The following is a 57,671-nucleotide window of genomic DNA, read 5'->3' as shown; positions in this document are numbered from 1 at the left end:
ATCAAACACTTATTAAATAGCCTCAAAACCCGCAGTCGGTTTTCTGCCACGTCAATCGACCAATTACCGCATCATATCGTCAGCATGCACCTGTTTGGTCATATGCTGCGTATACCAGTGCCTGATGTGAACCGCACCCAATATATGCTGATTATTGGCGGTAATCCGCTGGCGTCTAATGGCAGTATTATGACTGCGCCCAATATGCGCCAAAAACTCAAAGACATTAAAGCGCGCGCGGGCAAAGTGGTGGTGATTGACCCACGCCGCACAGAAACCGCCGACATTGCCAGTGAGCATCATTTTATCCGCCCTGCCACAGATGTCTTATTGTTATTGGCCATGCTAAACGAAATCTATGCCCAAGGTTACGCCAAACTAGATGGCAAAGCGGCAGCATTGGCACCAGAGATTGACCGTATTGCTGTTTTTGCTAAGGCCTATACGCCAGAAGCGGTGGCAAGCATTACAGGCATTACCGCATCTGCCATCAAAGGTATTGTAAAAGATTTTTGCGAGGCCGAAAGCTCGGTTTGTTACGGCCGTATGGGCATATCGGTACAAGAGTTTGGCTTGCTCAGCCAGTATTTATCTATGGTGATTAATATCGTGACTGACCGTTTAGATGAGGTTGGCGGCTTGATGTTTCCAAATCCGGCTATTGATGTGGTGAACAGCTCAGGGCCGGGTTATTTGGCCAAACGCCGTAGCCGTGTGAGCAATTTGCCCGATTTTAATGGTGAGTACCCAGTGGTGGCCATGGCCGATGAGATGTTGGTGGCAGGAGAGGGTCAACTAAAAGGGTTTGTTACCGTTGCTGGCAACCCTGTTATTAGTACGCCAAACGGTGAGAAGTTAGATGAGGCGTTATCTCAGCTAGACTTTATGGTGTCGCTCGATTATTTTGTGACTGAAACCAGTCGGCATGCCGATATTATTTTACCGCCCGTATCGCCCTTAGAGCGCGACCATTACGACATTACCTTTAACGGTTTTGCGGTGCATAATGTGGCCAAATATTCGCCTGCACTGTTTGCTAAAAAAGACAGCGAGAAGCATGATTGGGAGATTTATTTAGAGCTGGCCGAGCGTTTAGATAAAGATGCACCAGAAGCTACCCAAAAAGAACGCGCGGCAACAAAAGCGTTTGGTCCTAAGTTCTTGTTAGAGCAAGGTCTAAAGTATGGACCTCATAAAGAGGTGACATTTGAAGCCCTCATCGAAAACCCGCATGGTATCGATTTGGGCCCATTACATCGTATGTTGCCAGAGGCTATTAAACATGCCGATAAACAAATTCATCTTCATGTTGATTTTTATGAGGACGATTTGGCACGCGTGGCCGACATGGTGCAACAGTATAATAGTGATGAGATTCTGCTGATTGGGCGGCGTCATGTGCGTAGTAATAACTCGTGGTTGCACAATAGCCACCGGTTGGTAAAAGGCAAATCGCGCTGTACTTTAATGTTGCACCCTCAAACTGCTGAGCAGCATGGTATTAAAGATGGTCAATCTGTAAAAGTTACCTCACGCATCAGTAGCGTGGTAATTGCAGCCGAGGTAACAGACGAGCTGATGCCTGGGGTGGTGAGTATTCCGCATGGCTTTGGGCATGGCCGTAAAGGGGTGAAGCAGAAAATTGCTCAAGCACATGCAGGTGTTAGCGTGAATGATTTGACTGATGACACGTTGATTGATCAGTTGAGTGGTAATGCTGCCGTTAATGGTGTGCCTGTACAGCTAGAAGCCTTGAACGTAGCTGCAGATAGTTTATCTACGGATACAGAGATTGCAGCGGAAGGCGCAGTCGCATAAAGTTAATGATAAGTTCATAGACAAACAAAAAAGGCGTTCACGTAAAGTGAGCGCCTTTTTTTTTGCAATCTGAATATATCGCTGACTCGATTAGACACTCATACCCACAAAATCAAAATCGACGTTAGGAGTTTCACCTTGGATTAATAAGCTAATCGCTTTTGCAGATCCACAAGAATGTGTCCAGCCCAATGTGCCATGACCAGTATTGAGCCATAAGTTATCAAACGTGGCTGCAGCATTATGACTACCATGTTTGACTTGACCGCAGTGTGCACGGCCAATCAGTGGTACGTTTGAGGGTGTCATGGGGCGTAGGCCTGTCCAGTATTGTACCGAGTTTGCAATAATACCTTTGGGGAACAACTGCTGCACACGGCGGGTAATGGCCTCACAGCGAGTGGCGTTTAAATCTAGGTTGTAGCCATTAAATTCTGCAGTACCAGCAACTCGTAGCTTGTTGCCAAGCCGCGAGGCGACCAGTTTGAACTCATCATCAATCAAGCTGACAAAAGGCGCTAGGTGCGGCGCGCGTGGGTTCACGGTATAGGTGGCCGAGTAACCTTTTGCCGGAAAAATCGGCACATGAATGCCCAGCGGTTTTAATAAGCCAACGCTATAACTGCCCAGTGCCAACACATAGCTATTTGCCGTAAACGTTTGCGCGTTTTCACCTGTTGGCCGAATGGTCACACTATGCACGTGCGGGCGTTTGGTACTAAGGTCCGTATCGTTATCGGTATTAATGGCAACAATCTCGGTATCGTACATAAAATGCACGCCAGCCTCGACACAGCGCGCTGCCAAACGCTGGGTAAATAAATGCGCATTGCCTGACTCATCTTGGCTGGTATAGGTAGCGCCAGTCAGTTTATGCGCAATGGGCGATAACGCAGGCTCTAAGCTGACGGCATTGTTAATATCAATCACATAGCGCTCACAGCCAAGGGCTTGCATACGCTCGGTGGGTTCAATGGCGGCATCAAACTCAGCTTGGCTGGTATAAAAATGCATGATACCGCGCGTTTGTTGCTCATACTCAATACCAATATTGGCACGCAGTTTTTGTAAGGCATCTCTGGAATATAACCCCAAACGTACCATTTGTACCAAGTTGGCATCGGCTTTGTCGGCACGGCATTCTTGTAAAAACTGCATTGTCCACTTAAGCTGGGCTTTGTCGGCACGTAAGCGGAACAGCAGCGGCGCGTCTTCTTTAAAAAGCCATTTTAGCGCTTTTTTTGGGGTGGCAGGGTTAGCCCACGGCGTGGCGTGCGATACTGATATTTGACCGCCATTGGCAAATGAAGTTTGTAAGCCTGCTGCCGGTTCGCGCTCAATCACAGTCACATCATAGCCTGCTTGACGAAGATACCATGCAGTGGTCACACCCACCACGCCTGCTCCCAGTACTGCAATATGTGTCATAGGGTTTTCTGCCGTGCCTATAAGGTCTGTTTGATATTCAAATATTAGGGCTGATGATTGCTCAAATTGCACCAGATTTGGATGTTCAACAGACCCTAAAATAGTAAAATAACTAAATAGTGAAATAACTAAATAGTGTTTATTGATAACCCGTCACGCTATTTAGCGCGAGCAACATCTGCCTGTAAGGCGGCTGGCAAGTCGAGCGTGGTGAGTGCGCTGTCGGCAAGGTGTTCTGGACGTGCAACCACTAATGCTTCAAAATCGTGGTCGGTTGCAATGGCATTGACAACTTGAATTTTATCTAGCTTGTCACCTGCACTGGGTAGTACATCTTCGCCTTGTACGTAATGCAAAAATGCCTTAGGCGCAGATTTAAAGTAAATACGCGCAATCACCTCTTGCCCTAAGTAACAGCCTTTGTCGTAATCCATACCGCCGCGCTGATGCAAGCGCAATTCTTGTGGCTGAAACTCGCCTTGGGTGGCGGCAACTATCCAATAATTGCCAGTAGCAATGCTACATTGCATCCACGATTGTGTGTCCTGTTCGGTGTTGTGCGTATCGTCATGGCTAAAGGTCGGCTCATCAGCAAGCACACAAGGATAAATAAAGATTGGCGCGCTGGTATCAAATTTGGAAAAAGCGCCAAACTTTTTGAGGTGGGCAAGTAGCGAGTCTGTACAGTCGGCACTGATCACCACATCAAAATGTTGCTCGGCTTGTTTTTTAATCCAAATACCAAACTCAATACGGCCTTTTAAATTGCAAATAGCGGCTGCTTGGTAATTCAGCCCCAGTTTAGTCACATCACACGTAAGCTGTCCTTGTAAAAACTTTTCGGCATCTGCGCCTACAATGCTAATTTGTTGAAACTGTGGTATAGAAACATGACCCATTGTTATTATCCTTTTAATGTCAATTTATTCATTAAAGACGTCAGTGTTGATTTTTTTGATAAAAAACTGTCTACGTAAATGTAAATGAGACTAAGAAGAGTACCACAAAAACTACCGTCATAAAAAACGTCAGCGCTAAGTGGTCAGTTAAGGTATAAGTTGGGTGCTGAGCGCAGTTTTCAAGCGTACAAGTTGGTGAAAATAGGTGAGTTACGGTACAATAAGGCCTTTGCAATAAACTTAATTTATAATGGCTATCGAGGAAATTATGAGCTTACCCAATTGCCCTAAATGTGATGCTGAATATACTTATGAAGATGGTGCGTTACTGGTATGCCCTATGTGTGCTCATGAATGGACAGCGGCAGAGACTGATGCGGCAGAAGCTGAAGAGCAAGAGGCAGTCATTCGTGATGCAGTTGGCAATGAGCTGCAGGACGGCGACGCGGTAACCGTGATCAAAGACCTAAAAGTAAAAGGCTCTTCAACTGTCATTAAAGTAGGCACCAAAGCCAAGAGTATTCGCCTGTTACCAGATGCGACTGATGGCCATGATATTGACTGTAAATTGGATGGCTATGGTCCGATGAAGCTCAAGTCATCGGTAGTGAAAAAAGCCTAAATAGATCGCTTATAAAAGCATTGTATTGAGCGCAGTTTTAGTGACTGATAGGATTATTTGTTTTGACATTTAAGGTCTACTAACTATATGAATGCATAAGCTTATTTATGTTTTTGATAAAGATATGCAAAAAGATGACCACCTAAACTTAGGTGGTTTTTTTGTATCATTATTCCTAAATCAGGGTGATGCTAAGTTTAAAAAATATGATGAGTCTCTCCAAAATCGTTTCGTATATAAGGCACCTTATAACCGCTTATTTGATACTCGTTTTAAACTTCTTTAACTATACCCTTAAAGTCAACATGGTTTTTTGTAAGAAATAATGAATAACTATGTAGTTTTTCTTTATATATAATAAAATAAATACGAAAAAGTGGTTTTTCTGAAGTATTTTTATTAATTTTGTGAGGAGGGTAAGTTATGACAAAAAAGCCAAGTAAGGTTGAAAAAGTAAATGATGTTTACATTACTGATAAAAAAGGCATCGAGAAGTACGAAACCAAAAAGAAAGAAGATGGCTCTCGCGTAAAGACCAAAGAAGTCATTGATCAAGTATTACTGAAAGATTTGGCTGATGGTAATATCGATAGTATTTCTGAGCATTTACAAGCCTTGATTCATGATGTTTCTCCTGATGATTTGATGAAACTTAAGGATATATTTGCTAAACACGCACTTGCCAACTACGTAAAGACAGGTAGTATCAAAGATGATGAATTGTCTGATAATTGGCGTGAAGGTGGTTATCCATATAAAAACCGATTATCACGTAAAAACTATGAGAAGCAAAAATATCATTTGCAGGTTGAGCTGTTGAAGCTACAGCATTGGGTGCGAGATACTGGACAAAAAGTAGTCATCGTCTTTGAGGGTCGTGATGCTGCAGGTAAAGGTGGTACGATTAAGCATTTTATGGAACATCTTAATCCGCGTGGTGCTAAGGTGATTGCACTTGAAAAACCAACCGAACAAGAGCTCGGACAGTGGTACTTTCAGCGCTATATTCAGCATTTACCCACTCAAGGTGAGATGGTTTTGTTTGACCGCTCTTGGTATAACCGAGCTGGTGTTGAGCGAGTCATGGAGTTCTGTACCGATAAAGAGTACGAGTCTTTTATGAAACAAGTGCCTGACTTTGAAAAATATTTGATTGATTCAGGCGTTCATTTGATCAAGTTTTGGTTTTCAGTCAGTCGTGATGAACAGCGACGTCGATTTGCCCAACGTGAAGCGCATCCCTTAAAACAATGGAAATTGTCACCGATTGATAAAGCCTCTCTCGACAAATGGGACGATTATACACTTGCTAAAGAAGCGATGTTTTATAATACAGATACTGCTGAATCGCCATGGATTGTGATTAAGTCAGACTGTAAAAAACGTGCTCGTCTAAATGCCATGCGTTATGTACTCAATAAACTACCGTACGAAAATAAAGATAAAAAGCAGGTGGGTAATGTCGATCCACTCATCGTTGGTCGTGCAGGAGCTTTATATGAGCTGGGCGAAAAAGATGATTTAGCGGTTTAAAGCAGCGGCTTCTTGAAATAAAAAACCACTTAGGTAAGGTCTAAGTGGTTTTTTTATTATCAATATGTTTACACTCACGTGGATGCAAGGTCACTGGTAAATACACTTTCCTCTAGTATTAATGATTTACAGTGTCCCATGTTCCACTCATGGTGGCTGACGATAATTAATAAATCATTTTTTTGATGTGCGCGCACATTTTGCCACACCTGTGCTCGAGTATCTGTATCAAGACCAGCAAATGGCTCATCGAGCAATAATACTCGCCGCGGTTTGAGCAACAGTCTTGCCAAAGCGATACGTCTTGCCTGACCACCAGAAATAGCTGCACCATATTCGCCGAGTGGCGTGGTAAGCCCTTGTGGCTGTGCTTGTAACCACGATGAAAGCCCAACTTTATCTAAAGCCGCAATCAATTCAGCATCAGAGGCATTTGCCTTTCCCAAACGTAAATTAGCTGCCAAACTTTGATCAAAAATATCGAGCTGCTGGCCTAAGTAACCAAGTTGATCTTTCCAATCGTAATCATTCCAAGCTTTACCGTTTAAAGTCACCTCACCTGATAAGGCAGGTAGTTCACCCGCGAGCATTTGTAGTAGTGTGGACTTGCCGCATCCTGAAGGGCCGCGAATGATCAACGGTGTGCCCGATTGAATAGAAGCACTGACATTTTGAGCACCCACCAATGCTTTGGGTATTTTTGCATAGACGTTTTTCAGCTCTGCTGTGAGTACATCAGTAGGCAGTGGTAATGAAGGGTGAGGTACGTTTATTTCGGCAGGCTCGTTTGTGGCATCCACTTTGCTTACCTTGTCTTTTGTCATATTAGCACTATCAGACTGTTGCTTTAGCAAAGCATTCAAACGATTTTTGGCGGCAATACTGTTTCCTAGTGATAGATAGTTTTGACCTAAAGGCACAACGATCTCTTGAATACCAAGTAGCCCAAGTATCACTGCTAATATTAATGGTACATTGAAGGAGGCACTTGTATCTGATGTGGCAACAGCAAACAACACCGCTAAAATGCTTAAATAAAAGAGCCATTGAATACCTAAAATATAACCTGATCGCTGTTTCTGTGCCTGCCACTCTAACTTCTGTAAGGCATTGTCTTGAGCCGTATAGTCTTTGGTTTGTGTATACCATTGTTGCCATAAAAGCAGTTGGGTAATGATTGCTAACGGTGCAAGCAGTTTATGGCGGCGAGATTCAGATGCTTCAGCCAGCCGTTGTGCTTGAGCTATACCTAAGTAGCTGGCGCACAAGGGTAGGAGTAGTGCTAGTGTTAGTAGAGCAAAGATAACCAGCTTTAATAGGGTACTGATAGGCAGTACAAAACCGATGAAAACAGCCAGCAGTATCATCGTTATGGTGCTAATCAACCATGGGGAAATAACCCGAAGTATGAACTCATCAAGCTTGTCGATGTCGCTGACCAGTCGATGCATATATTGAGAGGAGTGTAGAGCTTGTCGTTGCTCTGCTAAAGGTTTAGCCGCCAAGCGACTAAAGAAGTTTAATCTGAGAGTTTTTAATAAACCAAACACCGCATGATGCGAGACCATTAGCTCACCATAGCGACTGGCTGTACGAGCCATCGCTAGCATGCGTATGATTCCTGCTGGCACCATGTAGTTAAAAGCATGTGAGCCAACGGCCAGCATACCTGCTAAAGCGGCACTGGTGATAAACCAGCCTGATATCATCAGCAAGGCGATGATAGAAATGGCAAATATCAATCCTAGCAGCCATGAGATGAGCCATAAATCAAATGACGGCTTGAACATATCCCGCAACCGAAAAGCTGGTAAATGCTTATCCGTCATCTGATGTTCATGCGGGTTAGGTGATATACGCTGGCTCATTGTGCGCCTCCTAACTGATTAGGTGGTTCATTATCATCGAGAGTTTGGTGGTTAGCCGATAATGGTAGTGATAGTTGAATCACATTGTCTAGCCAATCCAGTTGTTCATGCGCATGTGTTACCCACAATACCGTTTTATTACGACTAACCGTTTCAAGTAAAGCATGAATATGTTGGGCAGTATCAGGATCTAAATGCTCGGTTGGTTCGTCGAGTAGCCAAAGACTGTCATCACGCAGTAGTAGTTGAGCGATGCCTAAGCGCTGCTGCTGACCACCCGATAACCCCTGTCCACGCTCACCAAGCTGAGTGTTGATACCGTTAGGTAAACGTTGAATCAGCGACCATAAAGCCACCACATCAAGTGCTTTAATGAGCTCTTGCTCTGTTGCTTTAGGATTGGCTAGGCGCAAATTCTCTGCAATCGTTAACGGCATCAGTGCCACTTGCTGTGCTAAATAACCTATATTTTGTCGTAGTAACTCTGGGTCAATATGGTGATAAGGCACTTGCTTAGTACCATTAGCATTCATGAAGGTGATGTCACCTTCATAAGGCACAAAGCCCATCAATGCTTGGAGCAGACTTGATTTACCACTGCCACTATCGCCAATCAAAGCGACCCGTTCACCCGCTTTTATATTAAAAGTAGTGGGTGCCAGACGGGTTCGATAAATGGGTTTGAGGCTGGACTGAGTATCTGATGTAGAATCAGATGGCAGTTGATTGTCTAACTTTGTCGAGGTGATTATTTGGCTGCGGATACTTAGGTTTGACAGCTTTATACCGAAAGCATGGTAGACATCTAATGACGTTGAACCAGCAGTATCTATATTAGGATCAAACTTATGATTGTTGTCATTTGTATCAGTAGTGCTCACTGGTTTTGCCGCTTCAATAATCGGCAATAAGCTTTGTATAGCGCCTTCAGCTTCTGCTTTAGCATGGTAGTCAGCACCCAGCTGGCGCAATGGTAAATAAAACTCAGGCGCTAATAATAAGATAAACAATGCGCCAAAGTATGGTACTGGTACATGACCTTTATCCCACGGCAAAATACCAATTAAGCCAAAGCCAAGATAAACGGCCACTAGCGCAATGCTCAGTGCGGCCAGTAGCTCCAAGACAGCACCGTTTAAGAAGGCAATTTTCAGTACATCCATAGTACGGCGGCGATAATCTTCGCTACTAATGGCTAAGTCATGGCCTGCTATATCAGTGGCTTGTAAGCGCTTTAATGTTGGCATACCACGTACCCAATCTAAAAAGCGACCACTAAGCTGAGCCAATGCAGTAAATTGATCCGCGCTTTTACTGGCTGTTAAATGGCCAATCAATATCATAAATATAGGTACTAAAGGGGCGGTCAACAGCAGGAGGGCTGCGGCAACCCAACTTTGCCATGCGACAGCAATCAATAGAATAATAGGCGTACTGGCAGCAACCTTGCGTTGCACACTAAAACTGCGGATAAAACCATCTAGCGCATCAGTTTGGTCAATAATTTGGCTAGATAAACTGCCATCACTACCAAAATAGCGTAGGTTTGGCCCTAGTTTTGCCATGATTGACAATAAAGACTCTCGAAGATCACTGCGTACTTTGAAACTGGCGCGACTACTAATGAGCTCGCGTCCACTGTTGAGCAGTGGGCGTAGTATAAAACAAACTGTTAGCGCTGCAAGCCAATAGTTATTGACATTAGTGGCGAGTGGTAACTCATTAAAATAGTTGTGAAGCCAAGTGCTAAAAAGGCTGGCAAGTAGCCATGCTTGGTAGACAAACAGCAATGTATTGATGATAGTCAGCAGCCAAGCTAAGTTAAGAGGACGTTTGACCGATGCTACAAGCTCTTTGAGAAACCGTTTCTCGGCATTCGAAAGTGTTGCCATAGTATTATCTGCCGGCACAGTAGAAGTTAAAATAATAGGGTATATCTTCAACTCAATCGATGATTATCTACATGGACTAACCAGCGCTAAATTTTATACTCTTGAGTCATTATTTATAGATATAAATATACACTACCATCAGTTTATCAGACGGTCATAGTATCAGTAGAACAGACGTGACTGACAAGTATTATTGATACATTATCTTAGTAAGCCTTCATAGTATTTGGCTTACCAGGGTCTAAAATGCTCTGGCTTAGAGTGCTGACATTATGGCGAGGATGTAATTTTCTGTAAACTATGTAATAATTCAGGCTTAAAACCACATAATTTATGTGGTTTTAAATGCTTGTGTTGATTTAGCTTAAACATTATACTATTAAATATATTGTAATTGTTAATAGTTTAGAATTTTTGTTTTTATCTTATTGCCATTTTATTAGGGCTAATAGAGTGGTTATTGCTTCGCTTCTTGTTGGTTTTTTTGGTACTACTTTATATTTAACCAAGTGTTTGCAGCTTTTAAGAATAGTGGTGACAAACATAAATGAATATTGGTACCAAAAAGGCTCAATCTTATGGGTAACGCAGGGCTAGTAGCTAAGTTAATTAAATATATTCAATAGATAAATATCTCTGATATAACATACAGGGTGTTTGTCTTGATAGTGAACTGTGCTGGTAAGCCCTTATTTTTAGGGAGTTTGGTATGATTACTGAACATCTAGTAGACATGTCCCGCTTGCAGTTTGCGGTGACAGCGCTTTACCATTTTTTGTTTATTCCACTCACGTTAGGCATGGTTTGGCTCCTGGTAATTATGGAGGCTGTCTATGTAACCACAGGGTTACAAGTGTGGAAGGATATGACGCGTTATTGGGGCAAGTTATTTGGTATTAACTTTGCGCTTGGTGTCACGACGGGCATCACCATGGAGTTTCAATTTGGCACCAACTGGTCTTATTATTCACAGTATGTAGGTGATATTTTTGGTGCGCCGCTTGCCATTGAAGGTCTGATGGCCTTCTTTCTTGAATCTACAATGGTAGGGTTATTCTTTTTTGGTTGGGACAGATTGTCTCGCTTTCAACATTTGGTTGTTACTGTCTTGATGGCAGTCGGAACCAATCTTTCAGCATTATGGATTTTGATTGCCAATGGCTGGATGCAAAGCCCTGTCGGTGCTGAGTTTAATTATCAAACCATGCGCATGGAAATGGTTGATGTTTCAGCCATTCTATTTAACCCGGATGCCCAAAACAAATTTGTGCATACGGTATCGGCAGGTTATGTCGTGGGCTCATTGTTTGTGTTGTCTATTTCAGCCTTATACTTGCTGCGCAAACGTGATGTCGAATTTGCCAAGCGCAGTTTTCAGGTAGCAGCGGCTTTTGGTCTAGCGTCTATCTGTAGTGTGATTGTACTGGGCGATGAGTCAGGTTATTCCGTTGGTAAAGCCCAACAAACCAAATTGGCGACGATGGAAGCGATGTGGCACACTGAGCCTGCGCCAGCACCGTTCAATTTGATTGCTAGTATTAACGAAGAAGAGCAGAAAAATAACTGGGAAGTGCAGATTCCTTATGCGATGGGACTGATCGGTACGCGTTCTTTGGATACAGAAATCCCTGGTATACATGATATTAAAGAATTAAATCGTGAACGCATTACCACTGGTATCACTGCGGTAGGACTATTAGAGCAACTGCGTGAAACGCCAGATGATATGGCATTAAGGGCTGAGTTTGATAAGGTCAAAGATGACTTAGGATTTGGACTTCTACTTAAAAAATATACCGCTGATGTCTCACAGGCCACACCTGAAATGATTCAGAAAGCCGCAGATGACACCATTCCTAAGGTAGCACCGATGTTTTGGTCTTTCCGTATTATGGTAGGGCTTGGATTCTTAATGTTGGCGTTATTCTTAACCAGCTTGTGGTTTACTTTTAAAGGAACGTTTGCTGAAAAAACATGGTTACTTAAATGGGCTGTTGTGATGTTACCAGCACCTTGGATAGCAGCTGAGCTTGGTTGGTTTGTCGCTGAATATGGTCGTCAGCCTTGGACTATTTATGGTGTACTGCCAACTTATGTATCAACATCGAATATCGGTGTGGCGAATGTTTATTTGTCGCTTGCTGGGTTTGTTGGATTTTATACCATCTTGTTGATTATCGAGATGTACTTGATGATCAAATACGTGAAGTTAGGGCCAGCAAGTTTGGGTACGGGACGTTATGATGGCGAGACACCTCGCAATGTAACGCCGACTGCCGCGGATCAGGAGGTGACTCATGTTGTTTGATTATGAAACATTAAAAATAATGTGGTGGCTGATCGTTGGTGTGCTGCTAATTGGTTTTGCCATCATGGATGGGCATGATATGGGGGTTTGTACCCTATTGCCATTCATTGGTAAAAATGATGAAGAACGCCGTCTAGTTATTAATACGATTGGACCACATTGGGAAGGCAACCAAGTTTGGTTTATTACTGCAGGTGGTGCATTATTCGCTGCCTGGCCTATGGTTTATGCAACGGCGTTTAGTGGTTTCTATTGGGCGATGATGGCGGTTTTATGGGCACTATTTTTTCGACCAGTTGGGTTTAAGTATCGTAGCATGGTTAAAGACCAAAGATGGCGTAATGCATGGGACTGGGGGCTGTTTGTAGGCTCATTTGTACCTGCGGTGGTCTTCGGTGTTGCTTTTGGTAATCTATTCTTGGGTGTGCCATTTAGCTTTGATAATACGTTACGATCGACTTATACAGGCAGTTTTTGGCAACTATTAAGTCCGTTTGCTATTCTTTGTGGTTTAGTCAGTGCTACCATGTTAATCATGCAAGGCGGTACCTATTTAGCTCATCGTACAGAAGGTCTTATTCAAACACGTACGATTCGTTACACCATGATTTCTGCTGTGGTGATGGTCGCATTGTTTGTTGGGGCTGGTTTTTGGGTACAAACGCTTGATGGTTATGTCATTACATCAACAATTGATCCAGCTGGCCTACCGAATGTGCTTAGCAAAGAAGTGGTTTCGCAGCCTGGTGGTTGGATGACTAACTTTGCGACTTATCCAGTGGCGTGGGCCTTCCCAGCATTGGGTGTATTGATGGCATTAGTAACGGTTATGTTATTAAAAATCGGCAAAACATTGACAGCGTTTGTTAGCTCAAGTATCGCCGTATTAGGTGTTATCATGACGGCAGGTATCGCATTATTCCCATTCATTATGCCATCATCAACCTTTCCAAACTCTAGCTTGACGATTTGGGATAGTGTTTCTAGTCACTTAACACTAATGATTATGCTCTATGCTGTGGCTATTTTTGTACCACTCATTGTGATTTATACCAGTTGGGCGTATAGCGTCATGCGCGGTAAAGTCACTGCCGCTTATATCCGTGAAAATGATCACACGCTTTACTAAACGGTCTACTAATTTGGAGAGAACAATATGTGGTATTTCGCCTGGGTACTGGGGTTAGGATTCGCAGTGTTATTGGCCATTGTTAATGCAATTTGGTTAGAGCATGAGCAAGGTCGCTTAGAATCATTTTCTCCTAAAAAGAAGCAGCAGGAAACACCTGAACCTGAGAAACTACCTTAGTAAAACAGTGGTCAATTATTCTGGTAAAGCGCCTGAATGATAGCTGTTTTTATAATAGGTTTTTATTAGTTAGATACAAAGTGAGCTCAGATGAGCTCACTTTTTTTTGTTAAGATAGGCGCACCAAGCCGTTTAATCGATATTTTTTATCAATATAATAAAGAGTCATGACTATGAGTACTAAAAACGAACAACTTTTTGCCCAAGCTCGCAAGCATATTCCGGGCGGCGTTAACTCACCTGTTCGCGCGTTTGCTGGGGTAGGTGGCACGCCTATTTTTATGCACCGCGCTAACGGCAGTAAAATTTATGATACAGAAGACAACGCCTATATTGATTATGTTGGGTCTTGGGGACCAATGATTTTAGGCCATGCGCATCCCAAAGTAATCGATGCCGTTAAAAAAGCAGCCGATGATGGCTTGAGCTTTGGTACACCCACGCCATTTGAAACCACCGTGGCTGATAAAATTTGCGACATCGTTCCGAGTGTCGAGATGATTCGTATGACCAGCTCGGGCACTGAGGCTACCATGAGCGCGATTCGCTTGGCTCGTGGCTATACGCAGCGTGACAAAATCGTTAAGTTTGAAGGCTGCTATCATGGTCACTCAGACAGCTTATTGGTAAAAGCCGGTTCTGGCATGCTTGATATTGGTGAGCCAACGTCAAAAGGTGTCCCAGCTGACTTTGCCAAGCACACGATTACGATTCCTTATAATAATCCGCAAGCGATTAAAGATTGTTTTGAGAAATGGGGCGAAGAGATTGCCTGTGTTATCTTAGAACCAATCGCTGGTAACATGAACATGGTCATTCCTACACAAGAATTCCATGATACGTTGCGTGCCGAATGTACTGCTAATGGTGCGGTATTGATTTTTGATGAAGTGATGACTGGCTTCCGTGTTGGTCTTGGTGGCGCTCAAACACACTTCGGTATTACTCCTGACTTGACTTGCTTTGGTAAAATCATCGGTGCAGGTCTACCAGTTGGTGCTTTTGGTGGTAAAAAAGAAGTCATGTCTTGTATCGCCCCACTTGGCGGCGTTTATCAAGCTGGCACGTTATCAGGTAACCCGTTAGCCATGCGCGCTGGTATCGCTATGTTTGAAGACTTAACGGTAGAAGGTTTTTATGATGAATTGGCAGCGAAAGTAGATCGTTTGGTTGATGGTTTTCAAGAGGCTGCCGATAAGCATGGTATCAACCTGCGCACCAACAAACTGGGTGGCATGTTTGGCATGTTCTTTGTTAAAGATAATGAGACGGCTGTACCTCAGAATTTTGACGACGTGACAGAGTGCGATATGGAGGTGTTTAATACCTTCTTCCACGGTATGCTAGATCGTGGTATTTATTTGGCACCATCTGCCTATGAAGCAGGCTTTATGTCAATCAAGCATAGCGATGAAGATATTGATACCTCAATCAAAGCCGCTGATGAGATATTTGCTGACATGGCAAAGGCTTAAGGTTATAAAGTAGCTTTCTGGCTTGTTTTAAACCGTCAAAGCTAGGTTTGATAAAATCTAATAAAAACCAGTATGATAATTTATGCTGGTTTTTTTATGTCAAAAAAGTGTTCTGTCTCTGCGAGCTGCTGCTAACACAGCCTACAGTTCGTTAACTATATATGCTTATCACGGTTTATCAAACTTGCGGTCTCTCAAGCTTAAATTACCACGCAGCACATCGCTATACATACGAAAGTCGCTGGCAAAGCTTTTTAAGGGAGATTTAAAGGAAGCCGGCTTATTTTTTTCAAAGAAAAAATGCCCAACCCACGCGCAAGCATAACCTGCAGCAATGCCTTTCAGTAATGGTCTTGGTGACCCAATTTTGACAGCTTTTGCTAAACCTAATAAGCCAAAACTACTGCCTGCGAAGTGCAATCGTCGGCAAGCCATGTTTTGATGCTCGTCCAAGTAGAAATCATAAAATTTTTGTTTGATGGGTGTACTGGCTTTCATTACACTCTTGCTAGATTGAGTACCAGTGGCTTTGACCTTCCTCTGTGTGGCAGTTTGGTTCATTTTTAGCTTCCTTGCTAATATAGTACAAAGTTAAATGGCTATTGTTCATTTATAAACATTCAATACGCCTTAAAACCCTTTTATTTGCTGCATACTTATAAATAGTCAGTAAGTGACTGTTATTTATTATAATATGAGTGGCTTTCAATGTAGCAAACCAATATTATTAACACAAGTATTAGATGTTACGCTGGTTTTATCAAGCAGCTTATGATGTGCTTGCCATTTCAGCCTGTTTTTGTGTCACTTGCCAGTGTTTGGCATAAATGCTTTAATGGCAAAACCTTATTGATGTGTGTGGGTTTCACTATCATCGTCGCTGTCTTATGTACTTGTGATGTTTGCACACTAATTTTCTGATGCTAGCTTCTGTTCTTTCATTTATCTAACACGGTAACGATGTCACTTATGCCTATTGAACACCTTACAAACCTACCACTTGCTGATGACGAGATGATGGCAGCCATTGATATTGGTTCCAACAGTTTTCACTTAGCCATTGCGCGTCTTGATCATGGTGAGGTGCGAAAAGTAGTCTCTATGTCTGAAAAGGTGCAGCTTGCTGCGGGATTGGACGAAAATAAAATTTTAAGTGCGGCAGCTGAAAAGCGCGGTCTTGAGTGTCTAAGTCGTTTTGTTGCTCGCTTGGATTCGGTACCACCTGAGCGTGTTCGGATAGTTGCGACCAACGCCTTAAGACAGGCCAAAAATGCAAATGACTTTATTGCTCGTGCCAATAAAATTTTACCCAAGCCAATTGAGGTTATTGCAGGGCGTGAAGAGGCTCGACTGATTTATTTGGGTGTTTCTCATACTAACGCTAGTAGTGACAAACGCTTGGTTATAGATATCGGTGGCGGTTCAACAGAGTTTATTATTGGTCAAGAGTTTGATCCGCTACTGACTGAAAGCTTACAAATGGGTTGTGTTGCCTTTACGCAAAAGTATTTTTCCGATGGACAAATCACTAAAGATGCGTTCAACAACGCTACCTTAGATGCTCGCAAGCAAGTGTTAGCGATTAGTGGTCGCTATCAAAAGATGAGTTGGAGTAGTGTGGTCGGCTCAAGTGGTACGATTAAAGCCGTACGTAACGTACTTGTATCTAAAGGCTGGGCTGATGAGCAAGAGTGCATTACTCATAAAGGCGTCAAGAAATTAGAGAAATTACTGCTCAAAATTGGTGATATCAATGATATTAATTTAGAAGGTGTCAAAGAACACCGTAAATCAGTCTTTCCAGCAGGAGTGGCAGTGCTACTTGCTATTATGGATGTGTTAGGCGTAGAGACCATTGCATATTCCGATGGCGCGTTACGTGAAGGCGTGATGTACGATATGCTCGGGCGTTTTGTTAGCGAAGATGTGCGTGATCGCAGTGTAATGGCGCTGATTAAACGTTATTCAGGCGATAAGAAACAAGCCAAGCAAGTGGTTGAAACCAGTCGTTATTTGTTTGAGCAAGCACAAGATAAGCTTGGTCTTAGCAGCGATGATGGTGACTTGCTTAGACGTGCTGCCTTTTTGCACGAGATAGGATTGGCAATTAGTCATAGCAGTTATCATAAACACAGTGCGTATCTACTCGAATATTCGGATATTCCAGGATTTTCGCAAGTCGATCAAAAGCGTATGGCGCAGTTGATGCTCAACCATCGTCGTAAGCTCAAAGCTGATATGCTTGAGCAAGCATGTACTATTGGTGGTGTTCAACTCGTTTATCTCTGTTTATTGTTGCGTCTTGCCGTACTGGCGCATCACAGTCGCAGCGATTATCAATTACCAGCATTACAACTCACAATTATGAATGATAACTGCTGGCAAATCACTGTTGCCGATAGCAGTGAGCATTATGCTTTCTTACTACCGGACTTGTACACCGAGATTGATCAATTTGCTAAATGGGGCATAAAGCTGAGCGTGGTTGAAGCATAAAGTTTGAGTTTGTTACTGTTGTTAGTATTGAGCCAAAGATAGGTGTAACAAAAGCAACTTTGTTGATAATGTCATACCAAATAAGATGTGCTACTATAGCCTTTATTGAGTTTACAACTGTACTTTTATTGTCTGAACATCGATAATGATGCCATTGTTAAATATAATTATTAAAGGGAAGCGTTTATGAGCACTGTCTGGGATAGTGTGCAGCTTGCACGACATGCCAAGCGTCCATTATTTATGGACTATGTTAATCAGTTGTTTACCGAGTTTGATGAGCTGCATGGCGATCGTGCTTATGCCGATGATAAAGCCATACTTGGTGGCTTGGCTCGTTTCAACGGTATGCCAGTAATGGTGATTGGTCAACATCGCGGTCGCAGTACTCGTGAGCGAATTGCTCATAACTTCGGTATGGCAAATCCAGAAGGTTATCGCAAAGTGATTCGTTTGGTCAAAATGGCTGAGCGCTTTAATATCCCTGTCATGACCTTTGTAGATACGCAAGGTGCATACCCTGGTATCGGTGCTGAAGAGCGTGGTCAAGCGCAAGCCATCGCGGAAAGTATTGCAGTATTTTCTAGCTTAAAAGTACCTATCATCGTGACCATTATCGGCGAAGGCGGTTCAGGTGGTGCATTAGCCATTGGTGTGGGTGATAAAGTAAACATGCTGCAAAACAGTATCTACTCGGTTATCTCTCCTGAAGGTTGTGCTTCTATCTTGTGGAAAACGGCTGAAAAAGCACAAGATGCCAGTGAAGCATTGAAATTAAACGCTATCAATCTATATCAGATGGGCTTAATTGATGCTGTGATTGAAGAAGGTGAGGGCGCACATGTGCAGCCGCAGCCAGTGATGATTGCATTGAAAGCGCTCATTGCTGAGCAGCTAGATGAGCTTAAAGGTTTGGATGCGCAAGAGCGTTGCGAGCTACGTTACCAAAAGCTTAAATCATTCAATTCAGAAGTAATGTTACCTGCCTAATGAGCTAATATCACATCCTATCAGTTTATTTTTTGACTGAATGAATGCTCGGCTTTTAATATTAGATACTTAGACTTAATGCTAAAATCAAAACGTGTCATTGAATGGCGCGTTTTTTTGTGTCGATAAATCTGTGTTTTGATTACCGTAGTAATACCATTCTAGTAATTCCATAAATCATAGTAAGCAAATAAGGTTAATTATGACCAGCAGTGCAATCCTCTCTTACGCTATCGAGCCAATCGCTGAATTACCTGCTGATGATAAGCTAGCAGCAGCTTTTTTAAATAGTATGGCTGAGTATGGTGAACAGCTGCATGGACGACGCATCTGGCTAGCCTGTAGTGGTGGTCGTGATTCATTGGCATTGGCAGCACTGTGTGTGCAGCTCTATCGACAAGATAAATTGCCATTTTTACCGCAGCTCCTGCATGTGAATCATGGCTTACAAGCAGACAGTAACGCTTGGGCTATACATGTGGCCAAGTGGGCAGCGATGCAACAGATACCGTGTCAGGTTTTACAAGCGCAAGTGAATGGTCATGATGAACAAGCGGCGCGGCAAGCCCGTTATGACGTAATGCGTGCCCGTATGAACCAAGATGATGTTTTATTGTTAGCGCATCATGCCGATGACCAAGCAGAAACGGTATTAATGCGATTGATTCAAGGGGCTGGGGTAAAAGGCTTATCTGGTATGCAGCCGTGGCGTGTACACACACAGGGCGCACATCGGATCGTATTATGGCGACCTTGGCTCACCATACAGCGCGCTAATATTAGTACCTACGCCAAGCGTTTACAGTTACCATATATTGATGACCCAACCAATGATACCGGTGACAATGTCCGTAGCGGACTGCGCCGTGATGTTATGCCAGCATTGGCACAATATAACTCAAACGTGATTGATAATATTGCTCGTAGTGCACAATTATTAAACGATGCTCAGGCGACTGTCAGTATGCAGGCGGCGCAGGATATGCAACAAGCTTCCCAAGCCTCGGTTGCTTCTTTACAGTTGCCACCTGCACAGCGCGTTATCAATATCGACGAGCTAAACGAATTACCGAGTTATCGCCAACGTCAATTATTACACTATTGGCTCGGTCAAGATGAGCCATTACCGCCTGCAAAGCAACTGATAGATGACGTATTGAACTTAGCGCAGCGCACTGACCAAAATCATCAGACTGAGCTGTTTTGGCAAGGTCGCAAACGTGCTTATACTATCCGTCGATACCGTCAGCAGTTGTACCGGCTGAGCCGTGAATGGTTGGCATGGTTTGAGATACCGCTGACGGAGCAAATGCAGATACTACCTCAGTCCTCTTTACCTGATACGAGTGTCGCGGCTGACCAACCTGTGTGTATTACCTTACGTCATGGTCAAAGTGTTATGTGGCAATTACAGCTTCAGACAAATGTGCTTGGTCAAGCCTTGCTGGCTTGTGATAAAGAATTATTAGATAGTGATAAAGCCGAGACAGTGCTTGAAACTGTAGGTCAGCCAGTATTAAAAATAACACCATTACTTCGTCATCAGCGCGTAAAAACAGCACTAGCATCTCGCCCACAATCTGGCAAGAAGCTCTATCAAACGCTTGGTATTCCATCATGGTTGCGTGAAAGTTTGGTCGTGGTTAGTGTTGTTTTGCCAGCGAGCAAAGAGGCATTGCCTGTAGAGTTCCCTTTATTGCTGGTATCGCCTTTTGAGAGTTGGCTATTGAGCTGTTTTACCTCAAGTACTAATGACTCAAATATAGATAAAGTAACTTTTGGTAATCAATTGACTAAACTGATAGTAAGCAAGTTAAATCTGAATGCAAAACCCTAACCCTAATGAGGCTTCAGGAGTCGTTTGATAGTGGCATTAAAGTCTTTCAGTTTATTGAGTTTTTTATAATATATTGACAGTGATGGCTTATTGAATTTATCAAACGGCTCTAGGGCGTGTCCTCATTTTGAAAATGGCGATAAAAATGAGATAAATAGCGGTCAAACAAGGAAAATAGTACAGATAATATCGAGATATTAGCAAGCTACTTGACGCAGTTTGGCAATGATTTAACCATTTTTAGCCCATTTATAGTTTAGCGTTCAGATTGAGGACATGCCTTAGTAGCAGTATGATAAACTGGACGTCATTTTACATAAGCTTATGTTAGTTTGAGTATTTTTAAGTTTTGGCAAAAGGGAGTAGCAATGTCAGTATTAGATAATAAAAAAATAAGTTTTATCGGCGGCGGCAACATGGCAAAAGCGCTTATCAGTGGTCTTATTGGCTGTGGTGTCAAGCCCGAGCTTATTACGGTATCAGCACCCAGCGAAGAGACGCGCGAGCAGTACGATAAGCAGCAAATGAATACGGTTGATGCAAGCGAAAATCCCAAAGATGCTGTGATTGGCGCAGACGTCGTAATATTGGCGGTCAAGCCGCAAGTCATGAGACAGGTGGTTGGTGAGTTTGCGGATGCTTTAGACAATCAACTGGTGATTTCGGTAGCAGCAGGATTGTCGACAGCGCTTTTGTCTGACATGTTGGGTGGTTATGACAACATTGTGCGCGCGATGCCAAACACGCCTTCGATGATTCAAATGGGTGCGACAGGGTTGTATGGTACTGACGATATTTCTGCGGAACAAAAGCAGCTAGCAACCGCAGTGTTAGAAGCTTCGGGATTGGTTATTTGGGTCAATAACGAAGAGCAGATGCATGCGGTAACTGCTGTATCAGGTTCAGCGCCAGCTTATATGTTCTACTTTCTTGAGTCCATGATCGATGGTGCAGTTGCGTTAGGCTTAGACAAAGAACAAGCGTCAGCACTGGCAATGCAAACCATGCTAGGTGCTGCAAAAATGGCAATGAATAGTGATGACGAACCTGCTGAATTACGTCGCCAGGTTACCTCGCCAAAGGGTACGACTCAAGCCGCAGTTGAATCGATGCAAGCTAATGAGATCGGCCGTCAAATTGGTGAGGCTATGAAAGCTTGCTCTGACCGTAGCCAAGCACTTAGTGAAGAGATGAGCAAATAGTTCTGCATACCTGAGGTGTGTCATTTTCTATTTTGCAATGATACGCCTAAGCTGTAATACCAAGTATCTGACCATGACGTTTGTCATTTTAAGACCTGTTAATAATGTCACATAGAGTAGCACTTCATGAACAATATGTTATTTCAAATCTTTGATTTGGTCACCACCTTCGCCATGATGTTGGTATTTATTCGTTTTATGCTGCAGTTTGCAGGTATGGATGCCAGCAATCCTATGATTGCACCCGCTTATAAAGCGACTCATATCGTCGATGTTTTTGGACGTATTTTTCCAACCGTTGGTCAAGGTCGTATTAGTCTTGCCGCGATTGTGTTGATGTTTTTGATCCGTTTGATTGACATCTCTGGTAAAGCAGCATTGACGCACCATGGTATTGCTCCTGTACCGTTATTTTTTACTGGTACTACTAGCTTGGTTCTAGACTTTTTGCGTATGTGTCGCTACTTGGTGATCGGGTCTATTATCGTTAGTTGGATTGTAGTATTTACGCAATCTCAGCATCCGATTATTGGTATTATTATTAATCTTGCAGAGCCAATCCTAGCACCGTTTCGTCGTATTACACCAAACTTAGGCATGCTTGATTTATCACCGATGGTAGCTTTCTTGGCGTTCTATTTACTTGAGATATTTATAGGTGGTTTGGCAGCGAGCTTTGTGCCCATGTTAGGTTAAATCAAGACTTATTACTCTCTAAGAGTGATTGATAGCCCAAAAAAGGCGCTCTATATAAATAGAGTGCCTTTTTTATATCTGCTTATTGTCTAATAAACACAGAGCAAATCAGTGGTGGAAAAAACGATTGGGTATCAATTGAGCATTGCTATCATCAGGGTGCGGTGTATCAGCTGCGCGTAGTGTCTGAGTAATCCAACTGTCTGCGGCCTTCACTGCATCAACAAGGTCGTCGCTCAACGCTAAGCGTCCAGCGATAAAGCTGGCCAATGAGCAGCCTGAACCGTGAAACTCACCTGCTAAGCGCGGCAAAGTACTTTGATGTACCATTTCACCTTTTATATATAAATACTGCTCGATATCACCGCTATCAAAATCATGTGATGTTTTGACCAACACGGCATGGGTACCTTGGGCGCATAGTTTTTGCGCACCAGTATGTAAGTCTTGCTCACCACTTAAGGCACGTAGCTCATGAGTATTTGGGGTGATTAAGGTTGCATAGGGGAGCAGTGCTCTAAACGCAGTGACCAAGGTTTGCTCATCACCCAAGCTGCCACCGCTATTGGCGACCAATACTGGGTCTAATACAAAAGGCGTATCAGCAGTGATAACCTGCTCGGCAAACAATTGAGTCAGCATGGCAATGTTATCTGTGGTACCTAGCATGCCTGATTTAATGACCCTGACAGGCAAATCACCGAGCACTGCTTCAGCTTGCTGTTTTACCAAGCTCGCAGCACAAGCATCAAAGCCAAATACCTGCTGTGAGTTTTGTATAGTAATTGCCGTACAGGCGATAGCTGCATGAGCACCTGCTTGGCCGATGGATTCAATGTCTGCTTGTAATCCAGCACCACCTGAGGGATCCAATCCTGAAAAACACAACACCACTGGTCGCATAAAATGTCCTTTAATATATTTTGAAATAAGTAAAACATGCGCATTACCGCCGATTTCTATCTTATCTAGGTCACAGCTTTGATAAGCTAGTAGCGCTCTGTTATGTCTAGTTATGAATGTTCTGACAAATACTATAGCCACCCATTGCTAAAAAAGCCATAGCAGAAGAGATATTGAACATAGACAACCAGGCTATAGATAAAAAATGTATGAGAAAGCATTCTAAACGTCTTAAATATGAATTTTTTATCAGTAATTATTGGTGTTTTGGTCGTAAAAAAGAGTATAAAGTCATATAAATAAAGAATTATGATAAAAGCTGCATTAAAACTGTAGACAATGCTTGCAATTCATTTTGGCTTTGTTATAATACTCGCCCACGACATAAGACGTATCATTAGCATTGATACTATGTTTAAAAAAATATTGTTTATTGAAAATATTTTGATAAGTGTCTTAAATCGTTAGGTGAAGTGGGTGAGTGGCTGAAACCAGTTCCCTGCTAAGGAACCATACGTGTAAGCGTATCGAGGGTTCGAATCCCTCCTTCACCGCCATTTATTCAGTTGTTGTTAGAGTAGTATTGCAAAAATAAGCGTTAATTATATTTTTAGTATTTCATTCAAAAATAATTTGAATTTAACTCATAAAAATGTTGACACAAGCGATATTATCTATATAATGACCAACCTAATTTGCTGTAATTGATTGTTAATGATTCAGTAAATGATATGCAAAATACGCGCCTGTAGCTCAGTTGGATAGAGCACTTGGCTACGAACTAAGGGGTCGGGAGTTCGAATCTCTCCAGGCGCACCATTTGCATACTAGCTTACTTGTTAAGCTAAAAAAATTAAATCAATCGCCTGTCTTATGACAATTTGGCGGTTTTTTTATGTCTGTATTTTATGTTTAATGACTCTCTCATATGACTTTACCTTTGGCGAGATAGCATCCTAGGATAATATACGATACGGCCGCAAATTACGGTACAATAGGGCTATTATTCATTGCTTGCTATGAGCTTGTACCATGTCAAAAAGTTTATCTAAACGAACCTCCAAAGCTACCACGAAATCAAATCCTCAACGTAATTCTTCTATGCAGCAAACGTCTGACGAAGAGCCTACGATTGCTAAGCCAATGACTCGTGTGGTGGCTATCCTCTATGATGGCATGCTGATTTTGGCATTGTTATTTTTGGTAGGCACTATATTGGTAGTGCTTGGCACCTTAATGACGATGAGTTCGGGTGTAGATTCATCGCAAGCCCAATCGCTACCAACATGGTATCAAAACCTTATTATGACGCCGTCTTTTGTACTGACGTTAGTAGGATTCTATGGACTATTTTGGCGTCGTGGTGGGCAGACACTGGGTATGCAAACTTGGCGTTTAAAAACGGTTGATAACTCAGGTTATTTATTAACATGGGGACAGTCATTTAAACGTATTTTGGCCGCGTGCTTAATGCCATTACTTTTTGGCATTATTGGTAGCTTGATTGGTGGCTCACGTCAGATATTGTTAACCAGTGCTTTATTGGGTTTTATTTTTAATTATGCATTTTGCTTGTTCAATCGTCGCGGCTTAGCAGTGCAGGATATGCTATCAAACACCATAACCCTAAAAATGCCAAAAGTGGCACATGAAGGGCTATGGAAAGGCTTTAAAAATCGTAAGAAAAATAATTAGCACATCTTTGCATTGTTATAGCAGTGTTAATGGTCAATGTTACATATTAACGGTTTGCATGAGCCATAGCGTATAACCGATAAAGAATAAAATCAGTATTGTGCCAGAAGCTCGACCGAATGGACGTTTGGTGATAAAGGCAAAAACGCACAGTACGGCGAGTAGTAGGGTGATTATTCCCATTGTTAATATGTCACGAGACAATATAATGGGATTGGCAGTGATGGGGGCGATAAGTGCTGCAAGACCGACAACGCCTAATGTGTTGAATATATTAGAGCCAATGATATTACCCAAGGCCATATCATGCTCACCTTTGCGTGCTGCTGACAAGCTCGCGACTAACTCCGGTAGCGATGTGCCAACTGCGACAATGGTTAACCCAATCACTAGCTCGCTTAACCCCCAAAGCGTTGCAAGCTCAACAGCACCCCAGACGATGGCTTGTGAGCTTGCTACTAGCATTGATAAGCCAATAAACAAACTGCCCAAACCACGTATTAAGCTGGTATGCATGAGCTCTGCATCATTTGCACTTTCTGCGGTACCCTCTTTATTTTCTGAGTTACCTTCGCGCAAACTGAGCACAATTTGAATACCCAAAACAATAATCAACATTGCCAATAATATTAGCCCATCGGTTAGGTCTAATCGACCATCACGCAGCTGCCAAGCAGCCAAAGCGGTAATCAATAGCAGTATCGGTAGATCTCGCTTTATAATGCCCTTATGGATGATAATAGGGCTGATGAGTACGGTTGCACCCAATACTAAAGCAATATTGATGATATTCGAGCCGTAAGCGTTACCCAATGCTAGCTCGGGATTACCATTTAATGCTGCTAATACGGACACGACCATTTCAGGCGCAGAAGTGCCCAAGCCTAAAATGATCACCCCAATCAAAAAGCTTGGTGCATTGAATTTTTTTGCCAGTGCTGTTGCACCATCAATAAATACATCAGCGCTCCAAACCAAAATTCCTAAACCGACCAGTACTGCAATGACTGCCAACCACATTAATAATTTTCCTTTTTTATTATCTTGTTATCCAAGATAAAGCGATGATTTATGCTGTCAACTTTGTTTAGCACGTTTTAGCAATATAGTCAGAGAACTACCAGACTGCTACAGCGTTACCCTTTCTAAATATACTACTTGTATCATCAGCAGCTGGTTGCTTCGTACTAGGGCGTGTCTTCAATTCACCCGATAGTCATCTAAACGGGCTAAAACTGGCTAAACATCGTCAAATAGCTGGTCAATATCCCGATATTATCTGCGCTATTTTTCTTGTTTAACGGCAATTTATCTCATTTTTATCATCATTTTTGAAATGAAGACACGCCCTAATCTTAAATTGAATCAACAGACCTCATATATGCAAGTTTTTGGAATGGTATTCTAGATGGATAAATAAATGTAAAAAAAGCCGAACCCAATGTAGATTCAGCTTTTGAATACTTTAATGCTAATTACTGACTGCTAGTGATACTAGAAAGCTCATAATCAAGCGTAATCGCACCTTAGATGATGATTAAGCCACTTGTACTGGGATAATATTTGCAGTGTCTTTAACCGTATTGTCTTCGTTACAATAAACCAATTTTGGCTTATAGGTTTCGGCTTCTGCTTCTTCAAACTGGGCATAGGCACAGATGATAACGATATCGCCCAAATCTGCCATATGGGCTGCAGCGCCATTTAACGAGATAATACCAGAGCCAGCTTCTGCACGGATAGCGTAGGTACGAAAGCGTTTGCCATTGGTTACGTTGTAGATGTCGATAGACTCATTTTCGCGTAGCCCAGCAAGATCCAACAAATCACCATCGATACCGCATGAGCCCTCATAGTGTAGTTCAGCATGGGTGACACGAGCACGGTGTAATTTGCATTTAAGCATAGTAAGTTGCATAGGTTGCTTCCTCAGCGTAACTGATATTAACTAAATCAAAGATTTAATGGGGATTAACTGGCTAAAATAAAAGGCATTTATCTTTGAGCTATCCTATTATTCAGGCAGTTTAAAGCCATTTATTTGCGAGCGGGCTTTTTCAATGTCACCGTCTAACAATAATGGTAAAGCTTCAAAAGCAGCTGTCAAAGCGCTATCAATGGCAATTTGCTCATCTGGAGAGGCTTTGGACAGGACATGGCCGCTCACTTTAGATTTGTGTCCAGGGTGACCAATGCCCACGCGCAGGCGATGAAAGTCATTACCGATATGCGGCGTGATATCACGTAAACCATTGTGACCACCATGTCCGCCATTGGTTTTAAGTTTGATACTACCGGCTGGAATATCTAGCTCATCATGGGCGATTAGCAATTCATCATTTTGGATACCATAGAAATTTACCATTGGTACCACTGATTCGCCAGACTTATTCATGAACGTGAGCGGCATCAATAGACGAATATCATGCCCATAGATTTGTCCGCGTCCTGTTACACCATGGAATTTCTTATCAGGAGAGAGGGTAATATTGAACTGTTGAGCCAAATGATGGACAAACCAAAATCCTGCATTATGACGTGTAAACATATACTGCTGACCAGGATTACCAAGACCGACAATAAGTTTTATGGCCATAAAAATACCCTGCTTGAATTTAATAAATGAGTGGTAATTTTGAATATATACAGTCAAAGAAACATAAAACCGATACGATTGTATTATGGTGCTACTGGTACAAATTTTACTTGCTTGCTGTATTCACAGAGGCTGCGAAAAATTTATCACAGCAGCACTGTAGCGATTTAAAAATATTTTGACTATAAGTGTTGAATATTTAGGGTTTATATTATGCCCAAATCTTACTTACAAAAACAGCAGGAGATATTCATCACCTGCTGTTTTTTGACTAAATCAACTTACTATTAAGTAACAAGTACAAAACTGCTACCTAACAGTCGGTTATTATTCGCCGTCTTTGTTATCTTCAGCTTCGCCTTGCGCACTAGCAGGTACATCAGCTGCATCAACTTCTTCAGCATCTGTATCAACTTCTTCAACTGTTGGTGGCTGCATGTTAACGATAGTACGGTCATGGCCGTCTTCTAACTCAAGCTCATGAATGACAACGCCTTCAGGAAGTTTGATATCTGATAAACGTAACAAATCACCGATTTCCATACCAGATACGTCTACTGTGATATATTCAGGTAGTAGTGATGGTAGGCAAACGATTTCGATATCAGATACTAGTGTTGATAGAACACCAGAAGCTTTAGTACCTGGCGCTTCTTCACGACCAGTGAAATGCACAGGAACATTCATGTGAATTTTCTGACCTTTTACAATGCGCTGGAAATCAGCATGCATTGGGAAGCCTTTAGCAGGGTGACGTTGTAAGTCTTTGATAACAGCCTGATGCTCTACACCGTCAACATTGATGGTCAAAACGTGTGAGAAAAATGCTTCGAATTCAAGTGCTTTTACCAACTCGTTAATTTTGATAGAGATTGATGTTGGCTCTTCGTTGCCACCATAGATAATAGCAGGAACTAGGTTCTGCTTACGTAGGCGGCGGCTCGCACCTTTACCTTGTTGTTCAGCAGAACGATCAACTGCGTTTAGCTCAAAATGGTTAATGCTCATGGATATAATCCTATAAAAAGAATGATGAAGTGTCTGGTCATAAAAAAGTGGATTTGCGACCAATCCACTAATACGTGATGATAGCTATGCGTGATTTAGCATGGTAAGCAAAGCTCACAATACTGACGCTTAGCCATTTGCTTATAATAGAAACTCTCATGATGATGGTCATCGTGGGAGTCGTTACTTTTAAGCGTGATCAGCACTTTTAGTAATGCCAACCTTATTGAATCAATCAAACGGTCAGCACAGGCGCGCATTATACGTGATTTTGTAGTAATAATAAAGACCTACGCAAAAGACGCATATAAAAAAACAGCGCCAAGTAATGATACTTGACGCTGTTTTTTAGTATTTAAATATTTTACGACGAGCATTGCTATTAAAAAATAAGTAATGCCGATGGTTTAAATGTTAGTCGTCAAACATTGCACTAATAGATTCTTCGTTATTGATACGGCGTAAGCTTTCTGCGAGCATCGGTGCGATACTTACTTGGCGAATCTTACTACATGCTTTTGCGGCGTCAGACAATGGAATCGTATCGGTAACAACCAACTCATCAAGTGCAGACTCGCCAATATTTTTTAGCGCATTACCTGATAGGACGGGGTGCGTGACATATGCTAAGACACGACGAGCACCATTTGCCTTCAATGCTTCAGCAGCTTTGCATAGTGTTCCTGCAGTATCAGCCATATCATCAACAATCACACAATCACGGTCACGAACGTCGCCGATGATATGCATAACTTGTGATTCATTAGCACGAGCACGGCGCTTATCGATAATCGCCATATCGGTATCACCCAACTGCTTAGCCATTGCACGTGCACGAACCACACCGCCAACGTCAGGTGAGACTACCATGATGTTGTCATAATCTTGCTTTTGTAGGTCGTTTAGTAATACAGGCGTACCATAGATGTTGTCTACAGGAATATCGAAGAAACCTTGAATCTGATCTGAGTGTAAATCAACCGTCATCACGCGATCGATACTAACGATATTTAGCATGTCAGCGACGACTTTAGCAGAGATAGGTACACGAGCTGAACGTGGACGACGATCTTGACGAGCGTAACCAAAGTAAGGCATAACAGCTGTAATGCGGCCGGCACTAGAGCGACGCAAGGCGTCAGCCATCATCATGATTTCCATCAGATTGTCATTGGTCGGTGCACAAGTAGGCTGCATGATAAACACATCTTTACCACGCACGTGTTCTTTGATTTCCACGGCAATTTCGCCATCAGAAAAACGCGTGATGTCAGCTTTACCAAGAGGTATATGGAGATGGTCGGCTACGGTTTTCGCTAATTCAGGGTGGGCATTACCCGTAAAAATCGCCAAATAAGGCATGACAGAAGTCCTATTGATTGACTCAAGCAGCGACCGCTAAGCAGTGTCAAACTGCTCAAATTAAGAAAAGAGTGGTGAAAATAATTGAAGACTACTATTACAGTAAAAATGGCAGGGGTAGCTGGACTCGAACCAACGGATGTCAGGATCAAAACCTGATGCCTTACCAACTTGGCTATACCCCTGTAATGTCTAGATTGTATACGTCTAATACATAACTATAAATAGTTATTCTTAGAATAGCGTAACGACCTGTCAGTTATATGAAAAACAGACAAACTGTCTAAAACATAACTTTTCCCTAGCGGTGTTCATTGCGAACTATACCGAAACTGGGATGGCGTTGTCAATGACAATAAAATAAGTGATGCTTTATAACTCACTTATAATAGGTACATATCAAACACTTCGAGCTTAAAAATGGCAGGGGTAGCTGGACTCGAACCAACGGATGTCAGGATCAAAACCTGATGCCTTACCAACTTGGCTATACCCCTATTTAGGCGACCTATTATAAGTAAATTTTCAGATTTTGCAAGTTATTTGCGCCTTTTTATGGCTTTTATTCGTAATGAGATGGTTTTGATAGGTAAGTACTGAAAATCGGAGTGTTAGTCACAGTTATCAAAGGAGTATTTTATCGGGGTACATCTGGCTCAAAATTCTAATCATGTACTTATTTAAGGTCATTAGTAGAATTTTGTAGATATCTTATACAGCTTGGTCTAGGATGTTTTTCTAGACTCAAGTTTTATAGTTTTCTTAGCTCTCAGTAGAAGGTAACTAAGTATAGTTATATAAATAGCCAGTAAGGAATATTTTTTTGGACATAAAACAGTGGTTCATTAAACCAACACCGAAGCAGTTTTTTTATACATGCCTTATCTATGCAATAGTATTCCCAGTGCTAGGTGTTTTTATCGCTGAGCCTACAATTTCATCCTACATGTTTTTTCTTTTAGTTTTATCTGCTTCAATAACGCGAAACTACCTCAAGCCTAATCTTTCGAGCAAAGGCTATAACATTGTCACTCGTCTTATACCGTTCATTATAATTATTGCATTTATTGCATCGTGCATGACATCAGGTATATTTTTTACAAAAATTATTGAAGATAAAGCCAGTCTAGAACGAATGAGTGGCATTATTCCAGATGGTGCAGTTAACTATCGAGTAGGTAAGCACACTTCCTCATCATTGCTAATTAGGGGTGCAAGGTTACATTGTAAACATCATGACCGTGATAGTTGTAGTAAAGCCTATGATTATTCTGGACAGATCGCTGATATCCTCTATCAACCAAATACATGGGTTGGCAATGTTGTATATGAAATCAGCGTTGATGGCAAAAAGGTATACAGTTATGAAGATCAGCTTGCTTATTTTAAGGTAGAGCAGCGTACGAATCGTCGTCAATGGTTTTTAACTTTTGTGTTATTTGGCATTCCTAGTTATTGGTTTTATAAGCATGATAAGCGGCTTAGACAAGCCACACCTAAGATGTCTGTTGAAAAAGAGCAAGCATTAAAAAAACATCAAGAATTAGCTAATAATGAGATGGGTTGTGCAGGTGCAATTGGTATTTTTATATTTTTCCCTATAGTAATTTGCGCTGGCTTGGCAGGCATAACACATTTGGCTATGCAAAAATTTGGTTTATCAATGATATATCTTGGTATAGCTTGGATGTGTTGGTATGTGATAGGTATTTTATCGAAACCAAGCTCAGAATTGTAAAAAAACAGCTATAAGTTTTTCACCACACACCCTGCACAAGGCGCACCTTTAATCCACTTTGCTAAGAGCGCTTTGTCAGTAGTCATACTTAAATCCAACGGCAAAAATACTGCGCTACCAGAGCCAGTCATTCGTGCTGTGCCCATTGCTTGAACTTCTAATCCTTGTAAATAACGTAAAGCCTTTTTAACAGCGGGCGCGAGGCTCGTGACTACTGGTGTAAAGACATTGTGATAGGGCGTAGTGAGCGTTTGCACATAATCATTACACTGATTTTTGATGATTTCACTAGATAAGGTAGTAATATTTCGTTGCAGTTTGGGATGCGCAAACAGCTTGGCAGTATTGACGTGTGCATCAGGCGTTAAGATTAAATACTGCTGCTCTGGTAAATCAATGGCGGTCAGTTCCTCACCAATACCCATCGCAATTGCATCTTGCCCAAAGATAAATATAGGCACATCTGCGCCCACTTTCACACCGATTTCTATAAGCTGATTTTGATCAAAGTTAAGCTGCCAAATCTCATTTAATGCCAGTAAAGTAGTAGCGGCATTGGATGAGCCGCCACCCAATCCTGCGCCCATCGGTAAATGCTTGTCTAGGGTGATCTTTACTAATGGCAGCTTTTTGGATTGTATGGCAGACGCTAGCAATGCATGTGCTGCTTTAAAGATGAGGTTGTCTTCTATACTGGTCGTTATCGATTCCGCGCCAGTCAGTGTGAGTAGTTGATGACAAAGCCTTGTAGAGTCTAACTCATTATTACTGCTATCAATATTACTGGTATCAATAACGACTTCACTGTTTACTGAAAAATGCAGATAATCGCCCCAATCGAGCAGGCGAAACACAGTTTGTAAGTCATGATAACCATCAGCACGCTTACTCACGATGTGCAAAAACAAGTTAATTTTTGCGGGCGATAAGCGAGTGATAGTAGTATCAGAAAAATGGATTAAGTTTTTACTCATAATGTTCTGTCATTGCCATCGGTTTTGGTAATCCGTGGTGGTTTGGTAAATGATTTAGGGTTTTTCGATGGCTGCCTAATACCGGTCTAATAACTGCTTAGTGATTAATGGTCATCACCACTTTATTGCCTTGAGGCTGCACAGCGCTGATTTTGCTAGGTAGCTTGTCAGAGCCTTTGTAGGTAAAGCTGGCACTCCAATCACCGTTCACTGAGCTTATCAGACGGTTTTGGCCATCCATTTCTGGTGCGCTGTCTGAAGGTGCAGGGTTACCTGATATCCAATAAGGCATTTGCGAGATAGGTGCTTGCCAGCCAGTGGCTTTTTTCAATAACTCTTCAGGATCGTCAGCGGTCAATGTGCCTGTTTTTTCACTGACTAGAGTGGCAGTTTGACCATTGTATTCAATGTTGGTCTTGCCAATACCCAAGGCGCCAATTAGCTCAATTGCAAATCGGTCATCTTGTTGTCCCCAAGCATAAAATGCACTACCACCTTGAGCGCCTGTGGTGTCATTGGCGGGCGTTGTAACACCGATTTTGCCAGTGATATTAAAACTTTCAAGCTTTTGAGGTTGATTTTGTACAGTAGTCATTGGTTGGTTGGTCGCATTAGCCGTTTTTAATGACTGACAGCCAGAGGTTATCACGAGTGCGGCAGTCATGGCACTGAATAGAGCGAACTTATTAAGCTTGTAAGAGGGTGTTGATAATGACATGTGATTTTCCCAATAATGACCAAATTTATTAGCTTAAATGTTATTTGTTACTCAGTTATGCGCCGCTGTTAGCTTCTTATACGTGCCTTGTAAGCGAAAACCTAAAAGTTGCAGACTCTTATACTCTCATATTAGGGCGTGTTGAACATTCAAATGTGGTGCTGGCAGTGACTATTTTTTAGACAATATGCAGTGAAATTTTTGATGCCTAGTCATTCTAGGTGAAACAATTTCGCCATATATTGGCAAAAAAGAGTACTGCCCCGAAGGGCTGATGCTAAAATCACCCCAAACGTTGTTGCAAACCTAGCTAAGGTCTCGACATTATCGGCGGCTTGCGCCTAGTTTAGTGCAATTTTAGCGATCAGCAGCCCTAATATTTGAATGTTCAACACGCCCTAATACTAATACAGTTGCGTACGGTCATTGATATTATGCTGACCAAATGAGAAACGCTGCTGCAAGTCTGCTAGTAATGACTCAACTTTTTCATTGTTACCTAAGCCTTGATAAGCACGAAGTAGTAAAGCTCCTGAGCGTAGGGTCGGCAGTACATCATAAGGTGTCTGTAGGTAGTTGATAACTTGTTGGTAGTTTTCGTTGGCCAGCGCATTGCTTGCTAGGACGTTGAGTGCTTGTAGATGTAGCTCATTGTCATAACGTGGGTCATCGTAGCGAATTTGAATGATAGCTGTTGCTAGCTTGAGACCTTGCTCAGAACTGCTTTGATTGGCCAATAATAGCTGAGCATAGCTGAGCTGATACGATAAATTACTAGGATCTAATGCTTGCAAGTGATTGAGCAGTGTGCGTTTAATGACGTAATCATCTTTGTCATCCAACAGTTGGATACGGGCAAACAGCAACATCTCATTATTAGGAGATTGACGAGCGGCTTGCGTTAATAGACGCAGGGCATCGTCAGGCTTATTTTGCTGCCGTAAAATATCTGCTTGCATCACGAAGGTATCTGGTGCAAAAACACTGAAGTCTTTTCGCAGTTTTTTTAAGGTTGCTATTGCCGCTTCGGTATCGTCATTGAGTAAGTCAAGTGTAACTACTTTTCTACGAGCTTCTAACACTAAATCTTCTTGCATGACGTTATTAAGATAGTATTTAGCCTGTTCAAAGTTATGTTGGCGCTCGGCACTGATACCGAGATAGTAATAAGCTTGATCCAGATACGCTTGGTTTTTTGCGAGCATATTAAGTAATTGGTCCGCACTATCATACTTTTCGATATCCAAGCTTACCAGTGCTGCTAGCAAGGTAATTTCGGCATCATCATTAAAATGCTCGTGTGCATCGAGCAATAGTTCCCATGCTTCTTGGCTTTGTTTTAAATCTAGCAAATAGCGAATTTCATACAGATATAAGCTTTTACTGTCTGGATTACGCAAGCGTGCTTGACTGATGTAGTTGACAACCGTTTCAGCGGTTACGATTTTGCGCAATATGTCAGCCTTCAGTGTGATAAAAGGTACGTAATCCGGTTGGTGTTCTAGAGCACGGTTGATATGGATAATGGCACTCTCAGGCTCATTAAATTGGTAAAGCAAACCGGCTTTTAACACAGAGAGTGAAGCATTTTGTTCGCTATCAAGTGGTTGCAGTGCCGCCAGTAGTTCACGTTTGTCTTGATCGTTATTGGGATAAATACCGATAAGAATTTCGCTGAGATCTGCTCGAGGGTCATAACGTAAAATACGGTTTAAGGTTTCGCCAGCGAGTAGGTAGTCGTGGGCGCGTAGGGCTAAATGCGCCACATAAAACCAAGCGGGAACGTGATCAGGGTTTTGATCTTGCCACGTTTTGGCAAACTGCAATGAGTCTTCAATTCTTTCATTACGCAAAGACAAACTAAGTGCTCGCTCAAATACTGCAGTCGCGTCTTCTTTAAAGGATTGCTGCTTATAAATAGTTATTGCGCGTTGTTTGTCATCACGATCGGCTGCAAACTCAGCATCTAGTAGTGCATATAAGCTTGGTTCTTGTAGCTCAGGTTGCCACAAGTTTGTTGGCGCTAAGCCATTAACGTTATCAACCTTTCCTGTAGACTGTGTGCTTGAATGAATCGTTGTATTAATATCTATTGTTGCGTTATCTAACACACTGTCATTTTGGATAGCAGTTGCTATTTTGGGTGTGTTTGTTTCTAGTAAGATATTCGATGGACTGGCGTGGATAGAAGAAGAGCCCAAGCATAGGCAAACGGCCAACGATAGTGTTAGCTTATAACGTTGGCACAGACGTTCAATAATGCCATGCCATAAAGCACGAAGGTTAAATTGGTCGTCATGCGCAAGTTTTGATTGAAATAATGACCCAAAGAAAATCATAGATAACCGTGTTTGCCCATTGTGTACCTATGCTGATAAGAGAATTATCTTGTCAGCGCTGCAGAGTAATTGTTGGTAACGAGTACCGATGATAAGCATTATAAGAGTAGATGGATGATATAAACAATAGTGGCCGTGTTACTCAAATATTGGTAGTAATTTTTCTACTGACTACTGTTTAGCAAAGTATGGCTTTCTGACTATTTGTATTGGTTGGCATACTATGGAAATATAACAAGTTAGCGTGGAAGAGGCGAATAGTTTATGTCAGTTTTTATAAACATTTGCTAAAACATAAATATTGGATTTACCAATCATATGAGTGGTTGATTTGTTACATGTATGCCCAGATACAATCAAATAGTTATCATAGATGGGTGAGTGTTAATTAAAGCCAGCAATAATGATATAATGAGCGATTTTTAGGGTACTCCTTTCAACGTTGTCACTCAAAACTGTCTTTTCAAAATAATAAGATAGTGGGGTTGGCAGGTGAGCGTCATTTTTATGGTCTATCAATAATGAGATTAGTGGTCATCGGAGTCAATCACAAAACTGCACCAGTCGCTCTAAGAGAGCGCTTGGCGCTAGTAGGTGACGATGTGAATGTCGCGCTCAAACAGTTAGAAGCATTAACAGACGGTAGTGTAATAGTTTCCACCTGTAACCGAACTGAGATTTACGCCCTAGTACCACAGACCTTGGCCACGTCAAACCCAGCTTCGCAAGCGTTGGTTTCCCCTTCCGCAGGTGCGCAAGTAACAAATCCTGCTATATCGCCAGTTTCTAATAATGGCTTTAGTAGCAGCGCCACGTTATCTTCTGCTGCCATTAGTGCTCATATTATCAAAATTAAAACATGGTTGGCTACTTTTAAGCAATTGTCTCTTACTGAGGTTGACCCATACCTTTATGTGCATCGTGATACCCACGCATTGACTCACTGGCTCCGAGTCGCTGCTGGGCTAGATTCTATGATATTAGGTGAGCCACAGATACTGGGGCAAATTAAGCGCTCGGTACACCTTGCACAAGAGGAAGGAACGTTGAGTAATCAGCTTGGTTGGGTCGTCGACCAAGTGTTTGCTGCTGCGAAGCGTGTGCGTAATGAAACCAAAGTGGGTGCCCAGGCGGTTTCGCTCAGTTATGCAGCCGCCAAGTTGGTCACACAAATATTTGATGACTTACCCAGTCGTACTCTACTGGTTGTTGCCGCAGGTGAGATGAATCGACTAGTAGCCACTCATATCGCAGGTCTTGGCGTTGGGCGCGTTATTATCTGTAACCGCAATCCTGAGCGGGCGGAAGCATTGGCGGCGGAACTGCGTAATCCTAATCGCCGTGTGGAAGTCCGAACCTTGCAAGAGCTGCCGCAAGTATTGGCGGATGCTGATATTGTGAGTAGTTGTAGTGGCAGTATGGATTTGTTAATTGATAAAACCATGACTGTGCAGGCGCTAAAGCATCGTCGTTATCAGCCTATGTTGATGATTGACTTGGCTGTACCACGAGATATCGACTCGACCATTAGCCGTATCGATGATATTTATTTGTATTCTGTCGATGACCTGCAGCATGTCATTGCGGGTAACATCGAGCAGCGCAGGCAAGCAGCTGTAGATGCGGAGTTACTGGTCAGTCAGTTGGTCGTTGAGATGGATCGTCGCTTTCAAGTGCGCCAAGTCGGTAAAGATATTGAGCAGTATCGATCGTGTACGCAAGGTCAGGTAGATAAGCTATTACATGAGTCCTTAGCTCAATTGCAGCAAAACAATGCCACTCCCGAAGCAATCATCACTGAGCTGTCACGCCGTCTGACTCAGACATTGACACACGCACCATCGAAGCTGATGCGCAAGGCTGCCCGAGAGGGTGATAGTGAGCTGCTGGATTTTGTGGTGTCGGGACTGCAAGATGCGCATCGCAGTCATCGATAGCCGCTATTTATTGATCAGGTAACTTATCAAAACCTCTTGATATGAACTGGCGCAAGTCATCGCATAAACATATCGTTGTCAACCTATATTATCAGTGCTAATATCAAGCTGTTATGAGCATATTAAGTGATGATAATATGTCAAAACTTGCTAATGGTCATGTGCTAGAAGTTTTAGTGCCAGCTAGATCTCTACCTGTTCATCTCATTAATACCCCATAACTCTCGTTATCAATCTACCACCGTGTAGCATCTATAACGGCGCATCTATCTTTATGTAACTTGATTTAAAGTTAATAAAACGAATGCGTAAAAGACATGGTTACCAACGGCAATAGCACTAGGATAAAGTGCTATATCGTCAACCCTGCATCATACTCTCGATTATTACTCGATATTATACCAAATCCAAAAAGCACGATTAGCCGCATCAAACTTGCTTAATCTATCATGCGTAGTACTTCCTCTCGCTACTCTAATTTTTGTGAATGGTAGGCGTATACGATTAATATTGGCTAGAGTTGTTTAGAGAGTGTTTGAATTTTAGTGTCTACTTTTTGATATTTGGATTTTATTTTCTGAATTTTTTTTGTAGCCAATCATTAAGAATTATTAAATTACCTAACAATAAACTAGGAGTGTCCCATGACTGCATTACGCCAAGATATTGATCCAAACGGCTTATTAGAATACTCAGTGGTCTATACTGACCGTGCCCTTAATCACATGTCGAAAGTCTTTCAGCAAGTGATGAATGACTTATCTAGTGAGCTGAAATCAGTGTATAACGCTGATGCTGTTGCTATCGTTCCTGGTTCTGGTACTTCTGGTATGGAGGCCGTAGCACGCCAATTGGCAAATGATGAAGATTGTCTGGTCATCCGTAATGGTTGGTTTAGCTATCGCTGGACGCAAATCTTAGAAAAAGGCAAGATTGCCAAGTCGACCACCGTATTGACTGCGCACCGTGAAGAAGGTGATACGCCAAAACCATTTTCACCTGTTGATATTGATGAAGCGGTTGCTAAGATTAAAGCAGAAAAGCCAGCAGTCGTATTTGCCCCACACGTTGAAACCTCATCAGGTATTATTCTGTCAGCGGATTATATTAAAGCATTAAGTGCTGCCGTGCATAGCGTAGGCGGTTTATTGGTCATTGACTGTATCGCGTCAGGTTGTGTCTGGTTGGATATGCAAGCTTTAGGTATCGATGTTCTTATTAGCGCGCCACAAAAAGGTTGGAGTAGTACGCCGTGTGCTGGTTTGGTCATGTTAAGCGATGCTGCTGTCAAAAAAGTAGACAGCACGGAGTCTGATAGCTTTAGCCTAGACTTGAAGCAGTGGTTAAATATAATGCGTGCCTATGAGAACGGTGGCCATGCTTATCATGCGACCATGCCAACGGACAGCTTGCGTCAGTTCCGCGATACTATTTTAGAAGCCAAAAAAGTTGGTTTTGATACATTGTGTGATGCGCAGTGGGAACTGGGCAATCGTATTCGTCAAGTCTTTGCCGACAAAGGTATCGAAAGCGTGGCGGCGAAGGGATTTGAAGCGCCAGGTGTTGTCGTGGTTTATACCGACCGTGATGATATGCATAAAGGTAGTGCGTTTGCAGCAGCAGGTATGCAGATTGCGTCTGGTGTACCACTTAAAGTGGGTGAGCCTGATAATTTTAAGACCTTCCGCTTGGGCTTATTCGGTCTAGACAAATTAACTGATGTTGATGGTGCGGTTTCGCGTTTTGAGTCAGTACTTGATGAAGTATTGGCTGAATAGTAAGTAAGTTTTTTAGGTTATACCAATCCCAAAAAATACGATTAGCGGTGTCAAACTTGTTTAGTCTACAGTGAGTAGCACTTGCACTCGTTTTCCTTGCTACTCTAATTTTTGTGCATGGTATTAGATAGGTTTTTTAGAATAAAAGAGTACTGAGCCACAGCATTATGCTAGGTTCGGTATTTTTTGGCTTTTTATTATATTTTATAATATAATGTATTTATATAAATTAATTATTGAAGTCTGTTTCTAATAAACATAAGACTGGGTAAACAATATGAATATACAGATAGACTGGCAAGCATTTACGCCAATTTCCTTGGTAGGTGGTCTAATACTAGGTGTGGCAACGGTCATATTGCTGCTCGGTATCGGACGTATTGCAGGCATTAGCGGTATTTTTTCTAGCTTGTTGAAGCCCAAGCGCGTAGAGATGTGGCAAGTGCTATTTATCGTAGGTCTCATCGTCTCGCCAATCTTATATAGCATCGTCAAACCGTTGCCTGAGGTGGCAATCAGCAGCTCTTTGCCATTATTAATTGGTGCAGGGTTGTTGGTTGGGTTCGGGACACGTTTGGGATCTGGCTGTACTAGTGGCCACGGTATCTGTGGTAATGCGCGCTTGTCTCCACGTTCGATGGCAGCAACGGCGACTTTTATGTTTTTTGGTATTGTGACGGTTTATATCGGTCGGCAGATTTTAGGCTTGATTTAGAAAAGGCAAAGACCGTATTTAGCTGTATTGATAAGAAGCTGTATTGATAAGAAATAATAGCGAGAAACGACAATGTTAAAAAATTTGATTGGATTAGTGGCAGGGTTGCTGTTTGGCTTTGGATTGCTAATATCTGGTATGACTGATCCTGTGAAAGTACAAGGGTTTCTAGATATCTTTGGTGCATGGGATATCTCCCTTGCATTGGTTATGGGCGGTGGATTAATCGTGGCAATCGTTGGTGTGCAACTTGCCAAGCGCCAACAGACTAGCTGGATCGGTACAATGATAGAACTGCCGAGCAAAACGGTGATTAATAAAAAGCTCCTCATCGGCGCGATGCTGTTTGGTATCGGTTGGGGTTTGGTGGGTATCTGCCCAGGACCAGGTATTGTGCTGCTTGGCACAGGGCAATGGCAGGCTTATGTCTTTATCCCCGCCATGATCATCGGTATGTTGATTTATCAATGGCTTGAGCCCAAACTGGGCTGATAGATGAGTTCTCTATAAACTAGCGCTCAAACAGCCTCGCTTAGTCTACTATTTGGAGTGCTTTTACTTGGCTTCTTTATCTCCAAATTATATTGAACCAATTACAGTATAAATAGGTTAGGGCGTGTTGAACATTCAAATGTGGTGCTGGCAGTGACTATTTTTTAGACAATATGCAGTGAAATTTTTGATGCCTAGTCATTCTAGGTTAAACAATTTCGCCATATATTGGCAAAAAAGAGTACTGCCCCAAAGGGCTGATGCTAAAATCACCCCAAACGTTGTTGCAAGCCTAGCTAAGATCTCGATATTATCGTCGGTTTGCGCCTAGTTTGGTGCAATTTTAGCGATCAGCAGTCCTAACATTTGAATGTTCAACACGCCCTAGTGTTCGCAAAAAAGGTCAGCTATATATAGCTGACCTTTTTATGAGTTGTAATTTAATAAATTACCGCTTTATTGAGCGCTAGCCGTGACTTTTGGTGTTTCGTGTGCCAATGATTTGGCTGCATGGCGCAGTTCAAATTTTTGTACTTTACCAGTACTGGTCTTTGGTATTTCAGCAAAGATAATATATTTTGGTACTTTAAAGCTTGCTAAATGTTGCTTGCAATGTTCCATCACGGTGTCGCGTTGTAAAGTATTGCCTGCATGAATTTCAATAAAGGCAACGGGTACTTCACCCCATTTATCATGTGGTGCGGCAACGACGGCACAGCTTTCAATTTCAGGCATTTTATACAGAACATTTTCGACTTCGATACTAGAGATGTTTTCACCGCCTGAGATGATGATGTCTTTAAGCCTGTCCATGATTTTGATGTAGCCATCAGGGTATTTGACACCCAAGTCACCCGTACGAAACCAGCCATCAGCAAAGGCATCTTCGGTGGCTTTACGGCTTTTAAGATAACCTTTCATCACCATATTACCACGCAGTGCTAGCTCGCCCATCTCTTCACCATTGGCTGTGACGGGCTCAGTGGTACCTTGTTTGAACACTTCAAATCCCGTCATGAGGTGAGATATTACCCCTTGGCGTGATTTTTTCTGGGCACGAGCGGCGACATCTATCTCATCCCAGTCTTCTTGCTCTGCACAGACCGTCACTGGCCCATATACTTCTGTGAGGCCATAAACGTGAGAAATATGAAAGCCCATTTTCTCCATTGCCGCTAGCATGGTTTCAGATGGTGGTGCCCCAGCGACCCAGCCATTGACTTGATGGGTAATCGCCTGTTTATATTCAGGTTTGCCGCCTGCAATCATATTATGTACCACAGGTGCTGAACAATAATGGCTGACTTTATACTTAGCAATCAGCTGTAAAATCAAGTCTGCATCTATCCTGCGCAAGCAGACATTGACACCAGCACGCTCTGCAATAGTCCACGGAAAACACCAACCATTACAATGAAACAGTGGTAGCGTCCAGAGATACATCGGATGCTTGGGCATATCCCAATCTAAAATATTAGAGACGGCATTTAGTGTGGCACCACGATGATGGTAGACCACCCCTTTGGGCTTGCCTGTTGTACCAGAGGTATAATTCAGTGCAACCGCGTCCCATTCGTCTAATGGTTTTTCCCAGTTGTCTAAACTGTCAGCGCTAGCAACCAATTCCTCATAGCTCATTTGTCCAAATCGTTCGACCTTGATGGCAGTGTCTGTCGCATGAATGACGATTAAGTTGGGAAAAGTTTCATCGATAATCTCGGCATACTCAGCAAACTCACTGTCTAAAATGAGAACTTTAGCCTCTGAGTGCTGCAGACAAAAGGTGAGGGCATTGATGTCGAGTCGGGTATTTAAAGTACAGAGCACGCCACCTGACATGGGTACGCCAAAGGCACATTCGATCATCGCTGGCGTATTCGGCATCATTACTGCCACCGTATCATTTTTATCAACCCCCAGTTTGCGTAGTCCATCAGCTAACTGCCTGCAACGATCATAGGTCTGTTGCCATGTTTGAGTAAGGTTGTTGTGTTCTAGATCGTCGTAGATGATGGCAGTCTTGTCAGGGTACACCTGCGCACTGCGAATAATGAAGTCAATAGGGGTTAGTGGTTGATGGTTGGCCGCATTTTTGCCAAGACCAGTGTGGAAGTCTGTCATGAAGATAATCCTTTATCCTGTTTTTTAAATTCGCTAATATCTTAGTCGCGGTCAGCGCTATGGTCGAAGGACCAAGCCCGTGCTAATTCTAATCGACGGTATCAGCATCTAATGATTATAAACGGTCATAACAGACAATTGTACTGATTTTTTGGTGTTTATTTAACCAGTTACTGTAGAGGTGTCTACTGTCGTTAATATAATGTCCACTCACCAGTCGTTTGTCTGCATAGCTGACAATAATAGCGGTGTGTTAGGATATGAGTCATGTTACGTCCCGCAAGCCATTCATAAGGAAAATGATATGTCAGCCAGCCGCACTGCCACGCCGATTGAAACTGCCAATACCAACCAATACTATCCACATTTATTTGAACCACTCAATTTGGGTTTTACGACGCTTAAAAACCGTATGGTTATGGGTTCTATGCATACAGGACTTGAAGATCGTTTTTATAATTACGGCAAGTTGGCAGCATATTTCGAAGAGCGTGCAAAAGGCGGCGTGGCGATGATGATTACAGGTGGTATCTCACCCAATCGCGAGGGGTGGTTGCTCCCTGCGGGTGGTACCATGAACACCAAAGCCGACGTTATGAACCATCAACGTGTGACCCGTGCGGCTCATAAGCACGACAGCAAAATCATTATGCAAATCTTGCATAGCGGGCGTTACGGTTATCATCCTTTTGTACTGTCATCAAGTCCGATTAAATCGCCAATCTCACCATTTAAACCGCGCAAGATGAGTATTAAAAACATCGAGCAGACGGTAAAAGACTACGCTCGTTCAGCCAAGCTTGCCAAGCAAGCAGGGTATGACGGTGTCGAAATCATGGGCTCAGAAGGGTACTTGCTCAACCAGTTTTTATCGCGTCATGTGAATCAGCGTGAAGACATTTACGGCGGTGATATCCACGGCCGTATGAAGTTCGCTGTTGATGTGGTCAAAGCGGTTCGTGCCGCTGCCGGTGAAGATTTTATTATTCTATTCCGTCTGTCAGTGATTGATTTGGTCAAAGACGGTAACGTCATGGACGAAGTCATCACCGTGGCAAAAGCGCTAGAAGAAGCAGGCGTGACCATCATGAACACTGGCATTGGCTGGCATGAAGCGCGTGTTCCGACCATTGTCACGAGCGTACCACGGGCAGCCTTTGTTGATTTTACCGCTGAAATCAAAAAGCATATTAATATCCCAATGATGGCGGCCAACCGCATCAATATGCCAGAAACAGCGGAAGACATCGTCGCTAAAGGTCAAGCTGATATGATTCAAATGGCGCGTCCATTCTTAGCTGATGCCCATTGGGTCAATAAAGCTAAAAATGGTCAAGCGGACCGTATTAATACTTGTATCGCCTGTAACCAAGCCTGCCTCGATCACACGTTCGAAAACAAACGCTCAACGTGTCTGGTCAATCCTCAAGCTTGTCATGAAACTGAACTGGTCTATAAAAAAGTTAAAAAACCTAAAAAGGTAGCGGTTATCGGTGGCGGTGTCGCAGGTATGTCAGCGGCACATGTGGCAGCGCTGCGTGGTCATGAAGTGACATTGTTCGAAGCTAAAGATGTCTTGGGCGGTCAGTTCAACTATGCCAAAGTCATCCCTGGTAAAGAAGAGTTCTTTGAGACCATTCGCTACTATATCAATGAGCTTGAGCATTTAGGTGTTGAGATTCAACTCAATACTAAGGTTGATAAAGCCATGATCGAACAAGCCAAGTTTCATCACGTCATCGTGGCAACAGGTGTCGTGCCTAGAAGCCTAGAAGGTAAATTAGAGGGTGCTGAGTTACCACAAGTGATGAGTTATGCTGAGCTGCTCTCTGGCGAGAAATCAGTTGGCAATACTGTAGCTGTCATCGGTGCTGGTGGTATTGGTTTTGATGTCAGTGAATATCTAACCGCTAATCATGGCCAGTCGCTGGATGAAATTGGCCCTGATGCGCTAAAAGATCCAAGCTATCGCACCACACCGCAGTCTATTAGTGAGTGGCGTGAAGAGTGGGGCGTGACCAATGATGTCAATTATCAAACGGATGGTGGTTTGGTTAAGCCTGAAGCCATTAAACCTGTTCGCCAAGTTTACCTCATGCAGCGTAGCAAAGGCCGCTTGGGTAGTGGATTGAATAAAACCTCTGGTTGGGTGCATCGTGCGCATATCAAATCACACGGCGTCATCCAAGTCGCGGGTGTGCAGTATGACAAAATCACCAACGAAGGTATTTGGGTCACCAACAGTCAAGGTCAAAGCCAGTTATTACGTGTTGATAGCGTTGTCGTCTGTGCTGGTCAAGAGTCTGTTGTTGAGCTGATGCCAAATGTCGGTGATGCACCAGATGCGCAGTATCACTTAATCGGCGGTGCTAAGCTAGCAGCTGAGCTAGATGCCAAACGTGCGATTCGTGATGGGGCTGAGGTTGCGGTTGGGATATAAATATTAGATCAAAACATAAAGGTGGCGAGGTTGTTTACCTTGCTGCCTTTTTTGTATAAAAAACCTGCCGATTTGAAAATGTTCAGCGAAGTCTAATTTTAAATTAGCAAACCTAACTCACCCCACGTTTCAACACAATCCCGTCAAAATACCCTCGCATACCGCAGTGCAGTTTTCTATATTGGTCGTCCATGTCTCTTAATAACAATTGATTCTTACCTTGATAAATTGCTGGATATAAACGCAGATCAACGCTTTGATCTGGCTGATCATCGTTTATGACCCAATGATTCTCTGACCATATGGCTTTGCTTTCTCCCAAATCACAGATATGCGCATTGGTAAAAATCAAAACGCCCTCGATAATGGAAAGGTGAGGCTTATTAGCGACACTATGAATTGATACCGTGTTTGTTGCTTCTCCTGTATCTTCCCATTTCTGCGTTTCTGAATTATATATTGAGATTTGAGAGGTTTGAGAAAAATCCCCAAAGGCACTTTTGCTCGGTAAATCAGAACGACTTAGCTCATCTGAAAAACTCCAAGCCACACCGTAATTGGTTTGCTCTTCGATATATTCTTTATACTCGCGTATCAGACATTCTTCACTTTTACAGGTATCACGCTGAAACATGAGCCATGTGCGTTGATTCGCAATAGTTCTATTTTTAAAAGCTGTGCTGTCTTCATAATCAGAAGAAGTAGCAAGATTGCTTTTATATTTTTTTGCCATTGTGTCATCAAGCTTAGAAAGCTCAGGACTTTTGCAAATGGTTTTTTCTACCCAAGTAGCAGCTTTGTTGCAATCAAAACTTGCTGCATTTGCAGGCGTAGATAGTAGGCAAGTACCCAAAATACTTAGTATCGCTACGAGTAGATTTTTCATAGTGTTCTCATTGCTAGAAGATGTTTTTGTAAATGGCTTAATATCTAATCTAGAGACTTCCTAACAGCTTTCTTAATAATAGACATAAGTATATCATTATGACTATACAGTATCTTAAAAGAGACATTCATGAGAAAAAACGAATTTCTATTCGGTGATGTGACATTTAAATGGGGTGATAAGTTATCTGATATAAAAGCTCAGCTTCCTGAAAAAGATACGGTAACTCGCTCTTATGAAGAAAGTTATATGCCTAAAATAGTAACTATAAAATTAGCTAAGTTTTGGTCTCTCAACGTTGCTTACTGTCATTTTAGTGCAGCAGATGACGACCGATTGATTGATTCAATATGGATCAATATCCCAGCACAACTATTTAATAGGCAACAGGTTATTAAAAAACTTATAGCGTATTTAGGTCCGGGGTCAAACTATTTCTCTGATAGCCATTACTATAGTGATAATGTAGTAGAGCACTGTGAATGGGCATTTGATAATTGTGTTATTGGCGTTAGCATGTATGGCGGTGTACGAGAGGAAGATAACGAAAAAATTATTGGCTCTTTATCTATATCGTTAAGTGATATAGATCTTTTAGATTCCTTGTACTCAAAGCCTATACGTGAGCTGGAGTCTGAAATGGCTGATCAGGTTGATATGAGTACTATTGAGTCTTTTCAGACAAAGCAAGCACAAAGTATGCCTCGATCAAGAGAAAGAGAGGAGTTCCCAAACCATCCTGCTGCTTTCGTCATCCGAGCATTCGATGGATTACACAAAGAGGCACTGTTTCAAACGCCATTAGCAGTTCAATCAGTTATCACGGAGTCTGAAGTTTGTACGTGGCAATCTACGATAGGTGACTATTATTTATCGAACTACTGGCAAACGGTACAACTAGAGAATGATATTTTTTCTAAGTGGACCAATCTATTACCTACTAAGTCTGCTGGCGTCTGCTATGTTTCGATAGGAGGTTTGCTGATCGTTGATGAAGATAGTCGACCCGAGACCAAGATATTCGTCAGACATATCGAAAAGATCATTAAGTCTAAGATGGAGTATCACGAAGCATATGACTGTTAGGTTACCTAAGTTGATATCTAATAGAACGATCTCTATTCGCTCAAGCTGCCCTCAAGATCACCCAATGTGAGACCCGTTTCTTGAGTGCTGTAGATAGTAATGCCTGTATCGTCGATTTTATCATTCATGACTAATCTACCGATGCGATTGCTGGCTTCTTGGTTGCCTTGATCAGCTGCCTTTTGATACCACTCAAAAGCTGTGTCATAATCTTGCGGCACGCCGTTGCCATTCTCGTAGAGACCACCGATGTTAAGTTGTGCTAAATCTAAACCTTGATCAGCGGCTTTGGTATACCACTCTAAAGCCTTATCATAGTCTTGCGGTACGCTGTAGCCGTTTTCATAAAAAGTGCCAAGATTATTTTGGGCATCAAAGTCTCCATTGTCAGCTGCCAATGTATACCATTCAAAAGCTGTGTCACAGTCTTGCGGCACACCATAACCGTTCTCATAGAGACCACCCATATTAAGTTGTGCTACACCTACCCCTTGATCAGCAGCTTTTTTGTACCATTCAAAAGCTTTATCATAGTTCTGATCTACGCCTTTGCCAAAATAGTATAGTGAGCCTATATTATTTTGATCCTCAAAGTCTCCATTATCAGCTGCTAACAAATACCATTGCATTGCTTTTTCATAGTTTTGATCAATGCCTATGCCGTTTTCGTACATAACACCAAGATTAAATTGAGCATCAGAGTACTTCTGGTTAGCAGCTTTTTGAAACAGTTCAAAAGCTTTATCATAGTTTTGAGGAACCGAGTCGCCCTCATAGTAGGCTAGTCCGAGTTTATATATTTCAGCAGGGGTGCTTTGATTAGATAATATAGGTGTGTTTGAAGACTCCGCTGAACAAGCAGCAGTTATCAAACTACTGGATAGCAGTGTCGTTAGTAGTAAAGGCTGAATTAAAGGTGTGATTCTTTTTTGATACATTAAAACTCCAGTAGAAAATACTATTTAATCGGCTGATTTGGACTCACTTGCTCATACGTTTTACCTTCTGGTACGGGTATGCAATCGACCTCTTTTTGAAATTTATCAACCAACACATGGCGCCAAAATAGATACGTCAGCTGACTCAGCTTCAAAGTCAAGCTTCTCGTTTAGACACTCTATTTTTTCGACTAACTGCTGCTCTTCTTCCTTGCTTAAACGCTGCTCGTTTTTATAATCTATCTTAGAATAACGGTTGAGAGCAAGCGCTACACCATACTCTCTGTCTATTCTATATCTTAAGTAATCTAATTCAACAGTTTTCATGCTTGTCTCTTTTGGCATGTCGTTTATATCACTTGGAGTACATTTACAGATTGTGAATGAAGAACTAATATACGCTAATATTAAAGCGTCTCCTGATTTTACCAATACCCTCGGAGAGGGATAGTAAATGGAGCCTGTACTATATTCGTACCATGCCTTACTATAATTTTTTTTGGTAAAATTTATATCTCCCTTTTTACTAAGCTCGAGTAAAAATTGATAATTTCTTGCTTTTTCATCAGGACTCATGGGTTTCTTCCATTGTTTTACAAAGTGACGTAGAACGGCTTCATTATCTTCACGTTCGTCAACTACTTGCTCTTTTTCTTCTATAGTTTGCTCATTATTTATTTTTGAGCTGTCATGTTTTTCAGTAGGAGCATCACTGGCCTGATCCTGATTAGGATCATTGTTAGCCATGCAAGACGTCAGTAGGATGAGGGTCAACAGAGTGAAAACTTTTTTTTGCATTAGGTTATACCTTTCTGATTATTAGCTTACCTACGTATCGCCTATCAGTCTGCCGATGGAAGGATAGTTGTCACTCAGGTGTATAAGGATAATTAAACTCTTTTTGAAAACTTATAAAATGATCTTTCTTATCGTCTAAACCTCCAATTGAAACTATTAACAATTGCCTATCTAACTTAGAATAAGTAATTTGTTCTAAATTAGGATTATTAGAGTTTAAACATATTTTTTGCCCATCTCTCAAACTGAAATAATTTTTATTCTTGGGTTTAATCTGTATTTTGACATGATCACTTATTTCAGCATTCGGATCCAATATAGCAAGCTCTTCCATTTTAATATAATTAAAAATTATAGGATTTTCCATAACGACGGCAGAACTGAATATTGGCATAAAACATAAATCACCTTTGCTGTTTTTCGATATATCAATACTTCCTTCGATAGGAGGGCTATGCGTAGGATAGTCTTGGAAACATCCAAGAAGACTAGTTGTTGATAGCACGAATATTATTTTAAGTATATTGAATATATAAGAATTCATTACTCGATCTAAACACCTTATTCTACTTTTTCGTATCAATAATAGCATCTAGAAATTCCTTATTACTCAACTAGGTAAGGATAGTCAAATTTTTTGTAAAAAATTATCGAGATTTCATTTTTGTCATCTATGCCAGCAATTGAGACTGACAATGATTGCTTGTTTAAAGGTGTGTAAATAGTTTTTTCTAAATTAGGATTGTTAGAATTTAGACATATTTTTTGTCCATTTTTTAAAGTAAAATATTTCTTACTTTTAGGCTCAATATTTATTTTAATTCGATCCCCTCCTGTTGAGTTAGGGTCGGAAATAGTAAGATACTCCATATTTATACTCCTTAAATTTACAGATTCTTCCATAAAGGTAGCAGAGGCAAGTAAAGGCATAAAACATAAGCCACCTTTACTATCTTTTGATATTTCAATATCTCCAGTAATAGGAGGACTATGTGCACGGTTATCAAAAATGCAGCCAGATATACCAAGCGATATCAATAAAATGATTGGATTTAAAAAGTAATATGAAAAATTATTCATGAATTTAGTCATATCTTTTAATACCTTTTGAAAAAAACATTGTAAAAAGTTCACAACCAAAGTAAATAACAACTATTTCTTAATCACTGTATCTACTACTATTGAATAATGAGCTAAATATGCTTCACTACGATTAGTAGCTCTTTGCTTAACTTTATCAATAAGTCTATTCTTCATAGCCCAATAATCCGCAACAATAGAAGCTTGCTGTTCTATCTCATAATCAAGTAGATTTTTGCTTTGATCAAGTTTATATACGTACGCACCATCTCCTAATCCAATTTTACTTGGGAATTCAAAAAACAGTTGCTCGCCAATAGCACGTAAGGCAACAGTTTGACCATTCTGATACTGCCATACATGGGTCATTTCATGTATAAAGAAATGCTTGCTGGCGGCGTCTGAAGCTAGAGAAAAGTCCTTTTCATGTGCTTTTGGCGCAAAATATATATCACCTGCACGGGCAACAGGTGAACCATCCACTATATAGGACGGGTCACCAGTGATAATAGTGACAACCTTTTTGCACTTCTTACAGACGACTTTGTCCCCTTTACGAGCGACAGGAATGCCATAATGAGTGGTTTGTAAAGAGCTGGTGATGACCGTACCGCCATTGGTAAAGCCTTATATTCAAAGCCAGATTTGGGTCAGTACGTCACGGAAGTCAAATCTATTTTAGATGGTTTGGTGGAGTGATGAGGTTGTTAAACACTTTATAAATTAGTGGCTGTATGAGCTAAAAACTGTTGGCTCATACAGCTTTTATTATTATTGGCTCATATTTTCAAGATCACCCAATGTAAGACCAGTTTCTTGAGTGCTGTAGATAGTGATACCAGTATCGTCAATTTTATTATTCATGACTAATCTACCGATGCGATTGCTTGCTTCTTGATTGCCTTGATCAGCTGCTTTTTTGTACCATTCAAAAGCTGTGTCATAATCTTGTGGCACGCCGTTGCCGTTTTCGTAGAGACCACCAATAGCAAGCTGTGCTAAATCTAACCCTTGGTCAGCGGCTTTTTGATACCACTCCATGGCTTCGTCATAGTCCTGTGACACACTGTAGCCGTTCTCGTAGAGACCACCAATATTAAACTGTGCCATGGCTGAATCTCGCTCAGCTGCTTTTTGATACCACTTCAAAGCTTCACCATAGTCCTGAGTCACGCCTTCACCAAAATAATAAAGCGAGCCAATATTACTTTGCGCATCGACAGATCCATTCTCGGCGGCTAATAGATACCACTCCATGGCTTTTTGATAATTTTGATCTACGCCCAAACCTTCATAATACATAACACCTAAATCAAATTGAGCATCAGAATCTCCTTGGTTAGCAGCTTGCTCAACCCATTCAAATGCTTTTTGATAATTTTGATCTACGCCTAGCCCTTCATAATACATAATACCTAGATAATGTTTAGCAGGTGCGTAGCCTTGATCAGCGGCTTTTTGAAACAGTTCAAAAGCTTTTTCATAGCTCTGAGGAACTGAGTCGCCCTCATAGTAGGCTGCTCCAAGTTCATATATTTCAGCAGGGGTGTTTTGCTTGGAAAGTATCTCTGTATTTGATGATTCTGCTGAGCAAGCAGCAGTTATTAAACTACTGGATAGCACTGTCGCTAGTAGTAAAGACTGAATTAAAGAAGCAGTTTTTCTTTGATACATCGAAACTCCGGTAGGAAATACTATTGAATTGGCTGATTTAGACTAACCTGTTCGTAAGTTTCACCTTCTCGTACAGGTATGCAAGCTACTATTTTTTGATATTTATCAACCAATACATGGCGCCAAAATGGATACGTCAGCTGACTCAGCCTCAAAGTCAAGTTTCTCGTTTAGACATTCTATTTTTTTGACTAACTGTTGCTCTTCTTCCTTGCTTAAGCTCTGCTCTTCTCTGTAATCTGTTTTGGGATAACGGTTGAAGTCAAGCGCTACGCCATATTCTCTATATATTCCATAACGTAAGTAATCTAATTCAACAGTTTTCCTGCTTGTATCTTCTGTCATATCGTTTATATCACTTAGACTACAATTACAGATTGTGAATGAAGAATTAAGATAGCCTAGTATTAAAGCATCTCCTGCTTTCACTAATACCCTAGGGGAGGGGTAGTGAATAGATCCTGCGCTATATCTATACCAAGCTCCGCCATAGTTGCCTTCGGCAAGCTTAATATCCCCGTCTTTTTCAAGATCAAGTAAAGATTGATACTTCCTTGCTTTTTCATCAGCACTTATGGGTTCCTCCCATCGTTCTACAACGCGACGTAGAACGGCTTCATTGTCTTCACGTTCGTCAACTATTAGCTCTTTTTCTTCTATAGCTTGCTCATTATTTATTTTTGGGCTGTCATGGTTTTCAGCTGAAGCAGCGCTGGGCTTATCATGATTAGGAGTATTGTTAGACATGCAAGATGTTAGCAGGAGGAGGGTCCACAGAGTGAAAGCTTTTTTTTGCATTAGGTTATACCTTTCTGATTATTAGCTTACCTACGTATCGCCTATCAGTCTGCCGATGGAAGAGTAGTTGTCACTCAGGTGTATAAAGGTAATTAAACTCTTTTTGAAAACTTATAGAATGATCTTCCTCATCGTCTAAACCTCCAATTGAAACTATTCACAACTGCCTATTTAATCATCTGATTAATGGGTGCCTTGGTCAGTAATGCTTGTAGTTATTCTATTCATTCTATCTTCATTTCCTTTTGGTTCATATACTGCCGATAATGGCTGTAATATTTGTAGTACCTATAACTTTTATAGGCGAATAGTACGAATAACAATAGATTTTCGAAAGAGTTATTTTTGTCCCAAAATATTATTATTAAAATAATGCATATATTAGGTATAAACAGCCATAAATTATATTTTGCATAATTAATATTGCGTAGTACAAGTAAGTCTACAACGATGTTTGAAATAACTAACAAGATAAATAACATAGCAGGAACTGAGCTAGATATCAGCTGCCAAATAAATTCAAAGCCACCAATATTAGCCCTACCTGCCATTTTTTCCATAGCAGGTCCTGCGATTACAAACATAGACATGATAACGCACGTAATAAGGATAGTACCTATCGCTTGATCCTTGGATGCTTTTTTAAGATATTTTATAGCTTTCATGATTTACCCATGCATCAGTCGTTGGCAAACGCTCGTATGCTGTCATAGTTTGTCATTATATGGCCTCTTAAGATGGAAATATACCTATTAGGCAAGTGATCAGATAGGCAAGTGATCAGATTTTGGATTTAAAAGCTAATCATTCATATACAACTTTTTATATACTTGTCCGTTGTCTTTATAGTATATCGTGCAAGTTGATTTACCTATGGTTCTAGGATCAGAGACCAATAGTCTTTTGTCTTGAGTGTTTTTATATTGTTCAAAATTATTATTCTCAACATCTCTTTGCACATCGTTAATCAAGTTTCCTTCATTAATAGAATCACAAAACTCTTGCATCTTTTTTGGATAATAAGTAAAAACAAAAATAATATATAAGATATAAAAAAGTATCAGAAATATCATGATTGTTTTAATGTAGCTCCATATTTTTTTGATCATATTATTCACCTCTTATGCCGTACAGACCATCGTTTGTACCGTAGTAACCTGCTAGTAACTCATCCCAAGTGGCAGGCGACCCTCTTGTAGGCGAGATATTGTTGCCTACTAAAGATTCAGTGGTATGACCTATTAGGTTTAAGTATATTTTGTAACTTGAATATCCATAAGTTAGAACATGAAAAGTGCCCCATTGTTGATTATTTTCCCTAACTTTATACAAGGCGTATAGGTAATGTTCTGCATTTCTATCCGTCTCACGTAGCCCAGCATAAGTATTTCTATGATTACGAATTCTTTCATGAGCTAAATTAGCATTATCACTATTATCACGTAAGTATTGCATCGCCGTATCCTCACCCAAGAATCGATCCTTTGCTGCCTGCCTTTGACAGATATTTGCATAAGTCGTGCACTTGACGACTTTAGGTGTTTGATCGCTCTCACAAGTTAAGCTTTTCCTACCTAATATTATTCGTCTGCTCGTTTCGTGCTTCTGACTGTTTTTCTCAATATCTTTTAGTAACTCGTTAATACGCTGCTGTGTTATAGGCTGACTCATAATGTAACTTCCATATCTAACAAAATAGTAATGTCATGAGCTTTCGGCATCTTTGGCGTCCGTACTGTGAAGCCATTGCCATCAGTAATTCCTTTAAGCAGCTCTTTCTCATCACATAGCATCACATAAGGCACGTTTTTAAGAGGCTTTCCCGTAAAGTCATCAATCAATTGAAATTGTTCATCAAACTGTTCATCGGGCGAATTATTCATATCCGACTTCGCAAACTGCAATGGTTCTGCCTGTGCAATACTACCCACATCAAAACCCGACTCCGAAAATGCTTGCTGCATAGCAATCAGTTTTGAGCCGCAGCTGGTCATATCACCTGCACGAGCAACAGGCGCACCATCCACTATATAGGACGGGTCACCCGTGATAATCGTCACGACTTTTTTGCATTTTTTACAGACGACCTTGTCGCCCTTCCGAGCGATAGGAATACCATAATGAGTGGTTTGCGGAGAGCCGGTGATGACCGTACCGCCATGCGTCGTCTTTGCGCCAACTGTGATATAGGCTACCATATTGCTACCTTGCTTCAATGTCTAAAGTTGAGGTTTGAATACCCAATTTATGATTTATATAGCACTATCGATGATTATTAAATATCGAACTTAAGTTCATCACGCAGTATAATCTATATGGCACATATAATCTATGCCGAGCAAGCGAGGTGTTTTAGCGGTTGATTATACAGCCTAGCAGCAAGCAAAAATCTAACCTTCCATCTCATGAATCAACCATTTAGACACGTCATTCACTTGTGCTGCTACATCAGGATACGCTGTGCCGAGCTCATCAAGTTTGGTTTTAATGTCATTTTTATTGTATTTGACGCCAGTCAAGGTTTCTTTTAATCGTTCAATCAATTCAACATTTAGTGCATCAGAGAATATAACAACGTCGCGAATGACTGCTTGCTTCACATCAAGATGCAAATCGATAATGCCCCAATCAAAGCGTGTCTCAATGTGGTGGGTAAACTCAGGCGTCTTGCCAAAGCGCCAATCCCAATCTGCCATTTGCTGATAGTATTTATTCAAGGTCGGTTGCTTGGCGAGGCTGGCTTCATCTAGCGTTTCTATGGGTGCAGTGTCGCCATAATCTTTGTCGCGATAGTATTCACAAAACGCTTCGATAATAGCATCGGATAAAGTCTCGTGATTGATGTTCTCGTTAAACTTAACCAAGTTAGCGACGCGAGCACGCACGGATTTAATACCTTTGGCTTTTAGCTTAAGTGGATGAGGGTTGAGGTAATCGCCTAGCTTTTGCATGTTAGCGTTCACCAATAATGTCCCGTGATGAAAGCTGCGATCTGCTGCATGTTTAAAAGCGCTGCCTGAGATTTTCTTATTACCCACTTGCATGTCGTTACGCCCAGATAAGTCAGCCTCTATACCTAACTTTTTCAGCGCATTAATGATGATGGTAAAGTTCGCTTTTTGGTCGTAGCTATCTTTGGGTGATAAAAAAGTAAAATTGGTATTACCTAGGTCATGAAATACCGCGCCACCGCCACTCTGACGGCGTGCCAAAAACACATCATCGGCTTCCATTTTATCGATTTTGCATTCCACCCACGGATTCTGCGAACGTCCGATAACCACGGTCTCAGAATTACGCCACAAGAATAGCGTGTGCGAGTCGGGGTTGAGGGTATTAAATATCCAGTCCTCGGTCGCAAGATTGAACCAAGGGTTGGTCACGGCAGATTTTAAGATGCGAAGTTTCATTTTTTGTCCTTTTTCTCAAATGTTCTTTTAAGATTTAGTGTTATGAGTACATATGAATAGCTAATATTTTAAAAACTTAAGTTTGGTATTGGTGTTATAATCGTTCGTTTTGACTTTTAGTCTCATCACGATAACTCTTACAAAGTAATGTTTTACCTATGGATTTTTCCAAGGAAACTACAGGGGCTGTTGATGACTTATATAAGAGGTCGACTATGATTATATTTTAATAAGGAAAACTTGGTTTTGGAATTATTATTTGGAGTACTACTGGCATCATTGGCTTTGTTTTTTTCCGTATCTTATATTTATGCTGACAAAAAAAGTAAAGATCAATTAAGAAATATCGATAATCCAGTCAGAAAAATAAGTGAACAAGAGAAACTATACTTAAACCTTCATATGCAAAGATTTAACTTGTCATATGCTAATGAACATTTTGATAATGTCTATCTAATAGAGGGAAAAGATGTCGTTGCTCATACCTTTGCCACGTCAGGACATACTCAAACAAAACTGCGATTAGATAACAAACATATCTATTTCCCTTATGATATGGATATCTATATTGATAATGAGGCCAATCGTATTGAAGTTGTTATTGTTAAGGGACACTGGCCAAGTTCGGCAAGAACTTACTATGCTATAGCATTAAACGTTAACGGTAGAGACCTAGCAACCAATGCTAAGTTTTTTATAGGTGCAAGTAGTACGGATACTTTAGAAGTGGTTTCACAGCGTTTAGAAACGGCTTTAGAATATGATATTCGACAAAGCAATATCATATATGTTGAGCCTGCCATTTTTCTTATTGCGACCATTCTTTTACTATTATTTGCTTCATGGTGTACAGGGATATTCTTCTATATTTATATGTTATTTGCATTAGGCAGTGCTGGGTTGACCATAAAACATGTAATTGATATCTACCAAAAACATAAAGCACCGCAACAGGTTATAACAGTAAAAGGTCATCTGTTGTTATTGAAAGTCAGGGACATAGAAACGTTACATAAAATTAGCTTATCGCTTTGCTTGAGTTCAACTTATTACCTGCATGTTCCTTACTATATTACCGAAAAATTTCCTGATTTCCTTGAGACACATGAAGATATAGAGGATTATAGTGTTGATATTACTGCTCATAAGCAATCAGGGTATATGCTATTAAGTGCTCAAGATACTCCGTCCCTAGAGGTAATGACAGAAAATAATCAACCATCAGCAGATAAGCGCGGTCTGGTCTTCTTTAGTATAATTTTCATTACTTGGTGCTATTTCAGTATTACAGATGATGTCTCGGATATGGTAGAAATATTCAATCCTACAATATACACGATCAATGATGGAACTAAGAGTTATAAGCAAGCCATAGCGACTCTTCTAATTTTAATATTATCTGCGTCTGTATTTTTTGTTACGTTCTTTTCTTTTTTTCATAAAAGTATTGCTAGGAAAAGTTTAAAGTCGCAGATTTAGTTGTATCAGTATTAGTTGACATAACCTATAGGGTTGGAAAAGTTTATTCAAAGTCTTTATTTCTAATAAACGAGCAACCAAGTCAATTTTAACCAACTTACTAGAGTGCGGTGATAAGGATATTGACTTTATTTTAGATAAGGTAAATTTATAAACAGAAAGTGGGCGGCAAGTATAGAGAAACAATCCCCATTGAGCGATTAACAAGTTATCATCGTAGTCTTTTTTCACAATACGACAGTTTTACGACTGAGACTTTTAATAACGGCGCATTTATTAAATGTAGGCACGTGCCGTTTGACGTTCAATAGGATTCATCCATGACCAAACGCG

General features: G+C 41.4%; 47 protein-coding genes, 4 tRNA genes and 1 pseudogene (1 of these 52 running past the window's edge). 23 read left to right on the top strand and 29 right to left on the bottom strand.

Translation table 11 applies throughout. The annotated features are described in order from the left end of the window. Positions 1 to 1,818, top strand: partial view of a molybdopterin oxidoreductase family protein gene (locus tag ACT3QP_RS04510; protein WP_444524627.1) — the 3' portion only. The gene continues 372 nt to the left of window position 1, outside the view; the window shows 1,818 of its 2,190 coding nt (coding positions 373–2,190); the start codon falls outside the window, past its left edge; the stop codon is at positions 1,816 to 1,818. Positions 1,819 to 1,908: 90 nt separating this feature from the next. On the opposite strand, the gene ACT3QP_RS04505 is transcribed toward ACT3QP_RS04510, so the two are convergent. Continuing rightward, the gene (locus ACT3QP_RS04505; RefSeq protein ID WP_444524626.1) at positions 1,909 to 3,318 is read right to left on the bottom strand and encodes a D-amino acid dehydrogenase; all 1,410 of its coding nucleotides are present in this window, start codon (positions 3,316 to 3,318) and stop codon (positions 1,909 to 1,911) included. Positions 3,319 to 3,404: 86 nt separating this feature from the next. Further along, on the bottom strand, positions 3,405 to 4,145 hold the full coding sequence (ygfZ, locus tag ACT3QP_RS04500; protein ID WP_444524625.1) for a CAF17-like 4Fe-4S cluster assembly/insertion protein YgfZ: 741 nt from the start codon (positions 4,143 to 4,145) through the stop codon (positions 3,405 to 3,407). A gap of 268 nt (positions 4,146 to 4,413) precedes the next feature. On the opposite strand from ygfZ, the gene ACT3QP_RS04495 reads away from it, so the two are divergent. Both ACT3QP_RS04495 and ppk2 read left to right on the top strand, forming a co-directional pair. Then, positions 4,414 to 4,767, top strand: a complete 354-nt coding sequence (locus ACT3QP_RS04495; RefSeq protein ID WP_444524624.1) for a zinc ribbon domain-containing protein YjdM — start codon at positions 4,414 to 4,416, stop codon at positions 4,765 to 4,767. 423 nt (positions 4,768 to 5,190) lie between these two features. Continuing rightward, positions 5,191 to 6,300 carry a polyphosphate kinase 2 gene (gene ppk2 / locus ACT3QP_RS04490; protein WP_444524623.1) on the top strand — a complete coding sequence of 370 codons (1,110 nt, stop codon included), beginning with the start codon at positions 5,191 to 5,193 and terminating at the stop codon, positions 6,298 to 6,300. Positions 6,301 to 6,374: 74 nt separating this feature from the next. Here the strand turns inward: ppk2 and ACT3QP_RS04485 are convergent, their stop codons facing one another. Both ACT3QP_RS04485 and cydD read right to left on the bottom strand, forming a co-directional pair. Continuing rightward, positions 6,375 to 8,168 carry an amino acid ABC transporter ATP-binding/permease protein gene (locus ACT3QP_RS04485; protein ID WP_444524622.1) on the bottom strand — a complete coding sequence of 598 codons (1,794 nt, stop codon included), beginning with the start codon at positions 8,166 to 8,168 and terminating at the stop codon, positions 6,375 to 6,377. After that, the gene (gene cydD, locus ACT3QP_RS04480) at positions 8,165 to 10,060 is read right to left on the bottom strand and encodes a thiol reductant ABC exporter subunit CydD (RefSeq protein ID WP_444524621.1); all 1,896 of its coding nucleotides are present in this window, start codon (positions 10,058 to 10,060) and stop codon (positions 8,165 to 8,167) included. The genes ACT3QP_RS04485 and cydD overlap by 4 nt, the downstream gene beginning before the upstream one ends. A 709-nt stretch (positions 10,061 to 10,769) precedes the next feature. Between cydD and ACT3QP_RS04475 the strand changes: the two genes are divergently transcribed. The 4 genes from ACT3QP_RS04475 (at position 10,770) to hemL (ending at position 15,152) form a co-directional block, all read left to right on the top strand. Then, positions 10,770 to 12,368 (top strand): cytochrome ubiquinol oxidase subunit I, encoded by a 1,599-nt coding sequence (locus ACT3QP_RS04475; protein ID WP_444524620.1) that lies wholly within the window; start codon positions 10,770 to 10,772, stop codon positions 12,366 to 12,368. Continuing rightward, positions 12,361 to 13,497: a cytochrome d ubiquinol oxidase subunit II gene (gene cydB / locus ACT3QP_RS04470; RefSeq protein ID WP_444524636.1), complete on the top strand. Its 1,137-nt coding sequence runs from the start codon at positions 12,361 to 12,363 to the stop codon at positions 13,495 to 13,497. Before ACT3QP_RS04475 ends, cydB begins: the two co-directional genes overlap by 8 nt. A 27-nt stretch (positions 13,498 to 13,524) precedes the next feature. Then, positions 13,525 to 13,677 (top strand): cytochrome bd-I oxidase subunit CydX, encoded by a 153-nt coding sequence (cydX, locus tag ACT3QP_RS04465; protein ID WP_444524619.1) that lies wholly within the window; start codon positions 13,525 to 13,527, stop codon positions 13,675 to 13,677. Positions 13,678 to 13,850: 173 nt separating this feature from the next. Next, on the top strand, positions 13,851 to 15,152 hold the full coding sequence (hemL, locus tag ACT3QP_RS04460) for a glutamate-1-semialdehyde 2,1-aminomutase (protein ID WP_444524618.1): 1,302 nt from the start codon (positions 13,851 to 13,853) through the stop codon (positions 15,150 to 15,152). A 168-nt stretch (positions 15,153 to 15,320) separates the two neighbouring features. Here the strand turns inward: hemL and ACT3QP_RS04455 are convergent, their stop codons facing one another. Then, positions 15,321 to 15,650: an Mpo1-like protein gene (locus ACT3QP_RS04455; protein WP_444524635.1), complete on the bottom strand. Its 330-nt coding sequence runs from the start codon at positions 15,648 to 15,650 to the stop codon at positions 15,321 to 15,323. A 471-nt stretch (positions 15,651 to 16,121) separates the two neighbouring features. Here ACT3QP_RS04455 and ppx point away from each other — a divergent pair, with 471 nt between their 5' ends. The 5 genes from ppx to ACT3QP_RS04430 all read left to right on the top strand — a co-directional run bounded on the left by ppx (position 16,122) and on the right by ACT3QP_RS04430 (position 22,373). Then, positions 16,122 to 17,648 carry an exopolyphosphatase gene (gene ppx, locus ACT3QP_RS04450; RefSeq protein ID WP_444524617.1) on the top strand — a complete coding sequence of 509 codons (1,527 nt, stop codon included), beginning with the start codon at positions 16,122 to 16,124 and terminating at the stop codon, positions 17,646 to 17,648. A 186-nt stretch (positions 17,649 to 17,834) separates the two neighbouring features. Then, a complete protein-coding gene (locus ACT3QP_RS04445) occupies positions 17,835 to 18,638 on the top strand; it encodes an acetyl-CoA carboxylase carboxyltransferase subunit alpha (RefSeq protein ID WP_444524616.1) in 804 nt (267 codons plus the stop codon). 202 nt (positions 18,639 to 18,840) lie between these two features. Next, positions 18,841 to 20,475, top strand: a complete 1,635-nt coding sequence (tilS, locus tag ACT3QP_RS04440; protein ID WP_444524615.1) for a tRNA lysidine(34) synthetase TilS — start codon at positions 18,841 to 18,843, stop codon at positions 20,473 to 20,475. A gap of 368 nt (positions 20,476 to 20,843) precedes the next feature. Further along, positions 20,844 to 21,677, top strand: a complete 834-nt coding sequence (gene proC / locus ACT3QP_RS04435) for a pyrroline-5-carboxylate reductase (protein ID WP_444524614.1) — start codon at positions 20,844 to 20,846, stop codon at positions 21,675 to 21,677. Positions 21,678 to 21,803: 126 nt separating this feature from the next. Then, on the top strand, positions 21,804 to 22,373 hold the full coding sequence (locus tag ACT3QP_RS04430; protein ID WP_444524613.1) for a YggT family protein: 570 nt from the start codon (positions 21,804 to 21,806) through the stop codon (positions 22,371 to 22,373). Between the two features lie 108 nt (positions 22,374 to 22,481). Here the strand turns inward: ACT3QP_RS04430 and ACT3QP_RS04425 are convergent, their stop codons facing one another. Continuing rightward, a complete protein-coding gene (locus ACT3QP_RS04425; protein WP_444524612.1) occupies positions 22,482 to 23,276 on the bottom strand; it encodes a hydroxymethylpyrimidine/phosphomethylpyrimidine kinase in 795 nt (264 codons plus the stop codon). A 467-nt stretch (positions 23,277 to 23,743) separates the two neighbouring features. On the opposite strand from ACT3QP_RS04425, the gene ACT3QP_RS04420 reads away from it, so the two are divergent. From ACT3QP_RS04420 to ACT3QP_RS04410, 3 genes are all read left to right on the top strand, one after another. Then, a tRNA-Ser gene (locus ACT3QP_RS04420) sits at positions 23,744 to 23,833 on the top strand. A 185-nt stretch (positions 23,834 to 24,018) separates the two neighbouring features. Next, positions 24,019 to 24,095: transfer RNA gene (locus ACT3QP_RS04415), tRNA-Arg, on the top strand. A gap of 213 nt (positions 24,096 to 24,308) precedes the next feature. Further along, entirely contained in the window at positions 24,309 to 24,971 is a 663-nt protein-coding gene (locus ACT3QP_RS04410) for an RDD family protein (protein ID WP_444524611.1), read from the top strand. Between the two features lie 39 nt (positions 24,972 to 25,010). On the opposite strand, the gene ACT3QP_RS04405 is transcribed toward ACT3QP_RS04410, so the two are convergent. The 7 genes from ACT3QP_RS04405 to ACT3QP_RS04375 all read right to left on the bottom strand — a co-directional run bounded on the left by ACT3QP_RS04405 (position 25,011) and on the right by ACT3QP_RS04375 (position 30,434). Continuing rightward, entirely contained in the window at positions 25,011 to 25,991 is a 981-nt protein-coding gene (locus ACT3QP_RS04405) for a calcium/sodium antiporter (RefSeq protein ID WP_444524610.1), read from the bottom strand. Positions 25,992 to 26,508: 517 nt separating this feature from the next. Next, positions 26,509 to 26,889 (bottom strand): aspartate 1-decarboxylase, encoded by a 381-nt coding sequence (panD, locus tag ACT3QP_RS04400; RefSeq protein WP_192518573.1) that lies wholly within the window; start codon positions 26,887 to 26,889, stop codon positions 26,509 to 26,511. Between the two features lie 96 nt (positions 26,890 to 26,985). Beyond that, positions 26,986 to 27,567: an aminoacyl-tRNA hydrolase gene (pth, locus tag ACT3QP_RS04395; protein ID WP_444524609.1), complete on the bottom strand. Its 582-nt coding sequence runs from the start codon at positions 27,565 to 27,567 to the stop codon at positions 26,986 to 26,988. A gap of 327 nt (positions 27,568 to 27,894) precedes the next feature. Continuing rightward, the gene (locus ACT3QP_RS04390) at positions 27,895 to 28,575 is read right to left on the bottom strand and encodes a 50S ribosomal protein L25/general stress protein Ctc (RefSeq protein WP_192518571.1); all 681 of its coding nucleotides are present in this window, start codon (positions 28,573 to 28,575) and stop codon (positions 27,895 to 27,897) included. A gap of 414 nt (positions 28,576 to 28,989) precedes the next feature. After that, on the bottom strand, positions 28,990 to 29,937 hold the full coding sequence (locus ACT3QP_RS04385) for a ribose-phosphate pyrophosphokinase (protein WP_192518570.1): 948 nt from the start codon (positions 29,935 to 29,937) through the stop codon (positions 28,990 to 28,992). Positions 29,938 to 30,046: 109 nt separating this feature from the next. Then, positions 30,047 to 30,122 (bottom strand) — tRNA-Gln (locus tag ACT3QP_RS04380). Between the two features lie 236 nt (positions 30,123 to 30,358). Beyond that, positions 30,359 to 30,434, bottom strand: a tRNA-Gln gene (locus tag ACT3QP_RS04375). A 326-nt stretch (positions 30,435 to 30,760) separates the two neighbouring features. Here ACT3QP_RS04375 and ACT3QP_RS04370 point away from each other — a divergent pair. Then, positions 30,761 to 31,675: a hypothetical protein gene (locus tag ACT3QP_RS04370; RefSeq protein ID WP_444524608.1), complete on the top strand. Its 915-nt coding sequence runs from the start codon at positions 30,761 to 30,763 to the stop codon at positions 31,673 to 31,675. A gap of 8 nt (positions 31,676 to 31,683) precedes the next feature. Here ACT3QP_RS04370 and ispE read toward each other — a convergent pair whose 3' ends face one another. The 3 genes from ispE to ACT3QP_RS04355 all read right to left on the bottom strand — a co-directional run bounded on the left by ispE (position 31,684) and on the right by ACT3QP_RS04355 (position 35,706). Further along, positions 31,684 to 32,649: a 4-(cytidine 5'-diphospho)-2-C-methyl-D-erythritol kinase gene (gene ispE, locus ACT3QP_RS04365; protein WP_444524607.1), complete on the bottom strand. Its 966-nt coding sequence runs from the start codon at positions 32,647 to 32,649 to the stop codon at positions 31,684 to 31,686. A 97-nt stretch (positions 32,650 to 32,746) separates the two neighbouring features. After that, complete coding sequence (gene lolB, locus ACT3QP_RS04360) at positions 32,747 to 33,367, bottom strand: lipoprotein insertase outer membrane protein LolB (protein ID WP_444524606.1); 621 nt, start codon at positions 33,365 to 33,367, stop codon at positions 32,747 to 32,749. A 404-nt stretch (positions 33,368 to 33,771) separates the two neighbouring features. After that, the gene (locus ACT3QP_RS04355; RefSeq protein WP_444524605.1) at positions 33,772 to 35,706 is read right to left on the bottom strand and encodes a tetratricopeptide repeat protein; all 1,935 of its coding nucleotides are present in this window, start codon (positions 35,704 to 35,706) and stop codon (positions 33,772 to 33,774) included. Positions 35,707 to 36,227: 521 nt separating this feature from the next. Between ACT3QP_RS04355 and hemA the strand changes: the two genes are divergently transcribed. The 4 genes from hemA to ACT3QP_RS04335 all read left to right on the top strand — a co-directional run bounded on the left by hemA (position 36,228) and on the right by ACT3QP_RS04335 (position 40,628). Then, positions 36,228 to 37,643: a glutamyl-tRNA reductase gene (hemA, locus tag ACT3QP_RS04350; RefSeq protein ID WP_444524604.1), complete on the top strand. Its 1,416-nt coding sequence runs from the start codon at positions 36,228 to 36,230 to the stop codon at positions 37,641 to 37,643. Positions 37,644 to 38,287: 644 nt separating this feature from the next. After that, complete coding sequence (locus ACT3QP_RS04345; RefSeq protein WP_192518565.1) at positions 38,288 to 39,421, top strand: aminotransferase class V-fold PLP-dependent enzyme; 1,134 nt, start codon at positions 38,288 to 38,290, stop codon at positions 39,419 to 39,421. Between the two features lie 277 nt (positions 39,422 to 39,698). Continuing rightward, positions 39,699 to 40,136, top strand: a complete 438-nt coding sequence (locus tag ACT3QP_RS04340) for a YeeE/YedE family protein (protein WP_192518564.1) — start codon at positions 39,699 to 39,701, stop codon at positions 40,134 to 40,136. 72 nt (positions 40,137 to 40,208) lie between these two features. Continuing rightward, entirely contained in the window at positions 40,209 to 40,628 is a 420-nt protein-coding gene (locus tag ACT3QP_RS04335) for a DUF6691 family protein (RefSeq protein ID WP_192518563.1), read from the top strand. Between the two features lie 456 nt (positions 40,629 to 41,084). Here the strand turns inward: ACT3QP_RS04335 and ACT3QP_RS04330 are convergent, their stop codons facing one another. Beyond that, positions 41,085 to 42,749, bottom strand: a complete 1,665-nt coding sequence (locus ACT3QP_RS04330) for an AMP-binding protein (RefSeq protein ID WP_192518562.1) — start codon at positions 42,747 to 42,749, stop codon at positions 41,085 to 41,087. 304 nt (positions 42,750 to 43,053) lie between these two features. Here ACT3QP_RS04330 and ACT3QP_RS04325 point away from each other — a divergent pair, with 304 nt between their 5' ends. Beyond that, positions 43,054 to 45,189, top strand: coding sequence for an NADPH-dependent 2,4-dienoyl-CoA reductase (locus ACT3QP_RS04325; RefSeq protein ID WP_192518561.1), 2,136 nt, complete (start codon positions 43,054 to 43,056; stop codon positions 45,187 to 45,189). Between the two features lie 112 nt (positions 45,190 to 45,301). On the opposite strand, the gene ACT3QP_RS04320 is transcribed toward ACT3QP_RS04325, so the two are convergent. Then, complete coding sequence (locus ACT3QP_RS04320; RefSeq protein ID WP_192518560.1) at positions 45,302 to 46,075, bottom strand: lysozyme inhibitor LprI family protein; 774 nt, start codon at positions 46,073 to 46,075, stop codon at positions 45,302 to 45,304. 129 nt (positions 46,076 to 46,204) lie between these two features. Between ACT3QP_RS04320 and ACT3QP_RS04315 the strand changes: the two genes are divergently transcribed. Then, positions 46,205 to 47,161, top strand: coding sequence for a hypothetical protein (locus ACT3QP_RS04315; RefSeq protein WP_192518559.1), 957 nt, complete (start codon positions 46,205 to 46,207; stop codon positions 47,159 to 47,161). A 32-nt stretch (positions 47,162 to 47,193) separates the two neighbouring features. Here ACT3QP_RS04315 and ACT3QP_RS04310 read toward each other — a convergent pair whose 3' ends face one another. From ACT3QP_RS04310 to ACT3QP_RS04260, 11 genes and pseudogenes are all read right to left on the bottom strand, one after another. Beyond that, complete coding sequence (locus tag ACT3QP_RS04310) at positions 47,194 to 48,099, bottom strand: tetratricopeptide repeat protein (RefSeq protein WP_192518558.1); 906 nt, start codon at positions 48,097 to 48,099, stop codon at positions 47,194 to 47,196. Positions 48,100 to 48,204: 105 nt separating this feature from the next. Next, positions 48,205 to 48,846, bottom strand: a complete 642-nt coding sequence (locus tag ACT3QP_RS04305; RefSeq protein WP_192518557.1) for a hypothetical protein — start codon at positions 48,844 to 48,846, stop codon at positions 48,205 to 48,207. Between the two features lie 121 nt (positions 48,847 to 48,967). After that, on the bottom strand, positions 48,968 to 49,291 hold the full coding sequence (locus ACT3QP_RS04300) for a hypothetical protein (RefSeq protein ID WP_192518556.1): 324 nt from the start codon (positions 49,289 to 49,291) through the stop codon (positions 48,968 to 48,970). Positions 49,292 to 49,503: 212 nt separating this feature from the next. Further along, positions 49,504 to 49,977: a hypothetical protein gene (locus ACT3QP_RS04295; RefSeq protein WP_442062429.1), complete on the bottom strand. Its 474-nt coding sequence runs from the start codon at positions 49,975 to 49,977 to the stop codon at positions 49,504 to 49,506. Positions 49,978 to 50,049: 72 nt separating this feature from the next. Continuing rightward, a pseudogene (locus ACT3QP_RS04290) lies at positions 50,050 to 50,586 on the bottom strand (PAAR domain-containing protein); the annotation flags it as partial. Between the two features lie 162 nt (positions 50,587 to 50,748). After that, the gene (locus tag ACT3QP_RS04285) at positions 50,749 to 51,651 is read right to left on the bottom strand and encodes a tetratricopeptide repeat protein (RefSeq protein ID WP_444524603.1); all 903 of its coding nucleotides are present in this window, start codon (positions 51,649 to 51,651) and stop codon (positions 50,749 to 50,751) included. A 105-nt stretch (positions 51,652 to 51,756) separates the two neighbouring features. Further along, positions 51,757 to 52,398 carry a hypothetical protein gene (locus tag ACT3QP_RS04280; protein ID WP_444524602.1) on the bottom strand — a complete coding sequence of 214 codons (642 nt, stop codon included), beginning with the start codon at positions 52,396 to 52,398 and terminating at the stop codon, positions 51,757 to 51,759. A gap of 275 nt (positions 52,399 to 52,673) precedes the next feature. Beyond that, positions 52,674 to 53,114: a hypothetical protein gene (locus tag ACT3QP_RS04275; protein WP_444524601.1), complete on the bottom strand. Its 441-nt coding sequence runs from the start codon at positions 53,112 to 53,114 to the stop codon at positions 52,674 to 52,676. Positions 53,115 to 53,559: 445 nt separating this feature from the next. Next, positions 53,560 to 54,120 carry a hypothetical protein gene (locus ACT3QP_RS04270; protein ID WP_444524600.1) on the bottom strand — a complete coding sequence of 187 codons (561 nt, stop codon included), beginning with the start codon at positions 54,118 to 54,120 and terminating at the stop codon, positions 53,560 to 53,562. Then, positions 54,117 to 54,647 carry a PAAR domain-containing protein gene (locus tag ACT3QP_RS04265; protein WP_444524599.1) on the bottom strand — a complete coding sequence of 177 codons (531 nt, stop codon included), beginning with the start codon at positions 54,645 to 54,647 and terminating at the stop codon, positions 54,117 to 54,119. Before ACT3QP_RS04265 ends, ACT3QP_RS04270 begins: the two co-directional genes overlap by 4 nt. Before the next feature lie 192 nt (positions 54,648 to 54,839). Continuing rightward, on the bottom strand, positions 54,840 to 55,859 hold the full coding sequence (locus ACT3QP_RS04260; RefSeq protein WP_192519691.1) for a lipoate--protein ligase: 1,020 nt from the start codon (positions 55,857 to 55,859) through the stop codon (positions 54,840 to 54,842). A gap of 246 nt (positions 55,860 to 56,105) precedes the next feature. Here ACT3QP_RS04260 and ACT3QP_RS04255 point away from each other — a divergent pair, with 246 nt between their 5' ends. After that, the gene (locus tag ACT3QP_RS04255) at positions 56,106 to 57,338 is read left to right on the top strand and encodes a hypothetical protein (protein ID WP_192519690.1); all 1,233 of its coding nucleotides are present in this window, start codon (positions 56,106 to 56,108) and stop codon (positions 57,336 to 57,338) included. Positions 57,339 to 57,671 lie beyond the last annotated feature (333 nt).

The sequence above is a fragment of the Psychrobacter sp. AOP7-B1-24 genome (assembly GCF_052376215.1).
Taxonomy (GTDB): domain Bacteria; phylum Pseudomonadota; class Gammaproteobacteria; order Pseudomonadales; family Moraxellaceae; genus Psychrobacter.
Note: the sequence above shows the minus strand (reverse complement) of the source record. Positions and strands in the feature narration are given on the sequence as shown.

Coding starts and splice junctions, on each gene's coding strand:
- ACT3QP_RS04270 (WP_444524600.1), bottom strand. CDS start 54,120: ATGAGTCAGCCTATAACACAGCAGCGTATTAACGAGTTACTAAAAGAT.
- ACT3QP_RS04405 (WP_444524610.1), bottom strand. CDS start 25,991: ATGTGGTTGGCAGTCATTGCAGTACTGGTCGGTTTAGGAATTTTGGTT.
- ACT3QP_RS04485 (WP_444524622.1), bottom strand. CDS start 8,168: ATGAGCCAGCGTATATCACCTAACCCGCATGAACATCAGATGACGGAT.
- ygfZ (WP_444524625.1), bottom strand. CDS start 4,145: ATGGGTCATGTTTCTATACCACAGTTTCAACAAATTAGCATTGTAGGC.
- ACT3QP_RS04475 (WP_444524620.1), top strand. CDS start 10,770: ATGATTACTGAACATCTAGTAGACATGTCCCGCTTGCAGTTTGCGGTG.
- ppk2 (WP_444524623.1), top strand. CDS start 5,191: ATGACAAAAAAGCCAAGTAAGGTTGAAAAAGTAAATGATGTTTACATT.
- proC (WP_444524614.1), top strand. CDS start 20,844: ATGTCAGTATTAGATAATAAAAAAATAAGTTTTATCGGCGGCGGCAAC.
- ACT3QP_RS04305 (WP_192518557.1), bottom strand. CDS start 48,846: ATGGCTAACAATGATCCTAATCAGGATCAGGCCAGTGATGCTCCTACT.
- hemA (WP_444524604.1), top strand. CDS start 36,228: ATGAGATTAGTGGTCATCGGAGTCAATCACAAAACTGCACCAGTCGCT.
- ACT3QP_RS04260 (WP_192519691.1), bottom strand. CDS start 55,859: ATGAAACTTCGCATCTTAAAATCTGCCGTGACCAACCCTTGGTTCAAT.
- ACT3QP_RS04495 (WP_444524624.1), top strand. CDS start 4,414: ATGAGCTTACCCAATTGCCCTAAATGTGATGCTGAATATACTTATGAA.
- ACT3QP_RS04445 (WP_444524616.1), top strand. CDS start 17,835: ATGAGCACTGTCTGGGATAGTGTGCAGCTTGCACGACATGCCAAGCGT.
- lolB (WP_444524606.1), bottom strand. CDS start 33,367: ATGTCATTATCAACACCCTCTTACAAGCTTAATAAGTTCGCTCTATTC.
- ACT3QP_RS04430 (WP_444524613.1), top strand. CDS start 21,804: ATGAACAATATGTTATTTCAAATCTTTGATTTGGTCACCACCTTCGCC.
- ACT3QP_RS04285 (WP_444524603.1), bottom strand. CDS start 51,651: ATGTATCAAAGAAAAACTGCTTCTTTAATTCAGTCTTTACTACTAGCG.
- ACT3QP_RS04385 (WP_192518570.1), bottom strand. CDS start 29,937: ATGCCTTATTTGGCGATTTTTACGGGTAATGCCCACCCTGAATTAGCG.
- ACT3QP_RS04320 (WP_192518560.1), bottom strand. CDS start 46,075: ATGAAAAATCTACTCGTAGCGATACTAAGTATTTTGGGTACTTGCCTA.
- ACT3QP_RS04410 (WP_444524611.1), top strand. CDS start 24,309: ATGTCAAAAAGTTTATCTAAACGAACCTCCAAAGCTACCACGAAATCA.
- ACT3QP_RS04310 (WP_192518558.1), bottom strand. CDS start 48,099: ATGTATCAAAAAAGAATCACACCTTTAATTCAGCCTTTACTACTAACG.
- cydD (WP_444524621.1), bottom strand. CDS start 10,060: ATGGCAACACTTTCGAATGCCGAGAAACGGTTTCTCAAAGAGCTTGTA.
- ppx (WP_444524617.1), top strand. CDS start 16,122: ATGCCTATTGAACACCTTACAAACCTACCACTTGCTGATGACGAGATG.
- ACT3QP_RS04295 (WP_442062429.1), bottom strand. CDS start 49,977: ATGAATAATTTTTCATATTACTTTTTAAATCCAATCATTTTATTGATA.
- ACT3QP_RS04275 (WP_444524601.1), bottom strand. CDS start 53,114: ATGAAAGCTATAAAATATCTTAAAAAAGCATCCAAGGATCAAGCGATA.
- ACT3QP_RS04425 (WP_444524612.1), bottom strand. CDS start 23,276: ATGCGACCAGTGGTGTTGTGTTTTTCAGGATTGGATCCCTCAGGTGGT.
- hemL (WP_444524618.1), top strand. CDS start 13,851: ATGAGTACTAAAAACGAACAACTTTTTGCCCAAGCTCGCAAGCATATT.
- ACT3QP_RS04455 (WP_444524635.1), bottom strand. CDS start 15,650: ATGAAAGCCAGTACACCCATCAAACAAAAATTTTATGATTTCTACTTG.
- ACT3QP_RS04355 (WP_444524605.1), bottom strand. CDS start 35,706: ATGATTTTCTTTGGGTCATTATTTCAATCAAAACTTGCGCATGACGAC.
- ACT3QP_RS04330 (WP_192518562.1), bottom strand. CDS start 42,749: ATGACAGACTTCCACACTGGTCTTGGCAAAAATGCGGCCAACCATCAA.
- ACT3QP_RS04265 (WP_444524599.1), bottom strand. CDS start 54,647: ATGGTAGCCTATATCACAGTTGGCGCAAAGACGACGCATGGCGGTACG.
- ACT3QP_RS04280 (WP_444524602.1), bottom strand. CDS start 52,398: ATGTCTAACAATACTCCTAATCATGATAAGCCCAGCGCTGCTTCAGCT.
- cydX (WP_444524619.1), top strand. CDS start 13,525: ATGTGGTATTTCGCCTGGGTACTGGGGTTAGGATTCGCAGTGTTATTG.
- ACT3QP_RS04335 (WP_192518563.1), top strand. CDS start 40,209: ATGTTAAAAAATTTGATTGGATTAGTGGCAGGGTTGCTGTTTGGCTTT.
- pth (WP_444524609.1), bottom strand. CDS start 27,567: ATGGCCATAAAACTTATTGTCGGTCTTGGTAATCCTGGTCAGCAGTAT.
- ACT3QP_RS04390 (WP_192518571.1), bottom strand. CDS start 28,575: ATGAGCATTAACCATTTTGAGCTAAACGCAGTTGATCGTTCTGCTGAA.
- ACT3QP_RS04300 (WP_192518556.1), bottom strand. CDS start 49,291: ATGCCAATATTCAGTTCTGCCGTCGTTATGGAAAATCCTATAATTTTT.
- ACT3QP_RS04315 (WP_192518559.1), top strand. CDS start 46,205: ATGAGAAAAAACGAATTTCTATTCGGTGATGTGACATTTAAATGGGGT.
- ACT3QP_RS04325 (WP_192518561.1), top strand. CDS start 43,054: ATGTCAGCCAGCCGCACTGCCACGCCGATTGAAACTGCCAATACCAAC.
- ispE (WP_444524607.1), bottom strand. CDS start 32,649: ATGAGTAAAAACTTAATCCATTTTTCTGATACTACTATCACTCGCTTA.
- ACT3QP_RS04345 (WP_192518565.1), top strand. CDS start 38,288: ATGACTGCATTACGCCAAGATATTGATCCAAACGGCTTATTAGAATAC.
- panD (WP_192518573.1), bottom strand. CDS start 26,889: ATGCAACTTACTATGCTTAAATGCAAATTACACCGTGCTCGTGTCACC.
- ACT3QP_RS04340 (WP_192518564.1), top strand. CDS start 39,699: ATGAATATACAGATAGACTGGCAAGCATTTACGCCAATTTCCTTGGTA.
- tilS (WP_444524615.1), top strand. CDS start 18,841: ATGACCAGCAGTGCAATCCTCTCTTACGCTATCGAGCCAATCGCTGAA.